Here is a 57,671-nt window from a genome sequence, read left to right as displayed (position 1 = left end):
CCTGGAGTTCAGAGTTATGGACCTTTGTTCAATTGGAAAAAGGGACAAATCCTATGGACTTAAATCCTGGCCTGGCGATGCTTAAAGAGCGTCAAAATCAGATAAACCCAGAAAAACCATACTTAGATCTGGAGTTGGTGGCTTACACGGATTTGATCTATAAAGTGGATCAAATAGAAAGAGGAGTGAGGACTTTTTTGGGATTGGCACCTCAAATTGTCCTAGGAGCTATTGCTACTTTTATAATGATTTTGGCAGTATTCAATTACATCAATATTTCTATTTTGATGGCTTCTAGACGTCTCAAAGAAATAGGAGTTCGTAAGGTGATTGGCAGTAATAAGTGGCAGCTGATTGCACAGTTTCTCAGCGAAAACCTCTTGGTCTGCCTTATGGCCATAGTGCTAGGATCGTTATTGGCAGCTTTTTTATTCTTACCTGGATTCAATGATATCGCCTCCAAAAATCTGAAAATAGATCTATTTAATGATAAATACATCTGGATGTTTTTAGCTGGGATGTTACTTTTTATCACCCTAGTTTCTGGATTGTATCCTGCGATATATATCACTTCTTTTAAGCCAATTCACATCCTCAAAGGCAATCAACAACTGGGGAGCAAAAGTGTTTTTACCAGTGTATTGCTGACTTTCCAGTTTACGCTTGCTATTATCAGTATCGTAGCGGGAGTTGCATTTGTACAGACGAATTATATCAATTCAAATCGAGATTGGGGATATGAGAGCTCAGATAAAATAATTGTAAATGTTCCAAGTCCTGAGGACTATACCCCACTTAAAAACAAATTCGCAGCACTTGCTTCAGTCAATGAAATTAGTGGAAGTCAAGATTATGTAGGGAATTGGATACGGGAGGAAGAGCTGATTTATGATGAGCAAAAATATGAGATCGGCCTATTGAATGCGGAGGCTAACTATTCTGAGGTATTGGATTTGAAGCTGAAACAAGGCCGGATGTTCAATCCAGCCCTCATTTCTGATACTGAGGAATCAATTCTTGTCAATCAGAAATTCCTTGATCGATTGGGACTCAGTTTTCCGTTAACCAAAAAAATCACCCTGGATAGTGTTGGTTATAATGTAGTAGGAGTGGTGGAGGATTTTCATACTATATACTTTCAGAGTTTAATTGATCCGCTGGTGATCCGAGCATCTCCTGACAGCACATTTAATTACCTCACGCTAAAGATGAGTGCAGGGACTGCAGCCTCATCTATGGAAGAGGTAAAGAAAATATGGCATGAAACTATCCCAAGAGGGCTTTTCGAAGGCAAATTGCAAACAGAAGTTTTTGACCATGAAGTCAAAGATGTGCAGGGAGTAAGTAAACTCATTTTATTTGCAGCTATCCTGGCTGTTGTTTTGGCGGCACTAGGTCTTTTTGGCTTGGTCTCCTTGAATATGAATTCACGCATCAAGGATTTCTGTGTGAGAAAAGTGTTTGGTGCTGACCTGGGTGACCTGTCCATGAAGCTCGCCAAGCGTTATCTGATTATTTGGGTGATAGCATCTGTGCTGGGTGGAGGACTAGCGATTTTTCTTGTTTCTACATTTCTCAACAGCTTCTTTGCTTTTCACTCCGGGGTAGGTCTGATTCCACTAGGCTTGGGTTTTTTGGTGCTATTCTTAGTTATAGTCGGAACAGTGAGTTCGCAGATTATGAAAATAGTGAAGGCAAATCCAGCCCGTATTTTGAAAGCGGAGTAAAAATAAATAAATCTCCTACAAAAGGCTTCTCTAGTACAGGGAAGCCTTATGCTGTTATAATTGGTTCTATTATATATAACTATTTTTGAAGTATATGTCAATCAAAATAGGCATTGATTAGATGTGTCAACCAAATATCAAATTAGTAGTAAACCTATTCAATGATGATTTTTTTGATTCTGCCAAATAAGCAAAAGGGTATATTACCTTTTTAAAAGATTGGCAAAATGCCAATTTCATTGCTGTACCTTGATCAAAGTATAGGTTTTTAACTTTTTGCGAAAAAACTGCTTTCAGTAATTTTTTTTGCCCTACATTAGGGCCTTAGTCCTAATATAGGGCTGTTGGTCTAATTTATTTCTACATAAGATTTTACAAAAAACACTAATGAAAGTATGTATCGCATAATGTTTAACTAATAAAATATGAAAAGAAAACTACTGTATTTTCAAAAGGTCCTTTCAACTGGACTTTTTTACATTGTACTTCTGCTTTGTCTTTGCTCAAATCGACTTATGGCAGGAGAAGCTGGTCAAAGTGACCAACCTTCACATAAGAATTCCATTAATGAAGGAAGCTTAAAATCAATCTCTTCAAGTGAGATGGTTTCTGAAAAGATCGAAGTTACCGGAGTTGTAAAGGATAATACCGAATTTCCAATACCAGGTGTGACTGTCATCGAGGTGGGAACCACCAACGGAACCGTTACCGATTTGGATGGTCAGTATAAGCTTAGTGTAGAAGAAGGAGCTTCACTTGAATTTTCCTTTGTTGGTTACCAAAAGCAAACTATTGAAGTCAATGGAAGAAACTTCATTGATGTATTCATGGAGGATGATGTGTCTGATTTGGATGAGGTAATCGTCGTGGCATACGGTACGCAGAAAAAGAGCAATCTGACGGGCTCCGTTACCGATTTGAAAGTAGATAGATTGGTTCAGACCCCAGTGACTAATGTCAAAGGTCTCTTAATTGGTCAGGTTCCAGGCTTGATTTCCAACCAAAATCCAGGATTGCCAGGTGAGGATAATGCTTCTTTAAGTATCCGTGGATTTGGAAATCCATTGGTAATTGTAGACGGAATTGAATCTTACTTGGATCGAATAGATCCAAATGATATTGAAACTGTAACCGTATTAAAAGATGCTTCGGCAGCCATTTATGGAGCCAGGGCAGGTAATGGAGTTATTTTGGTCACTACCAAAAGAGGTAAAGCTGGATCAATGACGGTTAATTACCATGGCTTCTTAGCAACTCAAAAAAGATTGACTTTTGCTAATCAAGTTGATGCTGCCGGCTTTATGCAGCTCGGTAGAGACGCAATTTTCAATAGTCAATATGATCCACTTGACCCAGATGCAGACATTAGTTATGGAACTCTTTTTACGGAGGAAAATCTAAATCTTTACCAATCAGGACAGTTGCCTTCTTACAATTGGGTAGATGCTGTTTTGAAGGACACTGGCTCTCCATTAATGAGTCATAATCTAAGTTTCAGAGGAGGAAGTGAAAAAATTAGGTACTATTCCTCTATTGGATATACCAGTCAATCAGGTGTTTTTACGGGTGACTATGAATACAAGAAGTTGACGTTGACGAATAATATGGATATCGACTTATCTAAGAACATTGTCCTAACCATCAACGGTCAATATATTAAAGAGGACAAGGACTATTCAATAATTGCCCCTTCTCAAATTTGGAATGATCTACAGACTTCGCAGCCACTTTTCAATCCAAATTTGCCGGATCCTAATAAAGCTCCTTATTCAGGTTTCAATGAAAGGTCTCCCGTAGCAAGGGTGCAACAGAAGTTTGCAGGCTATAGTAGGTCATATCACCATACTTTGACTGGATCTGCAGAGTTGAAATACACGGTCCCTTTTGTGAAAGGCTTAAGTGTAGGAGGTAAAGTAAATGTAAGAGCTCGGAATTTGCAGAATGCCTCTTTATCAACTCCTTACGATGTTTGGACATATGATGCTGACGCCATTACTGATGATTTTGATGGATACACATTAGAAGGATCAATCTTAGGTAATAGCTTCACTAGGTCATACACTTATGGTGGCAGTGCTGACCCTAATAGCCGAGTACTTTCTAGAGCCTATGCTATGTATGATAAAGCAATAGACAAGCATGAATTTGGATTGTTGGTTTTTGGTGAAAACGAAAACAACGTTTACAGGTCTTTAACTGTAAGACGAATAGATCTTTTGTCTACTGAAGTACCGCAAATTGGGGGTACAAATGAACTAACCAATTCAAACGGCACAGGAAGAGATATTGAATACACAAGAGTAAGTTTCGCCGGTAGATTTAATTACGCTTACGACGAGAAGTATTTATTAGAAGCGACATTAAGAGCGGATGCAAGTTCAAAGTTTGGCTCCAACGCTTGGGGTTATTTCCCATCAGTATCTGTGGGTTGGAATATCGCTAGAGAGGACTTTCTTGCAACTTCGGATGTATTAGATCAGCTAAAGTTACGCTTGTCATTTAGTCAAACTGGAGTTGATAGCAACGTTGGAAATACTTCTTTTGATTTTCTCTCTGGATTTGAGGAGACGTCTGGATCAGTATATTATTTAGATGGAGTGCCTACCGCTGTAATAAATAACACTGGGTTAGTGAATCCTGATATTACCTGGGAGTCTACAACTCTTTACAATGCAGGTGTTGATTTAACGATGTTCAATGGCAAATTGTATTCTACCTTGGATGTGTTTTATAGGTATAGAGATGATTTGCTTAGAATTCCATTAGAATCTCTTCCTTCTACTTTTGGAGCTACTTTACCGCAGGTGAACTTGGATTCAAGGAGTAATAGAGGTTTTGAGTTATCTATTGGAAACCAAGGCTCTTTTGGAGATTTCAAATACGACATTAGCGCAAGCGTGGCATATGCGAGAGAGAAATTCGAGAATTATCAGGAAGACATCAATATGGAAGACCCTATTCAAGTTGAATTTGATCAGCTGAGTGGAAGATGGGTGAATGTAACCTATGGTTACAAAACAAATGGACTATTCAATACACAAGCGGAAGTTGATAAGTATTTGGAACAATATACTATTGAAGATATCAATGGTAGTCCAAAACCAGGCGATATTAGATATGTGGATATTAATGAGGATGGTATAATCAACAGGGCAGATCGCTATCAAATCGGTTACGGAGCCAATCCAGATATTACCTATTCACTAGCTCCGAGGTTATCTTATAAAGGCTTTAGCTTAGCAATGTTGTGGCAGGGTGGAACGAGGTTCAATGTGAATATTACTGGACTCTATAGAGCAGCCTTCAATAATGAGCAAGTTCCTCTTGAATTACATGAAAAATATACCTGGGCTCAAGACCCGAGCAATCCAGGGATTGGATCTAATCCTAATGCTCAACTGCCAGCCTACGAAAGAAACGGTACTAGACCTTGGAATAATATTAATTCTGATTTCTGGATGTACAACGGTACCTACCTCAGACTGAAAACAGCTACAGTTTCTTACTCATTACCGAGTAGCTTCTTAAGTAAAATTGGATTGAGTAATGCTAATGTATACTTGTCTGGTGATAATCTTATGTCCTTCAATAACATGGGGATTTTCAAAGATGCTGTTGATCCAGAAGAAGCTACCAGTGCTAACGCATTCAAACTGCCACTTTTGAGGACCATGTCATTTGGAGTACAACTTGGATTTTAAATGTCAAAACGTAAAAACATGAAAGTCATGAAATCAAGAATAATATTAATGATGCTGCTGTTGACCGTTTTTGCATCATGTGAAAGTCAACTTAGCAAAACCCCAGATTTTATCTCTGAAGAGGTTGTTTTTGAAGATAAAAATCTCACGGAAGCCTATATAGCTAGTATTTATCAAGAAATGCTTTTCATTGATATGGGAGGGGAAGCTCAAAATAATATGGGAATGATCCCTGCAGCAGGTGCTGAGCATATAAATTATGCTAATTGGCAAACCCCTAATTCCACCTACAGTAGATCTTATACCGCTGCAGCTGGTGCGGGTCCATTGGATTATTGGGGTTATAATGCTATCAGAGATATCAATTACCTAATTGAAAACATCGGCCAAAGCAAGTCTTTAAGCGAGGCGTATATTTTGCAAAAAATAAACGAGGCAAGGTTCCTAAGAGCCTATACTTATTTTCAAATGGTCATCAGATTTGGTGGAGTACCATTGATCACTAAAGTTCAAAATGTGGATGATCCTTATGATGTTTTGTATCCACCACGTGCAAAAGAGCAAGAAATCTATGAATTTATTCTCTCAGAACTTGATGAGATTATCCTCACAATGCCAGATCTGAAAACTGGTGCAGCAGGAAGAATTGATAAGTATACAGCTTTAGCCTTGTCTTCAAGAGCTTCTCTATATGCAGCAAGTATCGGTAATTTCGGAACAGTTCAGAACGATGGCTTGGTAGGTATCGAGCCAGGTTCAACCGAAGGGCTATACCAAAAAGCTTACGATACTTCAAAAGAGATAATTGATTCAGGTTTGTTCTTACTCTATGATAAGCACGAAAACAAAAAGGTGAATTTCTCTCAATTGTTTCTAGATGAGGGCAACGATGAGGTGATTTTTGCTGAAGTATTTGAGCCTGTTGTCAGAGGTCATTCATTGGATAACCTGTCTACCCCTGCAGGATTTCTATCTACGTGGAATTCTAATTTCCCAGTCCTTTATGATATTGTTGAGTTATTTGATTTTGTCGATGGAAGAAAAGGAACAGATATATCCAGAGATGAATTGAATTCTTCCAACACTTGGGATATAGATGATTTCTTTGGAAATAGAGATCCAAGATTTACTTCTGCAGTATTCTATCCAGAGTCAGTTTGGCAAGGCGGATTGGTTTACTTCCATTCTAGCACCACTTATACCGATGATTCAGGAGAAAGAGTAACTGTCACTAGTGGAACATTAGATAGAAATGGTGAAGAATGGCCAGCTGCTGCACATCCAAGAAATGTCAGGAACACTGCTTTATTACTTCGTAAAAAATTGGATGAAACCAATTTGGAGCCAATATCGGGAAGATCAGGTCAGGATTTCTATGTATTCAGATATGCAGAAACACTTCTTAACTTTGCAGAAGCTGCTTTCTATTTGGGTAAAACTGGTGAAGCACTGGATGCTTTGAACCAGCTTAGAGATAGAGCAGGAATGCCACTAATGACAGAAGCAACAGAAGCTAATATCAGACAAGAGAGACAAGTAGAACTTGCTTTCGAAAGCCATAGATTCTGGGATTTGATACGCTGGAGAATAGCTCCTAAGTACTTGGATAAGGTAAGAACCAAAGGCCTGGTTTTCAATTATGATATGGATGCTGACACTTATGTTATTACACTAAAAAATGCTGAAGGAACGGATCGTAGTTTTGGTCCTGAGAGATTTTATCTTCCAATTTCTCTAGCACGCATCGCTGATAATCCTAGCTTGGAACAAAACCCAGGTTATTAATATATCGCAGATATTGAATAAGGGTCAGAATTGTTCTGGCCCTTATTTTTATGTTGTTAGTAGTCATTCAGTAGACTTATCTTAGCATTGTAAATCCTATTACTTTGAACAGTTCAATGAAATCAACACATACACTTAAACAGTTCATGCTCTACGGGGCCATGAGCATAGTTACGCTAGCTTGCAGCAATAGCAAGGAAAGTGAAAAGGCCACAGAAGTATCCAGCGCCAAACCAAATATCATTTTGATCTATACCGATGATGTTGGCTTCGGAGACCTTTCTGTCTATGGAGGAAAGATTGCTACGCCTAATATTGACAAGCTAGCAGCGGACGGTTTACTCTTCACCAACGCATATGCTACCGCAGCGACCTGTACGCCATCTCGCTATAGCTTATTGACAGGAGAGTATGCATGGAGAGCCAAAGGGCGTGGAGTAGCACCAGGCGATGCTTCTGCGTTGATTCGTCCAGGAGTGGAAACGCTACCTTCCGTTTTGCAGCGTGCAGGATATCGTACAGCTGCTGTGGGCAAATGGCATCTTGGCTTAGGTGGGGATGAAGGCCCCGATTGGAATGGTGAATTGAATCCTGGGCCTCTGGAAATAGGTTTTGATTATTCCTTTATCATACCAGCTACGGGGGATCGCGTGCCAACGGTCTTTGTGGAAGATCATCATATTGTTGGGCTGGATCCTTCGGATCCGATTGAGGTGAATTACCGTAAAAAAATAGGTGATGGCCCTACGGGAAAAGATAATCCTGAACTCTTGAAAATGATGTGGTCACATGGTCACAATCACAGTATTGTCAATGGTGTCAGCAGAATTGGCTATCAGACGGGCGGTGAAGCGGCACTATGGAGAGATGAGGATTTTGCGCAGACATTCGTTGACAAAGCCGCTGCTTTCATCAAGAAAGAATCTGATAAGCCCTTCTTTGTTTACTTTTCTACACATGATATCCATGTGCCGAGAATCGCCCATGAGCAATTCCAAGGAGCTACTGATTTCGGTCCTAGAGGCGATGTGATCGTACAGCTAGATTGGCAAGTAGGGGAACTGATGAAGTTGCTAACAGAACAAGGCTTAGAAGAAAACACAATGGTGATTTTCTCTAGTGATAATGGTCCTGTGTTGGATGATGGATATGTGGATCAAGCTGTAGAATTAAAAGCTGATCATGTGCAAGGGGGAGGTCTAAGAGGCGGGAAATACAGTGCATTTGAAGCGGGAACGCGTATCCCGATGATTGTGAAGTGGCCTTCCATTGTCACAGCTAATTCCCGTACAGATGTAATGTTTAGCCAGGTAGATTTTCTGGGCTCTATAGCTGCCAAAATGGAAATTCCTTACGATACGATTCAGGCTGTGGATACAGAGAATCACTGGGGAGTACTGATAGGAAAAGAAAGTACAGGCAGAGCTTCTTTGGTGCAGGAGGCACTCTTCTCCAATCTTGCTTACCTGCGTAGTGATGGGATGAAATTTATTCCGGGCAATAATGGACCTGATATGGTTCCATGGGGACCGATCATTGAGACTGGCTTCGCAAAGACTGATCAGTTATTTGATATTAGGACTGATCCAAAGGAATTGAAAGATATCTCAGCTGCACATCCCAGCGTAGTGGAAGAAATGAAAAAGGAGCTTTCGGATATAGTCAACAACAAGTAAGATTTTAAATTCATACAAAAAGGGCTTCTTGTCAATCAGGAAGCCCTTTTTTAGTGTAGTTGGAGTTCTCAGGCAATCTCTGCTTTTAAAGGAAGGCTGAAGGATTCAATCTCATTTTTTAGACTGAGAAACTGTCCTTTCATTTTGTTAAGAATATCCTCAGAATCCAATTGAACGGAGTTGATCATATCCTGATAATAGCTGACACCTTCAATTAGGTTTGATCTGAATTTTTCTAAGTAAGCTTCCTTTTTCGCTACTTTTTCAGTGATTTTGGTTTCAAACTCATTTTTCAAATAGGCCACATACAACTGCAGTTCTTTCACAAAAACGTGAGGTCTTTCCATATCTACTTTCAGCGCGAACTTTCCATAAATATGATCAGCCATTTCCTTAAGCGTATAGGTGCCTTTGAAATAAGCTAAGTTTGGTCCAGGGCAAATAGTCACGGCACTTAGATTTCGTCTAGGAGTTTCTCCTGCTGCCAAAATCGCTGGGGCACTTAGACCTTCACAAAGACAGTCTTTTGCTTTCACTTTTTCCATTTCTTCTACATCGATTTCCCCAGCCTCAAACTGCTTCGATTTGAGGTTTTGGTATTGTCTTGAAGCGGTGCAAATAGGCTTGTCTGTGAACTCAGTGTTGTTAATCAAAAATTTCTTGTAGCAAGGACTGCCGGATCTATTTTTCTCAATTCTTGCCACACGCTGCTCCTCACCAGAAGAAGTTCTGAGGTTGTTGAAAGGTACGCCTAGGGGCGAAGCATGACTGAGGTAGAAGTCGGATTTCTTTGCTTGGAAGAGGCGATCTAAGGTTTCGTCATCCACAGAGGTCGCTTCTGGAACTAGGAGAAAAGGACTTCCCCAGCCAGTTCCATCGAGCTCATAATACTCGCGCAAGAAGCTATCTTCGCTTGCAGTACCGATCCCTCCCTGATAAGTTATCTTGAAAGTAGGGCTTTCAGAAAGAGTCCTTAATCCTTTGCTTTCCAGTGCGTTTTGGCAAGTTTCATAAAGTGATTGAAAAAGCTCATTTCTTTTGGTTTTGAACTCCTCCAAAATCGGACCGATCAGAAATCCATCCGTTGCAAAGGCGTGACCTCCGCAGTTCAGCCCAGACTCTATTCTGAATTCTGAGATCCAAAGTCCTTTCTTTGCCAAGAATTTTCCTTGGATCAAAGCAGATCTATAGTCACTTACTTTTAGGATAATTCCTTTGGAAATTTCTCCAAATTGATTTGGGTAAAATTCTGAAAATTGCTCGGCATAGCCATAAAGTGCTGGATTCATTCCGGCAGAAAATACCACCGAACCATTGGCTTTGCTGTTGGCAAATCCTCTCAGAGCGGACAGTGCATCAGAGTATTCTCGAGGTAAATCATTGCCTGATTTATCGCTATTGATTTTGTCCACCTTCGTCATGATGTTGACGTCGATTGCTCCCATGCTCAGCTTGGATTTGAATTCCTCTTTGAGTTGAAATTTCTCATCTTCTGAGGCAGTTTGGATCTTAGCAAACAAGTCCAAAAGGACCGTATTTTCGGGTAACAATTCCAGGTATTTTTGGAATTCAAAATTCTTGTCCCAGTCCTTATTGACCAATTTATTGAATTGTTCCTCTACCAGAGATTGAGTCAAATCAAGGTATGCCGTGATTCTTTTTGCACGATAATCTTCCTCTTTTCCCGAAATTGGAATGAATTCGCGAACAAATTTCGTGGAGTATATTTTTCGCATGTCTTCCAACAGATGATCATCCATAATGGAGACTACGCTGGAGATGCCATATTTAGCAACTTTGATGGGAGTATCTACAGTATACCCAAGTCCCATTACAGGAATATGGAAGCTATGAGCAGTGGTTTGATGAGACATATGTATGGGAAAAGTTTATACTTAATATATGAAAAAGTAAAATTAGCGCCAATTGTCTCCCTTTAGCCTGCCAGTCCTCAGGGCTAAGACTGACTTTTGTCATGTTTGGTTTTTGTGCCAAAGTATTTGCGGTTTATCTGAAGCCATTCGTGTGACACGAACGGCGGCCTTAGACACGGAGGGCAGCCTTAGAATACGCATTCTTTAAGACATAAACAGCGGCCTTAGAATACAGCTTTATAGCGAACAAGAGCCTAGCTATAATTTTAAATTCTAAATTTCCCCATTTTATTCCCACTGGACATCAACCTGAAAAATGCCTCTTAAATTTGAACATTGATTATTAGCTCCGTGTCCCCAACCAACAACCCACAACCACCAACCAATAACCAACACCTACCAACCAAAAAATATTTCCCCACACCTGTAGCGTCTTGAGTACTAAGTCCGTCAGGGTAATAAAGAAGGATGAATACAGTTCTACGGATTTATTTGGTATTGATATTTGCAGGCAGCGCGCTGAATGCTGGTTCTGAGAATGAATCGATCAACAGTGGATTTCCGCTAGAAGCATCTAATTTTGCTACAAATCCTAGCTATCCTCAGCATCTAATCGGAATTGCCGATTGTATGAATGCTGCCATAAGGCTGGAGAATAGCAGTACAAAGAAACTTGCGAATCATTCCACAGAGGAAGCAGCCTTTGTGGAGAGGAGCAAATGAATAGCTAAGATTGATAATTCCGACTCCAGCATGGATGTCGTAAACCATAGATTAATAGGTTTGAATTGAATTGGACGGATCAGGAGCTGATCGAAGGTTGCAAACGTAGATCGGCTAAGTACGAAGAGGTATTCTATAAAAGATACTATGGCTATGTCATGGGAATCAGTCTGTCCTATTCCAAAGATAAATCCCTGGCAGATGAGATCACGAACGACTCCTTTATGAAGTTTTTCGGATCGATCAAAAAATTTGATGACTTCCAGTCTGTAAAGGCATGGCTTCGTCGTATCACCGTAAACACCGCGATAGACTATTTCCGCAAGCAGAAGAAGTTTCAGAATCAAAGCGATGTATCTGAGGAAACTGGGGTTTTCCATGAAGTGAATGCGCTTCAAGATCTTGCATTTCAGGATATTATAAATCTGATCAATCTATTAGCAGAAGATCACAAAATGGTGTTCAATCTCTATGAGATCGAGGGCTATAGTCATAAGGAAATTGGGGAAAAGCTGGGACTAACCGAAAGTTCGTCTAGAGTATATCTAGCTCGGGCTAAGGCTCAGCTTCGCAAATTAGTCTCATTACACTTGAAAGAATATGAAGGAAGATAAGCTGGATAAGGAAATTGCTGCTTCCCTTAAAAAGAAGTTAGTCGAAGCCTCCATGCCCTACGAATTAGGTGCCTGGGAAGGTTTTCAGAAAAAGCGAGCTATGCTCAGACGCAGAACTATTGCCTATTGGGCATCAGGGATCGCTGCGTCTTTATTGCTCATCGCAGTTGGGTTGAATTCAGTAGATTTATCTGTTCATGAAAATGCTGATTCTACAGAGTTGAAACTGGCAGAAAGCGAGAAGAACATCCCTGAAAAGGTAATCGAGGAATTACCAGAAAGTGCTGATGCATTGGGAACTAAGTCTCAGGAAGAAGAAGTTGAACTAGAGTCAAGTAAAGATATTCTTGACCTAGAAACCCTTGCTGAAGCTTCAACAGCTCAAAACTCTCAAGCAAATCCTGCAGATAAGAAAGCTATAGCTTCCAGTCAACAGCCTATAGAAAGGTCTGTCAAATTGGATAAGGTTGAACTCTCATCTGAGGATCCAGCAAATTCTAATGAAAAGGCTGAAGTGCAAATAGGGGAAAAGTCAATTACTCAACAGGAGCAACAGATCGCTAAAGCAGAAGAAGCATCGGAAACAGTAGAAAATCAGGAGCAAGTCAAAGCTGCTGGGGAGACTGGGTTGGCTTTGGCAAAAGCCGAAGTAGTGCAGAAAACGACCGAGCCGGAGATCTTTGTTGCAGAGAATGACTTTCCAATTATCCCCAAAGAAAAAGCATCAGTTGGCTTAGGAATGGGTCTGTCACCAGGTTTTGGTGCGATCCAAAGCGATAATCAGGTAGCCACGGCTCAGACTATTGGTCTTGGTATGCTGGTGGATATTAATCTTCCTGGCAAGTTTACCTTAGGTTCAGGAGTAGGTTTGAACTATCTGAATCAAAACGCTGAGCAGGAAAGTATGGTGACGGTTTTTGGAAATTCATATCCTCAAACCGAGAAACTTGAAGTTCAACAGATGCAGGTCGAGGTTCCTGTCTTCGTGAAGTATCCTGTGACTAGAAACAATTCTGTGTCGATCCAAGCTGGTTTTTCCAACTACTATGCACTGAATCAGAAAGCCTCACAGGAGAATATTACTGAGCGGCAAGTAGCAGTTTATAACAATGATGCGGCTGGTTTTTCATCACTTACCATGCGTCAGGAATCAGTAGTAGAAAGCAAAGCATTGGAATCCAAAAGTGGTAAATTCTATCCCTTTGCCACACTGAATTTCGGAGTCAATCTGCGGGTCTTGGAGACCAAGGGAGCAAACTATGTGATCATGCCTTTCTACAATTATCAGCTGAAACAAGTCTCCGGCTATGGTGATACCTATGGCCTATTTGGAGCGAGTTTCAAGATGAATTTTGGAGGAGGGGATAGGTAGTGATTAGTGAGCAGTCTCAGTGATCAGTTTTCAGTTGTCATACTTTTCCAGAAGCAGAGCTTTCTTACATAGCCTAAGTTGAACGAGAGTCAATACCTCATTGGCTCAATCAAAGTATAAGCTGAACTCCTTACTTTTGTTGCTTGATCAAGTCTAAAGTCTCTTTTATAAAATCGTTTTTACCCAAAACATAAGCTCCTCGGTCGTTTCTAAACTTGGAGGCTAAATCTACTTTCAGGGCTTCGTACTCCTTTGCGCGCTCTTTATTTTCATTCAAATAGTCTCTAAATAGGATTTGCTCCCACATGATATTGTCGGATGGGCACATGTGAATGTGATAAATCTGTTCTTTTTTCCCATCAAATCTATAACCTTTGCCAAAAGACATGTAGGCAGGAATAAGATCTCTTTTGGGTACTTTGAAATAGGCATATCCTAAGGTTTCGAATTTTGAAATCAGGTCTTCATCAAAGAGTAATTCTGAAGGAATCTCAATCAACATATCTATGTATGGCTTCGACTTGATGCTCGGAATAGAAGAGCTACCAAAGTGCTCCACTCTCAGTATTGCATCAGAACCTACACTAGAGAGAATGGCTTCTTTTTCCTTTTCAAAAACAGATTTCCAGTTGGGATTATGATCTACAATCTCAATTGGGAAAAGGCTATTCCAGTCTTCTTTGGTTAACTCGTAGATTGTTTTGGTCATTATTTGATAGATTTTAGATTTGACAATTGTGCTAGTTAACTCGCTCCAAAACGAGCAATCGAAGCTCAATAAATTCAGAACCTTTGATTTCGGAGGCTTTCATCGATAAGGGATGATGTCCTTTGTCCAGTTGTATGATTCCCATTTCCTGAGGCAAGTAATCTTTCTCATAAGATTCATCACGTGGCGAACGATCATATTCTGCGGCTACATAATCCGAGTCATGAGCCTCTTTGATGAGAGTTTTTAGCTCATTTGATCCTTGCTTCAATACTAGGGTAGAGCCAATCGCAGAGGCTTTGCAGGTGTAGTAGACTGTTGCCTTATACTTGCCGCTAGTAAGAATATCAGTATCCCAGGTGACGCTATCCGTAGTGGAAGTCCAGTTGGTGAAATACGAGGAATTAGGATGAATGCTAGAACGCTTAATGCCACCATGCGGAAGGCCGTCTCGAGCTGGAAGGAGTGTGTATTTGCTATCTTCAAATCCTACAGGGAATACTTCTTCTCTCTCCGGATTGAGCTCTGAAAGTACTGTTTTGATCCAGTCATTTTTAGCTTGGGTCAATTCAGAAAGTATAGCTTCTGAAGGTTCAGCAATAGGATTGAGCTGACCAGGGTCTGTGCTTAAGTCAAATAGTTGATTCTCGTTATCCAGAATGTAGGTTTGATTACGAACAGAAACCCGACCTCTCCAATGGCTATACACATATCGTTCTGGCCATTCTGGCTTTGATTCTGTGAGTAGGGGCTTTAAACTCAGGCCGTCGTTAGGCTTATCAAATGGATTATTGATACCAGCCAAATCCACTAGCGAAGGCAGAATATCAATTGCGCTGGCTATCTGTGAGATGATTTGTGGTTTCAAGTGGTCTTTCCAATATAGTATAAAAGGAGATCGAACTCCTCCTTCATCTGTACTTCCCTTGATGCCTTTTAGCCCCTCATTCCATCTCCAGCCATTTGGACCATTGTCAGAGAGATAGATTACGATTGTGTTTTCTAGGAGTTTAAGGCTATCCAATTTGTCCACAAGTCTGCCGACATTCCAATCAATATTTTCAGTCAAGGCATAAGCTGCTCGAGTTTTATTTATCGTTTCTTTATCCCCGTATCGGTGGTTGGAATCTATAGTAGCGTCCTTGTATTTGTCCCACCAGATATCGGGTACCTGCATTGGGCTATGTGGTGTATTGTAAGCCAAATAGACAAAGAATGGATCATTCTTATGGTTTTCGATAAAGCTCAGTGCGTTATCGGTGAGATCATCAATGATAAATCCTTTTCCCTTGGTGACCTCACCATTTCGCTCCAGCATAGGGCTGAAATAATTTCCCCAGTGACCAGAAGTGAAACCATAGTATTCCTCAAAACCTCTATTGTTGGGATGATATGGAGGTTGGGAGCCATTGTGCCATTTGCCGTAGCCCGCTGTATTGTAACCATTTGATTGGAAGATTTCCGCAATTGTTTTTTCGTCAAGATCTAATCGCTCACCACCTTCTGAAGTAGAATAAACACCAGTTCTAGGATGATACCTGCCGGTCAAAATCTCCGCTCGAGTAGGAGAGCATACTGGGTCTACATAAAACCTACTGAATTGAACTCCCGCTTTTGCAAGTTGGTCAATATTTGGAGTATTCACCTGTGAGTTACCATTGATGCCCAGATCTCCCCAGCCTTGATCATCTGTAAGTATGAGGACAATATTTGGTTTGGTTACTTCTTCTGCTTCTGGTTTGCAGGATTGGAATAAGATTAATCCCATTCCAAGAATCAGATAAAAAATACTCTTTGGTGCTGCTGACATGGTTGCTAGGTTATATGGCTCGGGGCTAAGTGTTTATAAGGTAAGATATTAAATAAAATTGCCAGGTGGCAAACTACTTGGCTGAAGCCCAGTACTGGTGGCTTTAGCCTTTACTCGATTAATTGATTGCTAGTTAGAATATTTATTTTTCACTCCATTAGATACTAATATCCAATCGTTTTCTCAATTCGGCCAGTATCTCAATATCTTCATCTCTGATTTTTCCTTCTCGATTTGGTGGGCAGTTTAGAATCAAAATATTATCCTGTGACGTAGCAACCTTATACATTTCTACCAATTCATCGATAGGTTTGTAAACGCTGTCTTGGGTATTGTAAAACCATCGCTTACTAATGCAAACTGTTGATTCCCAAGGCATATAGTATTCTTCTCCATTATGGCTGAATAATTTGGGATCATTATCAATCGGTAGATAAGGGTCGCCCAATCTAAAATCACTTGGAAAATATCGTATCGGATAACCTTCTTTTTGGTCTGCGGGTAATACTGGGTGGAAGTCGGGATTTTCAGGTAAACCGATGGTCCAGTTCACACCAACTTGGCAATCTGGCTCCCTCGATTTTATGGTTTGATAGATGTCATTTATCGGCCAGCGGTTATTTTCCTTTAGCCAACCGCCATCAAACCAAAACTCCACGATATTGGTATGTTTTTGAGTGATATCCATCAATTCATTTAATTGCTGAATCATATAGGAATTGTAGCTGCTATCAAGTTCCACGTTTTCTACCTCGGCATTTCTATTTCTATCCCAAAGGGAATAGTATAGTCCTAAGCCGATATCATATTTTTCACATGCTTTGGCTACTGCCTCTACGACATCAGTGGTGTTACCTGAGTTGGCGATATCATATTCCGTGTACTTACTATCCCAAAGACAAAATCCATCGTGGTGTTTGGTGATTAAAATAACATACTTCATCCCGCTATCTTTTGCGGTTTTCACCCATTGATCGGCGTCAATGGCTGTAGGAGCGTAGCTTGAAGCAGGTTTTGAGCCATCAGTCCATTCCTGATCGTGGAAGGTGTTTATTCCAAAATGAATGAACATGCCATACTTACGTTCAATTTGCTTCAGCTGAGCTTCGCTAGGACTTGTTGATGGAATAGGAAGGATTTCCTTGTTGGAACCTGTGCAGGAATAAAAGAGTATCCCCAAAATTAGTAGCGTGAAGAGTGTGGTTTTATTTCTCATATTTATCTGGTATTACCTTTTATTACAAATGCTTTTTTCGCTTGGTCAATTAGATTCAATTACGAAAAGAGATTAAATCTCTTGACAAAATAGTTTAGTGTTTAAGCAGGCAATCTTCCCCTTACTTCAGTCAATTTCATGGTCATTGAAATAGCTTCGGTTTCCAGCCAGACATTATATTCTTCGATAGCTCTTAGCCTCAACTTATCGTCTAAATATCCTTCTTCCACCATTTGGCTTGAAGCGGCCACTTTAGACCAGATTCCAACTTTGGCTTTGAAATCCTCTCTGTGTTTTTCATAATGCTCATCAGAGTTTAGGGCTTCTATCTCCTGCATTCCGATTTCTTTCATTAGCTCAGGCAAATCATCCGCAATACCATTGTTCATTCCTGCATCAGCTCTCCATTTTAGAAAAGTCTTATAAAAATCTTGCATGCTCTGTGGCGGTAGTGGATTCCATCCCAACTTGTTGTGATTGTAATCCAGAATTGAAATCATACCCTTAGGCTTCAATAAAGTTTTCATTTTGAGCAAGGCTTCTTTTGGATTACTTAGCCACTGTAAAGTTCTTGCTGAAGTGATGAGGTCAAATTTCTCGTTTGAATCAAAGTCAAATAAATCAGTATGTATCAGACTTAGGTTCGGAATGTCAGCATAGGATGCCTTGCCGCTTTCAATAAACTTTTCTGTATTATCAATTCCTACAACTCTTCCAGAATCGCCCACTATGCTAGCAATATCCTTTGAGATAGAACCCGTACCACAGCCGACATCTAAGACTGACAAGCCTTTTTTAAGAATAGGCTCCAGCGTTCGATAGTCCACTTTTAGGCTTCTGCTATCAAAAATTTTAGCTGATGACTTCCCGTCTCTTTCTATATGTTTATTGCTTTTCATTGGTCCTAGTACTGATGAGAAGATCCTAAGTTAGGGCTGTTATTTTTAGCTGCGAAAAAGATTTTGATGCTCAGCACTGCCTTTTCCAAACAGCCAAAGCTTAAACTTTTCAATTCGTCTTGCTTTTACAGTTGACCCACGCCTGATTCCTGCAGGAAATCAGAGGGGATTACCTCCAATATTTATATATCAGACCTCAACTGGTGAGTTCAGATTCAATCCAATTTGACTGAGCTCTGTAAACCAAAAAAGCCCGAATCTAGTCCGGGCTTAAATCTAATATTAGAAAGGATTCGAGTTTAGAATACTCCCTTGAAACCTTCAATTTTCTGGTTCACCTGAGTATCTACCTCAAAGGATAGCATCACATCAGCCCACATAAAAGTAACTGAAGCGACCTTATTGTCTTCTGCTGAGATAAAGTATGCAAGTCTTTCGAACGTTTCTGGTGCTGGGATCGGTGTTACCTTGATCGCTACCGCATCGTCTTTTGCCAGAGCTGCCTCATCGATTTTGCCATCCTTGGTATAAGCAAAAACTGCGTTAGACTTTCCGTTCAAATGGATCGTCCAGTCTCCAGATTGCTGAGGAGTGATAAACAAAGAATATTTACCAGCAGGGATGCTTTTTCCAGCAATGCTCACTCCAGTGCTGAACTCGATGATTGTTGGACCATTGGCTCCAGCTCTCCAGCTCACACCATATTTTTCTAGTTCACCGAATACTTTTCTTCCTTTCACTGCAGGAGAAGAGTAGTCGATGCTGATCTTGGTGAAGCCGACAATTTGGGAAACATGAGCTGCTGGACTAGGCGCTGGTGCCTGAAGTTGTGCAAAAGATGTGGTGGAAACTGATAAAAAGAGAATGAAGGCAAATGCCGATAAAAAGAGTCTGGTGTTTTTCATGTGTTTGTAAATTGTTTTGGGATACGTTTTGATGGCAAGCTAAGTCAATTTTTTCAAATAAAAGGCTAAGCCATAAGCAACAGCTGCTAATTAAATTAGCTTATTAAGGGCCCTGTTTTGGTTTGCGTGATCAAGGAATAAATTAATATGTATATCCGCTTTTCTACCAGTAAGGTGGCAAAAGCAATGTAAGATATGTTAAACTTAAAAATTGAGGCCACTTCGGTCTTCGGTCTCCCGATAGCTATCGGGAGGTCTTCCAGCCTGATAAGCAAGGTCGTGTACTGAAATAGGTTGACACAATTTAGTCATGAATTGTAAACCTATAGACGGACGAAATGAAAGATTTAGAAAAATTCTCCGAATCATCCCGCAGAAAAATTGTAATTGACGTGGTTTCAGGCACGATGTCAAAGGAACAGGCGAGACGTGTTTACGGGATTAAGAGTAAATCAGCTATCTTGGAATGGATGAGGATTTTTGCTGGTTTGCCAAGAAATGCTGTGGTAGATCCTGTACCCCTATTAAAAGATATGTCTGAGGAAAAAGACGACATTCGAGCGCTGAAAAGCCGTATCAAACAGCTTGAAGATGAGCTGAATCTTAGCCGTTTGAAAGGAAAAGCTTATCAAATCATGGTGGATATTGCCAAGGAAGACTATGGGCTAGACCTAGAAAAAAAGCCTGGAGCCAAACAGTCACCAGACTCAAAGAAGAAGAACCTAAAATAGGTTTAGAACAACTTTGCAGATTGTTTGGCAAAAGTAGACAGGCATATTACAAAGCCTTTAACTATACTACTCAAGAAGCATTTAGAGAAGAATTGGTCCTGGATCTTGTTGCCAAGATCAGGAGAAAATCAAAAACTTCCCGCTGGGGAGTCCGAAAGCTTTATTTCTTGCTCCAGCCAGACCTGGAACTGCTAGGGATAAAAATGGGTAGGGATAAGCTCTTTGAGTTACTCGGTGCCCATGGTCTTTTAGTCAGTAAAAGAAAACGAAAGTTCTTTACTACACAAAGTCATCATTGGCTGAGAAAACATCAAAATATGGTCAATAATCTGGTTGTCTCGAGGCCTAACCAACTCTGGGTTTCCGACATAACCTATGTGCAGCTCAATAGCATGCCGTACTATATTTATTTGATCACTGATGCCTATTCTCAAAAAGTTGTTGGCTGGAATATAACACTTGACCTAAAGGCTGAATCAGCACTTCAGGCATTAAAAGTAGCATTGAAGTCTCAAAAAGACCTGCCCTCTTTTTCCTTAATGCATCACTCGGATCGTGGAATACAGTATTGTAGTTACGAATATACCGGACTATTGGAAAAACATCGGGTATGGATAAGTATGACCAAGCCTGCTTCACCCCAAGAAAATGCTATTGCCGAAAGAATGAATGGCATACTTAAGGAAGAATGGCTGGTAGATCTTGAAAAACTAAATGTCACTAATGTAAAAACATGCATTGGCCAGATAATCATGATCTACAACGAAATAAGACCACATGAAGGGCTGGGGAATATAACCCCAACTCAAGTACATGATAAAGGTTTTTTAAGGCATGAAGCCGAACGCGTAATTGGAAAAAGGTACCAGTGGAAGAAGAAAGCCGAACCAGTTACGGATCGGCTAACAAATAGCAACGCTATCGGACCAAACGATTATTCCTTGGCAAGTTGCTCCTCAGCAGAGCTTGCCTCCGCTTCATCGTGGTATTGTAAGTTAGAATAAACTACACAGAAGTTAAAACTGTGATTATATTTGATATTCAAAAGTGTCAACCAATTTCAGGACGACTCACAAAGAATCTAAGGTGACTGGCATCATTGCGGATAATCATATAAATTAAATACTTGATTACTTCCCTACTTCTCCAACTGCCTTTTGATAAAAGCAACACTCAAAGGAATCTGGGTGACAGATCTTGAGCTTTCGTCTTCGATGCTCAGATACTCAGTTCCTTGCTTTTTGGCTTCTTGGATAATGCCTGCGATATCAATGTCGCCTGTGCCCAGCACCACATTTTTTTCTACATCACCATGTCCGTCTTTAGATCCTGGGGTACCTATTTTACGATCCTTCAGGTGAAGAACAGGGAATTTTCCTGGGTATTTCTTCATGATGGCTAGTGGATCACCACCCCCCATTTTCACCCAGTACACATCCAGATTGAAAGCAAAGTACTTGGCATTTTCCAGCATGTAATCCATGACATCACCTTTTCCATACTTAGTGAACTCATAGCCATGAGGATGATACAAAAATGTAATCCCTTCCTTTTTTAGTTCTTGTCCCACAGCATTGAAGAGAGCAGTAGCTATTTTGATTTCCTCAATAGAAATGGGACCATCTTTATGAGGTATCCAGTAGCAGGTAGCATACTTAGCTCCATACTTCTTCGCCTGCGCTATAATGGGTGATAAGTCTTTATTGAGTTGATCATAATCAGCGCCTACACCCATGATGCGAAGATTATTATCCGCGAGAAGCTTGGCATATTCAGCATCAGTCATGCCATATTCTCCGCCTCCTTCAAGTGCAGAAATCCCCCATTCTGCAATAAGCTGATGGTATTTCACAGGATCAACTTTCATTTCATTACGGAGGGAGTATAGCTGTAAAGCCACTTCCTGGGCTTGAATAGTGACCAATGGACTGAGTAAAAATAGGAATAGTAGTAATATTTTGATCTGGGTTTTCATCTTAGTGTAAATAGGGTTTGACCTAAAATATGGATTATTATTCACTTTTCGATAGTATTCCTTAAATTCAAGGCTTAGCCCCTAATTATGAAATCAGATCGAAGAAAGTTTATCCAAAATGCCTCCTTGTTGGGAATGGCGATGTCAATTTCCCCTTCCATTTCTTTTGCTCGTATGCGAGATGAGGTAATAGGTCATGGAGATTTTCAATATAAAGTGGATATGAAATGGGGGATGCTAGATCCTGCCAAAGTACCTGTAAATAACTGTCACGAGATGGTGATGGATCGCAAAGGTCGGATGATTATGGTGACTGATGAACCTAAAAACAATGTCATTATATATGATCAATCAGGGAAGTTTCTTCAAGCTTGGACACTTGGAATGGATCGTGCACATGGCTTGACCCTAGTAGATGAAGGAGATGCCGAATACCTCTGGATTTCTGACAATGCTGGAAGAGTGGTGAAAACTACACTTGAGGGTACTATAGTAGTAGAAATAGCTGCACCAGTCAAAGAAGGGATTTACACTGAGAAAATGTCCTATGTGCCTACGGAAACCACCGTGGCTCCAAATGGAGATCTGTATGTGGCAGATGGCTATGGTTCACAGTACTTCTTGCATTATGATAAAAACGGAAATTTTATCCGAAAATTTGGTGGTGCTGGTTCTGGCGATGCGCAGTTCAGTACAGCTCATGGGATCACAGTAGATCAGCGTGGTGGAAAGGCTCCCACCTTATTATGTACTTCACGAGGGCACAATTCCTTTAAGAGATTTACCATGGATGGGGAATATATGGAGACAATCTTTTTGCCTGGTGCATTTGTTTGTCGTCCGGTGATCCATGGCGATAATCTATATGCTGGCGTCTGCTGGTCTAGACTTCGCTACTTAGAGCAAACGCCTGATTCAGGATTTGTGACTATTATGGATAAAGACAATAAAGTGGTTTCCAATCCAGGCGGTACAGCCCCTGAGTATAGAAATGGAGAACTTCAGCTGATGGTGCAGTCAGAGGCAATCTTTAAGCATTGTCATGATGTATGCATAGATCAGGACGAAAACATTTATGTATGTCAGTGGAATGCAGGGAAAACCTATCCAATTAAGCTTACAAGAGTATAGATTGGTCAAGGTTATTGTACAATGAAATCTTTTAATCCGCGTAGGCGGACAAGTTTATAAAATAATTGTGCTATGAAAAAAGTTACTGTAGGCTGGTTTGAAATACCAGTGAAAAACATGGATAGGGCGATCACTTTTTATCAAAAAGTTTTTGATTGTTCCCTTCACAAGCTTGATATGGGCGATTTCAAAATGGCGATGTTTCCCGGCGAAGGCGGAGGAAAAGGAGCAGAGGGTAGTTTGGTTTACCATAAGGATTTTTATAAGACAAGTAAATTAGCCGGTGCCCTAATCTATTTTTCATCCGAAGACGTATCTATTGAGCTGGCAAAAGTGAAAGAGGCTGGAGGAACCGTAGAGATACCTAAGAAAATGATATCACCGGAGTATGGTTATATGGGTGTTTTTATTGACTCTGAAGGCAATCGTATAGCTCTTCATTCGAATGATTAGCTATGATTTAAATCCTAAACTTTCATTTTTGCTACAAATTAACCGTATTTCGTCTTTGTGATGGACTGAAATATGTAAATTTGAGTCAAAATTTAGTTTAGAGGATTTTTATGCTGCTTACCAAAGGTTTATCGATTTCTGAGGAAAATGTTGCTAACCTGGAATATATCCAAAGAAAAATAGCGATGATGTTTTCGCTACTAGCATTCTTTCTATTAGTGCTATTAGCGATTTCTGATATTTTCACAGGAATGTCAAAAGAAATTATCTGGCTCAAATTCGGGCTTTCCAGTCCTTTCTTAGTAGCCTATTTCGTGGTTTCCAAATATGGTAAAGCCCAATTGGTATTAAATATTTTGCTAATTCTGGCTCATATCATCATTTGCGTCAATTTCTTATATAATGATGGAAATGATGGGCCTACGATTTATGCTTTTTTCTTGATGCTGGTAGTTATCTCCTTATTAATTCAAGGCTGGCTAAAAGTTATCTGGTTTATTGGCTCTTTATCTATGTTTTTCATCCTCTTCTATGGGGAATCAGTAGGTTTTATAGAAGTTCAGAGCTTTTACGAAGGTCCTCAAAATCAGTTTGTTGATCATGCGGTGACTATTTTATGGGTAAGTTTATTTGTCTTTACAGTGCTACATTTTTTCATCAAAAGCTACCAAAATCAGAATCAAGTTCTCCATTCAATCAAGCAGCGACAGGATCAAGCATTAGAGGATGTGAAGATGCTGAATGATCAAAAAAACAAATTGATAGCCATCCTTACACATGACCTCAAAAACCCTATTGGTATGCTTCACACGACACTTGAACTTGTAGAGAAGGATGCCTTTGACCCTGGAGAAATGGGGCAGATTCTACGGAATCTGAAAGGGCAAAGCTACCACCTCAATAAGGTTCTTAATAATACCTTAAGCTGGGTGATGACCGAATTGGAAGACCGTCCAAATGAAGTTTATCATATCAGTTTGGAAGAATTGACCAATGAACTGAAGGAAATGATGATGGTGCAGGCATTGGAAAAAAATCAACTTATTGAGGTCAGTATTAAAGGAGAAAATCGTGATATATCCATAGAAATCAATGAGATAAAAATTATTCTAAAAAACTTGCTGGACAATGCTATCAAGTTTTCTGCCCCCAACTCGACCATCGACTTTGGGCTAGAAATAGATGAGGAGAAGATAAGTTGGACGGTCTGTAACGAAGGATCTACCATCTCTGCAGAAGATCAGAAAAACCTCTTTGTATTCAGGGCAAGAACCTCATACGGTACGAAGAAAGAGAAAGGAACGGGTGTGGGCTTGCCTCTCTGTAAGAAAATTGCCGACAAGATTAAGTTTGACTTGAGTTATTGTAGCTCTAGAGAAGGTCATAACTGTTTCACGCTGACCAAGAAGCTGCTCTAAAGAATCACTACTCTAAGACTCATGGCTCCGTGAGCCCCTACCACCAAGGATTGTTCAATATCAGCCGTTTTGGATGGTCCAGCGATAAATACACCAAATCCTGATTTTGTTGCCCCTATTCGCTGATAGGCTTCATGCATGTTTCCTAGGATGTTTTCCTTCCTGATCACAATCACTAGGTGCGCTGTGATAAATGGGATAGCTCTTAGGTCTAAATTACTTTCATCCAGCCAAATTGCGGCATTCTCTGCCGAGGCAAATTGACCTTCTATGATAGCAAGATCTAGGTCTGCAAAATCAGCTGGGTGCTGCGGTACTTCACAATTGCTATAGGATGCAAAGCTAGGTGAGGAGCTATAGATTTTGGCAAAGCCAGTATCAGCGATCATTTGCTCTAATTCTACTTTGCTGACCACCGTGCCTTTATTGGCATTGAGAGAATGGGTATAGGCTTCTACGAGATCAGAAGCAACAGCGAAGTCAGGAATCTCTGGAAGAGGTTTCTCTTCCATGTTCAATCCTTTGATAGCTGCTAATATGGATTCTTTGCTGCTCATTTTTATCTATTCTTTTTATACCAGTCTTTGAATGATTCCGAAGGTAGGTCCGGTAGATTTCTGCCTTTTCCCCACGCGTTCAAAGGGTTGTAAATGATGCTATCCGGCAATGTCTTGAGAGAAGCTCTCATCATTTTGCCTGAGATTCTATAGGCAAGTGGACTTTTGAAGATTCCATTGGCCAATTTCATGGATAGTCCTTTCAATGAAGATCCTTGTGCTTTGGTGATTTCTTGTCGCCATTCATAAAGTTGCTCATGGATATTAATCTTCACAGGACATACATCAGAGCAGCTGCCGCAAAGTGTGGAGGCAAATGGCAAGGTGCTGTATTTCTTCATGTCTATCCCTGGTGAAAGAATTGATCCTATAGGACCTGGAACGGTACTTCCATAGCTAAAACCACCACTTCTGCGATAGATTGGGCAGGTATTCATACAAGCCCCACAACGGATACACTTCAGAGAATTTCTGAATTTTTCTCTAGCAAGCTGTTTTGTTCTTCCATTATTTACCAAGATAAGGTGAAGTTCTTTGCCTGGAGATGGACTTCTGAAATGTGAATTGTAATTGGTAATGGATTGTCCTGTGGCTGATCTAGCCAAAAGTCGAAGGAATACGCCTAGGTCTTTTCTTCTTGGAATAAGCTTCTCTATGCCCATGCAAGCGATATGCGTGTCGGCTAAATGAACGCCCATATCAGCATTCCCCTCATTGGTACAGACTACGAATTCACCCGTCTCAGCTACAGCAAAATTGACTCCTGTGATCGCTACTTTGGCCTGCAGGAATTTCTCACGTAAATGTAATCGCGCTGCGTGGGTAAGGTAAACAGGATCTACGTTACCCTTTTCTGTATGTAGTTTTTCGTGGAAAATTTCTGATATATCTGACTTTTTCAAGTGAATGGCAGGCATCACAATATGACTAGGTGGCTGCTTCAGAAACTGAATAATCCGCTCACCCAAATCTGTATCTACCACTTCAATGCCTTTTTCTTCCAAGAATGGATTCAAATGACATTCTTCAGTCAAGATGGATTTACTCTTTACTATTGCCTTGCACTTCTTTTCGTCCAAGATCTTTCCAATGATCTGATTGTGCTCCTCTGCATTTTCGGCCCAGTGAACTTTGATGCCATTAGCAGTAGCATTTTTCTCTAATTCCTCTAGGTAGAAGTCAAGCTTAGAAAGTGTGTGATCCTTAATCTGGGATGCCAGTTCTCGGAGCTTTTCCCATTCAGGAATTTGGTGAATAGTTACATCGCGCTTTTGGCGAACTATCCACAAGGTATCATCATGCCATTTTGCACGGGCTTTATCTTTCAGAAATACCGTTGCATTCTCTGGATGGCTCATGAGATGACTTGGTTTAGGATTTCTGCGAAATGCATAAGTTGTATTTTTTCTTTGTCTCGTGTAGCGATTCCCTGCATGTGCATGATGCATGACATATCTCCACCCACGATGATTTCTACGCCTTTATCCACATGATCTGCTATTCTGTCTTTTCCCATTTGCACAGAGATAGCTTCTTCACTTACGGCGAAAGTTCCTCCAAATCCACAGCACTCATCTTTTCTGGTCAATTCCACGATTTCCAATCCCTCCAGATCTTTCATCAGCTGAAGTGTTTTGTTGAATACAGGTTCATTTAGCTCAGAATCACTTGCGAGTCTCAGTCCACGAAGCCCATGACAGGAAGCATGAAAACCAATCTTGTGTGGGAAACTGCCTTTGATAGAATCGACTTTGAGTACATCAGTGATGAATTCACTGAGTTCGTAGATGTTGGCTTGTAGATGCTCCTGATTTTTCTTGAGCTTGTCTATTTTGGGAGAATGCTCTTTGACATGCAAAACGCAGCTGCCAGAAGGAGCTACGATGTAGTCAAACTTCGCGAAATCACGAATAAATTTGGAAGTTGTATCTGTTGTTTTCGATTCAAATCCTGCATTGGACATAGGCTGTCCACAGCAAGTTTGTCCAAGTGGATAGGTGACTTTGCAGCCTAGTTTTTCCAGCAACTCTAAGGAAGCTATTGCCACATTTGGATAAAACTGATCAATGTAGCAGGGGATAAACAAGCCAATATGTGGGGCGTCTTTTTTCATGTGTTAATGCTGGATTTTTTATAGCCCAGATAGCCAGTTCCGTTTCGGGAGAATTTCGAATAGAGAATCCTCATCCCTTCATGTAGTGACTGAGATATACTCGATTTCATTGGTAGCGTAAATTAAGCCATCTAATCCATTGATACCAGCATGGCGGCACCTAATGCAGAACCATTGGGGAAATCAGATGGAATAATGGTTAATTCAGGGAGCTTTTTGCGAAGCATCTCTACAAAGATATCGTTGGCATTGAAACCACCATCGATGAATAGCCTGCCTACGGGTGCATTGTCTATGACTAGTTTGATGGCGGCAGTTTGTAGCTCAGTGAGCTCGTGAATAAAGGCGTAATATGCTTCGTTGAACTCTTGGAAGCGCGACCAGTTATTTTTGGAGGCTTGAGTCAAGCCATAATCTTCCGCTTTGAGGTAATGAAAATGAATGCGCTTGCCTTCGTGATTTTTTACTCTTTCGAAAAGTGTGTTATTAAATTTCAATTTCTTGTAGGTGCCCTGAGGCATCTGAAAGTATTCGTATAGCTTTTCTACTTGGTATTTATGTTCTTCTCCTATAAATAGTCTAGAGATTTTGATAGGATCACCTTTGATGCTCAAGAATTGCAAGCAATCCCGTTTGAGCTCCTTTTTGGTAAGTTTTGTTTTATTGGAAGGATTGATACAAATAGACCAAGTGCCTGTAGAAAGTAAGGAAAAAGGCTCAGTTTCTTGTTTGATATAGGGCAGCAAGGCAGAGGAGGAGTCATGAACACCGATGCCGCAAGGGATGTTTCCTAGATCTGGCTTGGTCTTCAAAAGGGTGTTCCCGGGGACGATTGGAGGAAGTAGCTTACGAATTTCTTCTCTATCTACCCATTCATGATAATCATTTGCCTCATAATCCCACAATCCTGTGTGACATCCTATGCTGGTGTAGTCAGAGACCATTTCTCCTGTGAAAAGGAAGCTTAGGTACTGAGGGAAATGGAATGAATGCTTTATCCTTTTGAAGGAATCTGGCTTGGTATGCTTGATGAAGTACAACTGCAAACCAGAGTTGAGCATCGCCAATGGGGGAGATGAGGTGGCACGACAAAAGGTCATTTTTCCACCATTCTCTTCATAAAACTTACTCAAAAGATCTTCTGGGAAAGGCTTGAGGTAATCATAAAGCGGAGTAGCGGGAAGACCATTTTCATCCGTATGCACGAAGGAAGCTCCATGACAGGAGAAATTCAAACGCTTTATCTGATAATCAGGGGATTGCAAAGCTTCTTTGAAAGTCTTTAGCATCCATTCTTCTAGTGGAGCCAAAGGCATACTAGGAAAATCATCTTCGTCCGGAATTTGATCTATCCGTGTATATGAACTGTGTACTTCAGTTAAATTTTCATCAAAAAGGAAGAACTTCTTATTTGTCTTACCTATATCAAAAACAGCCGTTACTGGGATTTTACTCATAGTCACGCTATCAAAGCGATTTTCGGATGATCATTTTGAATGGGTTCTTGAGCGGGATTTTATCTTCTTCGCCCATGATTTGATTAGCGATCGTGGTGCCCATTTCTATAAATTCCGTCGAGATAGTGGTGATTCCCTCGGCCAAGATTTCTTTCAAAGGAGTTTCATTATAAGAAATGATTCCTATGTCTTTGCCTAGTTGAAGGTTTTGCTCGCGCGATTTTTTTACAATATTAGCAAGGTCAGTTTCAGCCAATACGATGAAGGAATCTCCCTCATAAAGTTGCTCGTCGTCGATACCGTCAAGGATCAGATTGTTGAAATTGTGGAAAAAGCAAAAACGCTTAAATCCATCAATAATCTCTACTGGATACATGTCTCCTTTAGGAAACACCAATATCAACCTAGAGTATTTTCTCAAGTGTGTAATACCCGACTCTAAGGCTTCCAAAATATCTCTAGCAAAATCCTGATAAACTCCTGGGAATTCGTTTTCATGATCTTTCACGTCACGATCCATTATCAGGAGTTTATCTTTAGGGATTTGCTGAATGAGGTCGTAGCATGTTTCTGGATGGTTATTCTCATCAAAGAAATGTGGTGCTATGACATAGTAATTATAGTGCCCCAAATTGCGCTCCAACAGGTTTTCAAAAATCGTACGATTGTAATGGTGAATCTGTAAATCCACTGTCGCATGATCTCCTAGAGTCTCTACAATAGAATAATAGATAATCTTCTTGTAAGAACTCAACTTATTGAATATCAATAAAACCTTCACTTTGTTAGCCATATTGGTAGAACTCACATAGAAGCCTTTGCCTCTCACAGATGTAATGATGCCACGATCCCGAAGTTCATTGTAGGCTTTTTCTACCGTGTCTCGAGAAAGAAGAAAGTCAAAACTAGTTTCGTTGATAGAAGGAATTCTATCTCCGATTTTGAGCTTTCCACTGTGTAGATCATCTAGTATAAGGTTGACTACCTGCATGTATTTAGGAGTCCGCGAATCCGTGTGAATCTTTTCCGATTTGTCAACTAACATAGCATTTTGGGTTATTGTGGGGTACTAGTGTAATCGAGTATTCCTAATTGTAATCTAGCGCGGGAATGCAGCAGCTAGACCGCCATCCACATTAAGCATATTCCCAGTGGTTTTGCCAAGCTGACCGCTCACGAAGACAAATGCTGCGTCTGCGATGTCGCTGGTTTTCACGCTTTCTTTCAATAAGGTACGATTTGCATAGAACTGAGGCAAATCTTTTACTTCAATTCCATAGGCTTTAGCGCGATTTTCGCCCCATCCACCTTCCCAGATGTTTGAGTTTTCGATCACGGCATCCGGATTCACGACATTAACTTTGATTTTGTCTTCTGCCAGTTCCGCAGCCATAAGCCTAGACATGTGAAGTTGAGCAGCTTTGGCGGTACCATAAGCCACATTTTTTGGGCCAGCTACCAAACCGTTCTTACTCGCAATGTTGACAATATCTCCACCATGACCTTGTAGTTTCATAATTTTGACTCCTGCTTTGGAGATATGATATTGACCCATTACCAAGATGTCATTCAATCTGTCCCAGTCTTGGTCAGAGTGATCTTCGAAAGGCTTGCTGATAGATATACCTGCATTGTTGACCATGATGTCCACTCCGCCAAATTGTAGACAGGTAGCTTCAATGGCAGCTTCTAAGCTTTTTCCATCTGTCACATCCAGCTTCACAGCCAAGAATGCATCCTTCCCGTATTTTTTCAATAAGGCATCACTAGTAGTCTGCAGTCTATCTCCATCGATGTCTGTTACGACTACACAGGCACCTTCTTGGATGTATTTCTCTACGATAGCCAAACCGATTCCACCTGCACTACCAGTTACCAAAGCTACTTTTCTAGAAAGCGCCTGCTCTTTGGGCATTCTCTGAAGTTTTGCTTCTTCAAGTAACCAGTACTCAATATTGAAAGCCTCCTGAAGAGGCAATGATACGTATTCAGATACAGCCTCAGCACCACGCATTACATTGATGGCGTTGATGTAGAATTCACTAGCTACTCGGCTAGTTTGCTTATTTTTTGCATAGCTAAACATTCCCACACCTGGCCAGATGATAATCACTGGATTAGGATCACGAATTGCTGGGCTATTCGAATGCTTATGGTTTTCATAATAATCAGCATACATCTCTCTGTAAGCTTGGAATGCTACATCGATGTCTTCTTTGATAGCTGTAAGGTCGCTGAGATCTGCGTCTGCAGGAATTTCCAAAACCAAAGGAGAAATCTTAGTTCTCAAGAAGTGATCTGGGCAGCTGGTTCCCATAGGAGCCAATTTGCTTAGATCATGACTATTGATGAATTGTAGAACTTCAGGAGCATCTGTAAAAGTACCTACCATAAGATTCTCTGAAGAAGCTAGGCCTCTTAATAGTGGCGCGAGAATGGCCGCTTGACTTTTTCTCTGCTCAGGGGCAAGAGATTGGACTTTCTCTCCTCCGAAAACTGGACGATTTTTACCATAATTCTGTGCCAAGTATTCTGAAGCAGTTTCAATTACTTCCAAGCTATTGATGTAGCACTCATAGGCAGTATCAGCCCAAGTGAATAATCCATGTCCTCCTAGCATAATGCCACGGATTCCAGGATTTTCGTCCAGTGCTTGCTTTAGTTGTAGTCCAAGATCAAAACCTGGTTTTTGCCAAGGCACCCAAGCGATCTGACCATCCCAAAGATCCTTCGTGATTTGCTCTCCATCTTTTGCGGCAGCAATAGCAATCGCAGCATCTGGGTGAAGGTGATCAATGTGTTTGAATGGAAGGAATGCGTGTAAAGGCGTATCGATGGAAGGAGCTTTAGACTTAAGGTCGTAGATGCAGTGATTGAAAAGCTCAACCATTTCATCTTCAAATTCCAAGCCTCTATAAATGCCTTTTAAAGCGCGTAGTTTATCTACATAAAGTCCAGCCAGGCCAGCCTTTGTCAAAGTTCCGATGTCTCCACCAGAACCTTTGACCCACATTACTTCAACTTGCTCGTTGGTTAGTGGATCTGCTTCGTAGGTTTTGCAGCTGGTGTTGCCACCACCGTAATTGGTGATTCTCAGATCGGCTCCAAGTATATTTGAACGGTAAATAAGAAGATCAACTTCTTTGCCCTCAAGTTTGGATGCTACGGCATCATCCCAGAGGTAACTTACATGCTTAAAATTTTGTGTTGTTATGCTCATTGCGTTTTAGCAGATTGTTCTGATAGTGAATATGGGTGAAAATATTACCTGAGGTATCCTGTGCTGTCTTGAATACAAAAGGAATTTTGTTGAATTATTGCTACATAAATAGATGTATTGTTTGGGTAAAATAGGATATCTGACTAATTGTCTTTTTTCTGATGTGTTTTTCCAAATTTTATTTGGAAGCTAGGCAGTAATATAGCAATTGGAAAATTTGCTCTGAATAGCTTTTTGCTCTGATTTTTTTTCGGTCTAGCCGAAAATTTCTATTGACTGTGAAAGCTAAAAAGTAATATTCAGAATTCATGAAGTTCTGTTACTCACTAACAAAGCATTTAATGCTATTTAACTTCTACCATTGATTAGCTTCTAGAACAAAGTTACGATTCATGAGTTTATAGAGTGCAAACTTAGACTTTGGTTGCGTATTTGTTTGATATAAAGATTAAGCAAAGAAATGGAGTGCCTCTTTTAGATAAGGATAGACTGGATTTTCATAGTTCGAATTGCTCTGATCTTCACATGATCAAATATCTCCATAGTTGTGAGGATTTGAAATTCAAGTGAATTATGATTATTTTGACCCTTCAGCTCTGTTATACAGTATGTTATAAGCATAAGTTGAATTGGTTGGCTTAGACTTGTACTGTCACATATAGGTCTGAGGTAAATACCTTCGCTGGAGACCTCCTTCTTACATATGAAGACGTATATTAAGCTAGTAATACCTTTCTCGGAGAGTTTGAATTGTCCCTTTTTTGAGCAAATCGAGTACCCAAGCCACATTGATTGATAAATTATGAGAATTACTAAAGACCAGATAGCATCCTTTTCTTCCAATGACTTTCATGCGCGTTCCCTTGATCTTTTGCGCGAGCGATTCTCCCAGCAGGATGTGGATTTTGAAGAAGTCGTTCGTAAGATTCAGGCTTTTCAGATTGCTATTCCAAGTGCCGCCTTAGGTAATGGAAAAGCAAGTAATAAGCGATCTAGAACTGGTGGAGAACCTAGGGATTTGAATGAAAAACTAGAGGATATTGGGCTATTGCAGCAATTGACCAGCAAGACCAACTCAGTATCTGTATACATACCTTGGGATTTGCCAGAGGATTACAGAGAGGTGAAAGGCCTGGCGAAAGAGCTAAATCTGAAATTTGATACGATGAACAGTACTAGTTCACAAGATCAAAATCAGAAGGAATATGCCAAACTGGGCTCCTTAGGAAATCCTGATAAAGCTATACGTGAAGAAGCCATTGCGCATAATGAGGACGTAATCAACATTGGAAAAAATCTAGGTAGTAAGGGCTTGACTGTTTGGATGGCAGATGGAAGTAATTTTCCTGGCCAATCAAATTTCCGAAATACGCTAGGCTGGACTGAAGAGTCACTGCGTGAAATCTACGAATTCATGCCTTCCGATTGGGATTTGATGCTGGAGTACAAGCCTTATGAGCCCAATTGCTATCACACCGTAGTTCCTGATTGGGGGACTTCTTCTATGCTTGCCAAGCGATTGGGATCTCGGGCCAAGGTATTGGTGGATCTGGGGCATCACCTGCCAAAGACTAATATCGAACAGATTGTGGCTACACTGATGTATCAAAACCTACTTGCGGGATTTCATTTTAACGATAGTAAATATGGAGATGATGATCTGAATCCAAGTAGTATCAAGCCGTATCAGTTGTTCTTGATTTTCTGCGAATTGATAGGCGGAGATCAGGATGGTGTGCAGAATTGGGATAGTATTTCTTGGATGATAGATGCTAGCTACAATACCCAAGATCCCCTGGTCGATTTAATTCAGGCTTTAGAGGCGATTACGATCGCTTATGCCAAGGCTTTGTTGGTAGATCGAGAAAAACTCCGTGAATGCCAGCAGAATGGGGAAGGTTCCCGAGCACAGGAGATTTTGCAAATGGCCTATTTGACAGATGTAAGACCATTGGTCTGTGAAGCAAGAGTACAGGCTGGGGGAGTAGCGGAGCCATTAGAGGCCTATAGGATTTTGATGATTCGTAACAAATTGGTTCAGGAGCGTGGAGCGAAATCATACAATTCTATTTTTTAGTCAGAAGTAAATATTATTATCTTCGGGCATGTTAAAACGCTATTTCATACCCCTCACATTTCTAATTATTTCTTTGTCAGCCTTGTTTACTAGTTGTACAAACAAAGAAGAGAAGACAGCTGAAGTTGAAAAAAAGACAAATATCATTTTTATACTCGCAGATGATCTCGGGTACGGGGATCTGGCTTTCTTAGGTCAACAATACATAGAAACCCCAAACATTGACCGACTTGCAAAGGAAGGGATGTTTTTCACCAATCATTATTCAGGTGCTACGGTATGTGCACCTTCAAGGTCATCTTTTTTGACCGGTTTGCATACAGGTCATACGCCTATTAGAGGGAATAGAGAAGTTCAGCCAGAAGGTCAGTACCCGATGCCAGATTCCGTAGCAACAGTAGCTAAGGTTATGGAAAGTGCTGGCTACAAAACTGGTGCTTTCGGTAAATGGGGATTGGGATTTGTCGGTACCACAGGCGATCCAAATCAGCAGGGTTTTGAGCAGTTCTATGGCTATAATTGCCAGCGATATGCACATCGCTATTATCCAGCACATCTGTGGCACAATAGCGATAAAATAATTTTGGAAGGAAATGAATGGTTAAATAAGGAGGTCTATGCACCCGATGTTATTCAGAAAGAGACTATCTCATTTTTAGAAAATAATAAGGATAACCCATTCTTTCTATTTATGCCTATAGTGATGCCACATGCAGAACTAGCGGCGCCAGATGATGAAGTTTTTCAAAAGTACAGAGCGAAATTTGGTGATGAGGTACCACATCCAGCAGGAAAAGGGACTGAATACGGACCTGATTTGAATATTAGTGCTTACCAGTCACATCCCTATCCGCATGCGGCATTTGCTGCCATGGTGGAGAGAATTGATCTTTATGTAGGTGAGGTTCTTGCGAAACTTGATGAATTGGGCTTGACAGAAAACACCTTAATTATCTTTGCTTCAGATAACGGCGCTCATCAAGAGGGCGGTGCTGATCCAGACTTTTTTGATAGCAATGGACCTTATAGAGGACACAAGAGAGACTTATATGAAGGAGGGGTGAAAACTCCAATGATTGCTTGGTGGCCAGGTAAAATTAAGGCAGGTTCACAGTCTGATCATATTTCTGCTTTCTGGGATTTACTACCAACTTTTGCTGACGTAGCTGGAGCAACTGTACCAAATGGAATCGATGGGATTTCTTTCTTGCCAACCTTATTGGAGCAGGAAGATCAGAAGGAGCATGAGTATTTGTATTGGGAATTTCACGAGCAAGGTGGTAAGCAGGCTGTGAGACAAGGCAAATGGAAGGCTGTGAAGCTGCAGGTTTTTGGGTCTGAAAACCCAAGGATAGAGCTTTATGATCTTAGTGTTGATATAGGGGAGGAGCATGATATAGCTGCTGATAACCCAGAAAAAGTAAAAGAACTGGAAGCTTTGATGAATGCATCACATGAGCCAAACCCTATTTTTGGTTTTCTTCCATCAGAGCGAGAAGCAGCAAAATAGGATTGGTTGCAAAAAGAAAAGGCGGAGAATTACCCCCGCCTTTTCAAACCCAATCTATTTACTGTTAAACCTATGAATAATTGAATATATTAATCCGATAGATATTGACTGTCCCTCTCTGTCCTGTTTTAGTCTTATCAAATCATAATATTGTTGCTTGAGTCCAATTTTCTAGGAGATAAATTAAATAATAGGCCATGAGAATTTCAAGTTTTTTATTGTTGCTAAGTACTTCCTTGGCCTGTACGGGTCCAAAGAATAATACTGAAGCTCTGTCAGTGGGGTCATCTTATAAGACAGTTGGGTCTGTGCTGCGAGTGGATTCAGTTGTAAATTCCTTAATTCCTGAAGGAGCTGAAATAGAGGTTTTGGCTTCTGGCTTCGAGTGGTCGGAGGGACCGCTATGGCTTGCTGATCAGAATGCCTTGCTATTCTCAGATGTTCCAACCAATAAAATCTGGAAATGGACAGAGAAAGACAGTTTGACTTTGTTTTTGGAACCTTCTGGATATTTGGGAACTGAGACTAACAAGAAGGAGCCAGGATCCAATGGCTTAGCTTTGGATGCGGAAGGAAATCTGATTCTTTGCCAGCATGGGGAAAGAAGAATTGCAAAAATGAATGCTACACTAACTGCGCCAAAAGCTGATTTCACAAGCATAGTTTCAGATTTTGAAGGCGCTAGATTCAATAGTCCGAATGATCTTGTCATCAATAAATCTGGTCAACTGTTTTTCACTGACCCTCCTTATGGTTTGGATGATTGGAATCCAAAGGAGTTGGATTTTCAAGGAGTATATCGTTTAGATACCGATGGGAGTTTGAGTCTGTTATTGGATAGCTTGAATCGGCCAAATGGTATAGGGCTGAGTCCTGATCAGCAAACCCTCTATGTTGCTCAATCTGATGCACAAAAAGCGAGGTATTATGCTTTTGATTTGGATCAGAATGGGGATGTATTGACTGGGAGGGTTTTGTTGGATGTGACATCAACTGTGGGAGATGATCATCCTGGTTTACCGGATGGTTTGACTGTCCACAGTTCAGGGGTTCTCTTTGCTTCTGGGCCTGGTGGGATTTGGTTGATCAGTTCTGAGGGCAAACATTTGGGTACGATTCAAACTGGCCAGGGTACTTCCAATTGTACTTTTGATGCTGATGAGTCCTATTTGTATATGACTGCCGATGCCTATTTGATGCGCATCAAGATGAACTAGTCTGAAATGTTATTAAAAAGTTGATAACCATCAAATTAGAGTGGATAAACCTGTTGATTTAGAACAATATTTGGTGGAAAGATGGTGGGAAAATAGCCTGTTGAAAAGTTGTGATTCGGTAAAATTAGGGAGATATTTATTAGACCAAGTAAGAGATAAAAAGACCGAGAATACGATCTCGGATACAGATTGAAAACTCTAGATTGAAACATGAATGGTCATAGTCCTTCGGGAATATGTCTGAAATGGGTTACCACAGAAATGTAGATTGAAGTCTTCAATACCGCAAGGTGTAGAAGATATAGTTTGATAATCAGTATTATGAATCTGGGCAACTGGAGGAAAAGTCTATCAACAGTAGCTTGGCTCTTTTTGATGATTAAGGTTATCAATAAGAGAAAGGGAAACAATCGCAAGAGGGTTTCCCTTTTTGCATTTTAACTTCTTCGGATTTTGTCCTGATCCCGGATCCCCAAATTCTAGTTTCATTTTTCAGTGGTTTCATCCTAAGTGCACTCGCATCTCAAATTTGATCTGGAGAAAAAACAGGTCAGAATTTTTGTGTGGTCTTCAAGTCCATATGCTACAGGCAGATGCTTATTCTTTAGGCTTTTCAGCTTTGGAAGCTCCTTTATCTGAAGGGACAATTTTGTCCTCTGGCAAATAGCTTGGCGGGATAGTGAGTTGATTTCCATCACGCTCAGCACGATAGTGAGGAGACATGATTTCTACCTCTGCTTCCGTAAAGGCGTCTTGGATAAATGAGTGAAGATCGGAGTAGATTACCGCAGCTTTTTCAGGAGCATTGGTATAGGCATTGATTTGATAGCTCACATAGAAATCGTCTAAGCTGGTTTGCAAAACAAAAGGAACAGGTTCCTTCAGGATTCGGTCTGTTTTTAGTGCAGCTCCTATTAATAGCTTATGCACCTCTCTCCAGGGAACGTCATAGCCAATAGTGACCGTAGAGTGAAGTATCAATCCTGGACCATTTGCCTCCGCAGAATAGTTTATGGTCTTTCCAGCCAGTATGGCGGCATTTGGAATAGTTACTTCCTCGTTTTTGATCGTACGAAGTCTTGTGACTAGCATAGTTTTTTCAATCACATCACCTACTGTGTCACCGATTTTCACGCGATCACCTAACTTGAAGGCACGCATATAAATGATCACCAGACCTGCGATAATATTACTGATGGCTGAGGACGAACCTAGGGAAATCAATAAACCAAGAAATACACTAACTCCCTGAAAGGCTGGTGAATCTGAACCTGGTAGGTAAGGGAAGATTACTATAAAAGAAAAAGCAATGATGATAATCTTGAACAGGTTGAATGTTGGTTTTGCCCATTCTGGGTAGAATCCAGGAATAGACAAATTGCCGCTTTCTACCTCTTTTGAAACAATGTTTATTGCCTTCACAAAATAATACGTGATCACAACTACTACCATGATCATGAAAAGCTCATCTAAGTAGCCTATGAATCCCAGAACAATAGATTTGACAGGAGAAGTAATGTAGTCGAGCAGGGTCGTTGCAAGGCCTTTGGTAGCAGGGAAAATGCTGAAAATAATAGGGAGTGAAAGGTAAAGCAGCAAGATGATCATGAAGATCTTAAGCACTCGCATGATTAGAAAAAACAATTTTTCTTCCCGTGCAGCAGATAGGATTTCAAAGTTTTTGATTTTTACTCCTTTGAAATACCTATGCCATTTCCGAAGGATAAAATCGATCAACTTATTGAATCCCTTGTTAATGAATTTCACTAGGAAATACAGTACGATAAAGATCCCTAGTAATATACCTGTTCTTGTAAGGTTTTTGATCAGATTCTTTTCTCCGTAATGCCTAGTATAGCTGCTCTTGATGGCGGCGATGTATTCTTTGGCAAGCTGGGCTTTGTCTTTACCAAGTGCTTCAGCATCATTCTGGGTGATGCTGGAGATTATCTGCTCACCATGTATAATTTCAACTGAGAGATTATCCTCGTAGAGTGTCAAAATCGCAGTGTCAAGCGCATCGTTCTCAATGAGCAGTGCGAGCTTATTGCTTTGATTTGAGGCTCTTTCAGCTGCTGAGAAAGGACCAAGTTTGGAGCTGATATAAAAAAGCGTGTCAGTGAAAAATACTACGGGGTATTTTTTCACTCCTATGATTGGAATGCTATCTGATGGAATGGTATCCAACTTTACTGTCTTCTGCTGGGCGCTTAGGTTGGATGAAAAAGTAAAAAAGCAACAAATGATCAGAATTAAATTGAAATTCTGTTTGCTGATTGGAAGAAATTTAAAGATCATATGTGCCCCTAATTTTAATAGGTCAATAAAGATAAGCAGTATAATTTGCAAGATCGAACTGCAAGTAAAGTAAGTAAATTTCTTTGTTTTCTGTAATTTTGACGAAAACCCTACCTATTATGAAGTTTAACAAGATCTTTTTTGGACTATGGATTTTCATCTTTGCACTATTTGCCTATTGGCAGTTTAATGATCCTGACCCTGAGGTTTGGGTGAGTATTTATGCAATGGCTATAATATTTTGCGTTTTAGGAACACGTGGGATTTTTCCTAAGATTCCATTAACTGTAGTGGTGACGGTTTGTCTCGCAGGTGCGATATACTTTTACCCTGGGGGTATTGGAGATTGGATATCACAGGAAGTAGAACAGCATGACTTGACTATGAAAACTCCACAGATGGAAGAAGCTCGGGAGACTTTTGGGCTCTTGATCGTAGCTTTGGTGCTTAGTCCAGCACTTTGGAAGGCTTGGAAAAAATAAGCTTGAGAATAAAGGATCTCGTTTTTCCTCAAAAGGTGTTTTTTATTATCCTGTTAACTTTAACTTGCCTTAAACCCAGTAGCCATGAAAAAATCAATTTTAAGTGTTTTAGCGATGTTTTTAACCATTGCAAGTTTTGCGCAGCAGCTAAGCAATAGTAGTTCTACTTATTTCGAAATAAGAAAATACTACGCCAATGAAGACAAACTACCGGATTTGATCAAGAGGTTTGAGGATCATACGATGACGCTTTTTGAGAAAGCTGGTATGGAAAATATCGCATACTTTCTTCCAGTTGAAAACACGGATAATTCTTTGACCTATATATTGGGCTATCCTGATGAGAAATCCAGAGATATCATGTGGGGAAAGTTTGTGAATGATCCGGACTGGAAAAAGGTTTTTGAGGCTTCAAGAGAAAATGGTGCTTTGGTGAAATCCGTTGATCAGACCTTTATGAAATTGGCTAAAGGGCTAAATGATACTCCAAAACCTCAGGCAAGTGGGATTTTTCAACTTAGGACTTACACCTGTTTGGATGGAAGATTGGATAATCTAATTACTCGATTCAAGGATCATACACAAGATTTGTTTGAAAAGCAGGGCTTACGAAATTATCCTTATTGGGTGACTGTAGAGAAAGATGGTAGTCAGCCAAAGTTAGTTTACTTACTTGCAGATAAAGATCAGGCTTCATTTGAAAGGGATTTCCAAAATTTTGCAAAAGATCCAGCTTGGGTGAAAGCCAAAGAGAATTCTGAAGCTGATGGGAAGATTGTGGAGAAAGTTGATGCAGTGTTCTTTAAGACTTTGCCTTTTTCGCCTTTGAAATAATCTTTTGAGTAGCGGATTGCTACTCAGCTCCGTAAAGGGTTCAAATGCATTTTTCACTAAACTCTCTACAATGAAAAAGTCGATTTACCCTATTTTATTCTGTCTATTGTTCAGTTTTGCTTGCGAAGAAAAGGATGATCCAGCTACAGTTTGTGGTGTGAGCGATCCTATAGAGAGTCTACCATGGTTGAAGCAACTCGTTGAGGAGGCATCAACAGCTGGTTTGGCGGAATATTCTTATATCAGCAAAGCCAAATACAATGGGCATAGAGTATTTTATTGGGGTTCCTGCTGTCCTCATTGCAATTGGGCATTAGTATTATTGGATTGCTCTGGGGAAAAAGTGAACGGGGATTATACCTTGAGCGATCTCCAAGAAATCGAAGTCATTTGGCATTTGGAAAACTCACAATGCAATTTCAATTGATAACTAATGAGGGGTAGTTTTTTATTCATTTAATCAGTCTGTCTTTCATTAGCTTTAAAAACTACTTTGAATTACAAAAGAAAAGCCATCCCGAATAATCGAGATGGCTTTTCAAGTTATTAGCTTGCAGGATTTACTTTGCGTTGAAAATTACTCCCGCTAGTATAAATGTTCCTGCTTCACCGCCATTAAGTGTTTTGGTGGTGATATACAAGCTGTGAACCTTGCCATCGGCAGTTCCAGTTACTGGGATAGTAAGTGCTTCGAAAGCAGGAGCTCCTGCTGGGCCAGTCATAGGTCCTTGGTTATATTCCTTAGATCCTACTACCTGTCCTTCTGGGCTATCCAGTCTAAGTTCAAAGAGGAATCCATCAGTCAACTTAGCGGTCGCCGCTGTGTTAATAGTCACAGAGCTGATGCCAGTCAAGTCTACTTTTGAGATAGCAAATGATGCTGCTGTAGATGGAACCATTAATAGGTTTTGACCATCAAAACTCATTTTGCTGAATCCTCCCGTAAGTTCTGATGTAGTTGCCAGATCCACTGTATTACTAGATAATAAGTAAGAAGTAGAACCAGTTAAAGGTTTGATATTCTCCCCGCCTTTGTCCGTGTAAGACGCACTTAGCATAAGGACTCCAGTTGGCGTAGCTGTTTTACCCATGGTTGGATTGACAGAGCCTGAGTTAGGAAGGCTTTCTTGGGTTACCCCGTCAAGGGAAAGGATGTAACTGATCAAGGCATTCAATTCAGATTCTGGTAGATCAGGATTTGCAGGCATCGCTGTTTCTCCCCAAACTCCTCCGCCACCATTCCTGATCTTATTTTTCAGATAAGGAATATCACTATCAGTGTACTTCTTCGCAACACTAGTATAATCTGGTCCAATCGAAGCTTCAGCTTCCTTATGACAAGTTTTACAGGTTAAAGAAGATACCAACGATTTGCCTACCATGGCATCCGTCATAATCTTATGGCCTTGACTAGCCTCAGCTTGATCGATACCTTCTAAGTAATCAGCACTGACGAAAAGATTATCTATATCTCCTGCTGCATCAGCATGATCCTCATCGGTCACAGTCACTTCATAAGCTACAGGCTTACCAGGGAAATAGAAAGCTTTATTGCCTTGGATCGTAATCGACACTTCTGGTGCGATGTTGCCGGAATAAACCGCAACAGGTAATCCCGCACCTTTTAGGCCTGAAGGGTCATTAGCAGTGATAGTCACCACATATTCACCTACTTTATTGAAGGTATGTGTGAGTGTTGGCTCTTCTGTAGTTTTAGTTTCTCCATTGCCAAGATCCCAAGTGTAAGTCATTGGATCTCCTTCAGGATCTGAAGCTTTAGCCGAGAAAGTAGCAGTCAAAGGATTTGAACCAGAAGTCTTGTCTACAGTGAGCTCAGAAACTATCGGTGCTCTGTTGCCTCCGTTGTAATCAATTCGGAAAAGACCAGAGTCAGCATTTTTAGAGAACCAACCATTTCCATATTCCAATCCATAGATATGTCCGTCTGGACCCATTTCCATATCGATCAAAGCATTGAACTTGGTATCTGCCATAAATGGATCCATTTTGTCGTAATCACCAGATTCCGTCATGGAGACTACTTTGATCCAGCCTCGAACCCAATCATAAATAATCAGTTTGCCATCAAAATAATCAGGCAACTTATTGTCCGCAGAGTACATGTCAGAATAGTAAATCGGTCCAACCATTGCATTTCTACCGCCTGTGCCCAAAGCTGGAAATTCAGCGGATTCTCCATATGGATACCAGATGAATGCAGGCTCTGTAGGAGGTAGTTTCTCAATACCATTGTTGTTTGGCGAGCTGTTCTGAGGGCCGGTGATATCATATAGCTCTCCAGAAGTTCCATTAGAATAATCGTATTGACGATATGGATAATTGTCACCAATCACATATGGCCATCCGAAATGTCCTGCCTTACGCGCTTGATTTACTTCATCATAGCCACGTGGACCTCGGGTCTCTGTGCTGTCTCCATTTGCATCCGGGCCAACCTCACCCCAGTATAAGAATCCAGTTTTTTGATCCACAGCGATTCTGTATGGATTTCTTAGACCTTGCACATAAATTTCAGGCTTAGTGCCTTCCGTTCCAGCTGCATATAGGTTTCCTTCAGGAACCTCATAGCTGCCATCCTCTTTTACTTTGATTCTAAGTATTTTACCTCTTAGGTCATTGGCATTGCCTGAGCTTCTTCTCGCATCAAATTGTTTGTTTCCAGCTCTACCATCCAGTGGTGCATAGCCGCTGTTTACATAAGGAGTATTTGACTGGTTGAAAGGAGTAGAGTTGTCACCAGTCGATAGGAACAGATTTCCATCTGCACCGAAAGCGATTGATCCTCCTGTATGGCAGCAAATCTGTCTTTGAGAATAAAGCTCAAGGATGATTTGTTCAGAATTCATATCCCAAACACCATCTTTAAATTTGAATCTAGAAAGTCGATTTACTTCCTTAGCAGTAGGGGAATAATACACATACACCCAATTGTTAGTAGCATAATTAGGATCTTTTTGAAGACCTAAAACACCTTCTTCAGCATTTACTCCCTGTACGGAAGTCTTCCAATACACATCCAGTTTGGCAACTTCAGTGATTTCTTTCGTCTGACTATTGTAGTAAAGAATCTCGCCTCTTCTTTGAGAAACCAGCACATTTAGATCTGGAAGTACCGTCAACTCAGTAGGCTCTGTGAAATCACCTACAGCAAGCATAGTTTTTTCAAATCTATTCGCTTCAGGTACTTTTTTGCTTTTTGCTTTAGAGAAATCCAACTCATTATTTCCACCAATAGCATATTCAATTCCAGCTAACAAGTGCTTCAGGTAAAGCTCTTCTGTGTATGATTCATTGGTATGACCACCTCCAGTATAGAATGCACGTCCACCATCGTAATCATGATACCAGGCGATAGGGTGCTCACCCATGTCAAAACCGCCTTTGTATGAATCTTCATCTAAGGTCAATAATACATTAACCTCTGGGTTCATTTTCTGATAAGAATACCATTCGTCAGTTCTTTCCCAAGAACTAGGAAGGAAAGAAGTAGCAGCGTTATCTGCATCCACTACAGTTATCTTACCTGCCTGCACATTTGGATTTGGATCATTGATTCCTGGGTGATCTACGAAATATCCACCCACTAGGCGGTTGTACCAGCCCCAGTGATATTCGGTGTCCGCTGCGGCATGAATGCCAACAAAGCCTCCTCCGGCTTGGATGTAGCGCTCAAATTCAGCTTCCTGCACATGATCGAGTACATCTCCAGTGGTGCTGAGGAATATTACTGCCGCGTACTGAGATAAGTTCTCCTCGTTGAAACTAGTCCCTTGAGTGGTTGTGTCCACCTCAAAGTTGTTTTCTGAGCCGAGTTTTGTGATTGCTTCTATTCCTTTTGGAATGGATTCATGGTGAAATCCTGCTGTTTTGCTGAAAACAAGTACTTTAGGTTTGCCAGAGCGGGAATTACAGCTCCAGAAACCTACGCTCGCTATCAGTCCAAGTAGCAGTAGGCTTCTTAGGTTTTTTGAGAAATTCATAGGTTTTCAAATTTTTGGGTAAGTAGGGAATAAACTCATTTCAGAGTTGCGCCCACAAATTGGGGATTTTTTTTATAAAAAGTATATTAATTGTCATTTTGAAACAATAGACGGTGCTATAGAATAATCATTCGAGGATTCTGGCTCCTTGGGAAAGTGCTACAGGAATAAAATCAGCCTCAATCTCAAAGTTTTCTTTATAGGCTGAGTACATAGCTTTTTCAAAGTTCTGTAGCTCTGAATTGCTTACTAAATTGATCGTGCAACCTCCAAAACCTCCGCCCATCATCCTTGATCCTATTACGCCAGGTAATTTCCAGGAATGCTCTGCTAGAAAATCAAGTTCGGCACAACTCACCTCAAAATCTGTACTGAGACTTTGATGAGATTCTTTGAGCAAATTCCCGAAAACGATTAAATCACTCGCATGAAGGGCATGTGAGGCTAAGTTAACTCGGTCGATTTCTGTGATGACATGTTTAGCCTTAGGATATAGATCTGCGGGTAAAATAGCTTTTACCTTTTCCAAATCTTTCACTGGTATGTCTCTCAGCGTTTTGGCATCCGGATACGATTCCCGAAGTAATTGAACACTCGCTTCGCAAGCCTCTCTACGCTTATTATAAGCAGAGTCAGCAAGCTGATGTTTTACTTTGGAATTGATGAGTATTAGCGAATGATCACCTAAATCTACTTCAACTTCAAAGTGCGTATTAGTCCGACAATCCAATAGTAAGGCTCGATCTTTTACGCCAAATGCTGAAGCGTATGGATCCATGATGCCACAGTTTACACCAGCAAATAAATGCTCGGATTTTTGGGCATAAAGAACAATTGATCTCTTGGTTATAGTCAACTTAAACAATTCCGTCAAAGCCATTCCCACCGCCACAGAAAGTGCCGCTGAGGAGGATAGTCCGGAAGCAGGAATATTCCCCCCGAATACTAAATCAAAGTTGCTTAAGTTATAACCAGCCTGCTGGAGTTGTGAGACCATACCCATGGTATAGTTTGCCCAGTGTCCTTTCTGTGGTGAAAAAGAATTGATTTCAAAGACAAATTCCTCTTCAAAATCTTCGGCATAAAGCCTGCTGGAGGATTTGTCGCTTTTCTGGATGGCTACCCAGATTCCCTGAGCTACTGCAGCAGGGAAAACTAGACCTTCCTGATAATCTGTATGCTCACCTATTAAATTGATTCTACCAGGAGCGAAAGCCACAATAGGATCAGTGCCAAAGTGATTTCTAAAGGATTGAGAAATTTTATTTTTCATCTACTGAAGGGCTTTGGTTGATTGGCGTGGAACCAAGGTGGTTTCCAATACTATGGAAATAGGATCATCGGATGCTTGGCCGTCTAATTGGTCGAGCAAATGAGTAACAGCTAATTTTCCCATTTCATAGCCTGGCTGAGCAACTGTAGTCAGAGGGGGCTCTACCACGGCAGCGGTGGGATTGTTCGTAAAACCTGCTAGTGCCATGTCCGTTGGGACTTTGATGCCCATGGCTTTCCAAGAGGTCAGAATATCGATCGCAACAGGATCAATCATACAAAATACACCGTCAGGGCGGTTTTCCATGTCAGCGATTTCTTGCGCTACTTTGATATTTCCTTCGGTGGTCAGATCAGATATTTTTACCAAGGCCGGATCAGCGGTTATACCAAATTCGCTTAGCGCATGGAGATAACCTTCCTTACGCTTTTTACTAATGTATAAATCCTCAGGACCTGAGACATACATGACACGTTTGCAACCAGTTTTTATCAAATATTTGGTGACTTCATAAGCGCCACCTTCATCATTGAACGTAACCCGAGATACTGGAATATCTTCATTTACTCGGTCAAAAAGCAAGAATGGAATCTCTCTATTGTAAAGATCCAGTAGGTGATCGTATTGATTGGTTTCACGACTCAAGGAGATCAGCAACCCATCGACTTGAGAAGCTACTAAAGTCCTGATATTCGCTTTTTCCAGTTCCAAAGTCTCATTGGATTGACATATCATCACATTGTAGCCACGCTTATTTGCATGGTCCTGGATGCCAGAAATACAGGAGGCAAAGAAATGCGAAGTGATCTCGGGTACGATTACTCCAAGTGTATTCGTTCGGCTGATTCTTAGGCTTTGAGCAAGGAGGTTTGGCTGGTAATTCATCTCCTTGGCCATTTCCACTATTCTTTTTTTAGTGTCAGGATGCAGCTCTGGAGAATCTTTCAGTGCTCTGGAAATGGTAGATACGGAAACCCCCAGTTTCTTGGCGATTTCTTTCATCGTAACCTGATGACCTTTTTTCATAGAAAAAACATTTAACTATACACTACAAACCCTCCAAATTGGACGATTCTAAGCCAGAAAGATAAGCTTTTTACTCTTGGTACACAGTAAATAGAACAGTTTCTCCCACAGCCTGCAAAGTTCTACGGTTTATGATTTCCATATTATCCGAATGCTTATGATGGTATTGACCAAAACCATAATCTGGGGAAAACTCGATAATATCAATCATCGGGATTTTCGCAAATTCATTTACAAATAAATGATCATCTGTGATTTCTGGAGAATCTTTGTAAATAAAAAAGTCTCCTTGACCAATCTGAGCAGCATTGTCCCAAACTTTTTTCAAAATTCCTGAGGCATACTGACGAGAATAACCTTCTCTATAAAAGCGTGCTCCTTTTGCGCCAACCATATCCACCAAAATGCCAAAATAAGCAGAGTAATTAGGCTTATGCTTGTTTTTGGACCAGTGCTGAGAACCTAGGCACCACCAGTAATCCTGCTCAGTATTTCTCATAGTCGTGCCTTCTGGCTCGCCATCATCCTCGCCATCAAATAATATAATGTCAATTCCAACCTCAGGCTTAAGTTCTTGAGAACCGATCACACGCGCGATTTCCATCAAGACAGCCACTCCGCTAGCTCCATCATTGGCGCCATCGATAGGTTCATCGATTCGATCGGTGTCTTTATCAGCGATTCTTCGCGTGTCCCAGTGTGCTGCCAAAAGTATTCTCTTGGTCGCTTCTGGATTGTAGGATGCGATAATATTGCTTAGACCCCAGGTAAGTCCATCGTAAGTTTTTGCTTCGAAATCCTGGGTTTCCACTGTAAAACCATAGTCTTCAAACTTAGCTAAAAGCCAGTTTTTAGTGGCTTCATGCGCTTCAGTTTCTGGTACTCGTGGACCGAAATCTACCTGTTTCTGAACGAATGCATAAGCAGAATCTGCCGAGAAAGTAGGGTAGGGCTTCGCTGGAGCTTTCGTTACAACATCTGCTTTCTTCTCCGCACTGCCACATGCCCAGGTCAGTGCCAGTAAGCCTACCAACCAAAGTCTATTCTTCATATGCCCAGTCAATTTTATCCTTCATGTCTTTCACTACGAAACCTATGGCTTTCAAACCAGCTCTGATTTCGTCAACTTTTGCGTAGTCTCTGGCAGTTTTAGCCTCAGCATACAATTGCAAAAGTAAATTCAGCATCTCATTTTGACTGTCTGATTTTTCTTCGATCAATCCTAATATATCGGAAACGAAACTGCTGAATGTCTCAATTAAATTTTTGAAAACTTCCTCGCCAAATACCGCTGGATTCAGTTGGCCAGTGTACATGGAGTTGATTTTCTTCAACAAATTGAATAGATGTCCAATCGCCTGCGCGGTGTTGAAATCATCGTCCATCGCTCTGTAAGCATTGGTGATGATTTGCTGAACCTGTTTGATTTGCCCCTCATCCTTCTCGATATCACTAGCCTCAAATTTCAAGATCTTGGCAATTCTCAAACCATTAATTAGCTTTTTATATCCCTTTTGAGCAGCCTGAAGCGCTTCATTGGAAAAGTCCAGCGTAGAGCGATAATGTGCCGTCAGAATGAAATAACGGATCGTCATTGGGCTGTAAGCCTGCTCTAGAAGTTTGTGGCTTCCAGTGAAAAGCTCCTGCAAGTTGATGAAGTTGCCTAGTGACTTGCCCATCTTCTGCCCATTGATGGTGATCATATTATTATGCATCCAGTACCTGGCAGGATCCTGATGATTGCATGCATTTCCCTGCGCGATCTCACATTCGTGATGAGGGAAAAGTAGATCCATTCCACCACCGTGGATGTCAAATTGCTTGCCGAGGTATTTGGAACTCATGGCAGTACACTCTAGGTGCCATCCCGGAAAACCAACTCCCCAAGGAGAATCCCACTTCATAAGATGTTCAGAAGAAGCATTTTTCCAAAGGGCAAAATCAACTGGATTACGCTTTTCATCTTGACCATCCAATGTTCGACTGCCACTTAGTAAGTTTTCCAAATCACGACCTGAAAGCTTACCGTAGTTGTTGGTTTCGTTGTATTTCATCACATCGAAATACACAGATCCATTTACTTCATAGCCAAAACCCTCTTTCAGGATGGCTTCTACTAAGGCAATCTGCTCTGGTATATGACCTGTTGCGCGAGGCTCGATGCTCGGTTTCCAAGTATTCAAAAGTGCCATATCTCTATGGTAGCTGTCCGTATATTGTTGGGCAACTTCCATAGGCTCAAGCTGTTCTAGCTTTGCTTTCTTAGCGATTTTGTCTTCACCCTCATCTGCATCTCCTTGTAAGTGACCCACATCGGTGATATTTCGCACGTATCGAACTCTGAATTCCATATGGGTCAGGTATCGATTTACTGTGTCAAAGGTGATAGCAGGACGAGCGTGACCTAGGTGAGCATCTCCATAGACCGTCGGTCCACAGACATACATGCCTACGAAAGGCGGATTGATGGGTTGAAACTCCTCTTTCTGGCGTGAAAGCGTATTGTATAATTTGAGATTATTCGACTTCATTGGTTGAATCTGTACTAAGTATCAAAAACCAACAACGGATCTGACCCGAAATTGATTCAGGCTGCAAAATAGCGGATTCAAACGGGGAAATGAAAGGGAATTAAATTTAGCTTGTATACCAGTCAATTCGACAGGCTGTAGCTATATATAGTTTTAAAATAAGGAGAAAAGCCATATTCCGGATAAAGTTCTAATTCTTCTGTCATTCTATCTTGATTATCAAAAGAATAGACAAACATTGGCTCTAAATTATCATGGCTGGAAACAGGAATAGATTTGGATATGAGTTTCCCACTTTCGTCGTAGATATAATGCCAATCTCTGATAGGAGATTCTAGCTGATCAGAAATACCCCAGATTTGGCGTGTAATTCTACCTGCTTCGTCGTAATAAAAGTAATAGCCCTCCGAAAGATTTGTATTGGGTCCAAAAATGATTTCGCTGACAAGTGCCTCATCATTATAATTATAAAGCATGTGGATTCCCCCATTTCTTGTTATTTGATGTAAGCTTCCATCTGAGTTATAATGGTATTTGAAGGTTTCTGTCAATTCATATCCGCTATCGTCTTTTGGATAGGCATTTTTTTCCAAGAGTAACCCATCTGAATAAACGAAAAGAACTATGCTGGTCGTATCTAATGATTCGTTGAGGTAAACATTCAATAACTCATTTTCCTCGGAGTCATAATAGATGTCATTATGATTAATAAAACTTTCCAGTTGATAGTGAGTGACCCGATTGGGCTTATTCTCTGACGGAACAGCTTTTAGTAATAGTTGTTCCAAGGAATAGTATGGTTCTATTTTGGCTTCCAAAAAATCTTCCTCCTTTGGGCCAACCTCACAACTAGCAAGTAATAAAATTACACTAAAAGCGAAAAAGGACTTAAGATTATTTTTCATATGCTAAGTGTTTTAAAATCAAGCTTATAAAAATAGGGGATAATGAAAAATTAACGTGAAAAAGGGTGTGATATTTTGAGTTCCTGGAAATTATTTCTTTAGGATTTCAAACTCGTTTTGACTGCAAATTGATCAAGGTGGATTAGAGTGGGGAATTGATGCTTGGAGTTCTTAATTCAAACTCTGCAGGTTAATTTTCTTTTTTCATTCTTTCTTGCAATCGTTTTAAATTGACAATGTAGTGTCTGAGCTAAACCTACTTAGTTTAGATGAAAAAAGACCTTCAGAAATTTGAATTCCGAAGGTCTTGATATTTTGTCTCCTTTGAGGTTTTTCAACCTCGAAGGTATTGATTGTGAAATCCACTAAAACCTTCAGGGTCAAATCCGATTGCTATCGCGGATGACCCCAAAGGTTAGTCAAATTTTAATGTTTAAAATGTCTCACACCCGTCATCACCATGGCGATGCCGTTTGCGTCACAGTAGTCTACGCTCAACTGATCTTTGATAGACCCACCTGGCTGAACTACAGCAGTGATTCCGGCTTTGCCAGCGATCTCGACACAGTCTGGGAATGGGAAGAATGCATCAGATGCCATCACAGCTCCGTTCAAGTCAAAACCAAATGCCTTCGCTTTATCGATTGCCTGAAGTAATGCATCTACACGGGAGGTTTGACCTACTCCGCTTGAGAACAACTGATCACCGTTAGAAAGGATGATTGTGTTTGATTTGGTGTGCTTGCAGATTTTTGCAGCGAAGACCAATGCATCTTTCTCCGCTTCTGTCGGAGCTTTTTTGGTAGCTACAGTGAAATCAGCTTTTGTTTCAGTTGCCAAATCCTTGTCCTGCTCGATCACGCCGTTAAGCAAGGTCTTGATCATTTTGGTGCCAGGAAGATCCATTTTTTGTACCAGCAAAATTCTGTTTTTCTTGCCTTTCAATACTTCCAAAGCTTCACCTGTAAAAGCTGGTGCGATCAACACTTCGAAGAACAAGGAGTGCATTTCTTCAGCAGCGTCTTTATCAACCGTTTGATTGGTAATCAACACGCCTCCGAAAGCAGAAGTAGTATCCGCTGCAAATGCTTTCTGATAAGCTTCCTTTACAGTTGAAGCCAAAGCAACCCCACAAGCATTAGTATGCTTTAAGATAGCGAAGGCAGTTTCACCTTTGAATTCAGCGATCAAATTCACCGCTGCATCCACATCGACTAAGTTGTTGTAGGAAAGTTCTTTTCCATTCAACTGATCAAAAAGATCTTCCATGTTGCCATAGAAGTGTGCATTTTGATGTGGGTTTTCTCCGTAGCGTAGAGCTTTGGCTTTGGTTTCAGATACTTTTAAAGCAGGGATATTCTCCTCCTGATTGAAGTAATTGAAGATATGTGTATCGTAATTGGAAGAAACCTGGAAGGCCTGAGCCGCGAAATAACGACGGTCAGCTAAGGTAGTGGCTCCTTCTTGAGCAGTAAGTCTTCCTTCGAGTTCAGCGTACTGATCTTTGGAAGCAATGATGGTTACATCCTTGAAGTTCTTGGCAGCTGCACGGATCAAAGAAATTCCTCCGATGTCGATTTTCTCGATAATATCTGCTTCAGGAGCACCAGAGGCTACAGTTTCCTCAAATGGATAAAGGTCCACGATCACCAAATCAATTGCTGGAATATCATATTCGCCAGCCTGCGCTACATCGCCATCATTGTCTCTTCTGTAAAGGATGCCACCAAAAACTTTAGGGTGAAGGGTCTTTACTCTGCCTCCAAAAATAGAAGGGTAGCTAGTCAATTCTTCAACAGGGATAACTTCTGCACCTTGTTCCTCTATGAATTTCTGAGTACCACCGGTAGAATAGATTTTCACACCGTGTTTTTTCAGAAGGGCGATGATTGGTTCAAGATTGTCCTTATAAAAGACAGAGATTAGGGCAGATTGAATTTTTTTTGTAGCCATTGGGCAATGGATTTGTTTGATTTTTGGGAAAAGGCAAAGGTAGGAAAAAAGACGTTACGACAGGACGTTTTACTTGCTGTGATTTATGTCTTAATCGACTGGAGATATTCATTTATTAGATTTTTGAACCTAAAGCTACATTGACTAGGAAAGCCAATCGAAGCAAAAGGTCTCGCTTGCCCCTCATCGGGATAATTCATTCCACCTCTTGTTTTTTGCTAAAAGTTTGTGGTTAATTACTCGCAACCATTAAATTACAAGATAGGAACTGCAGACTTTTTGGTCTTAGAGAGAAGATGGTAGATGTGGGATGGTCTGTTCCAGTAGAAGATTTCTTAATCTATTTCATAAGTAAAAATTCAACTATGTTTAAAAACTACCTAAAAATTGCGATCCGAAATCTCTTGAAAAATAAGGTGTACACAGCGATCAATGTGCTGGGTTTGACTTTAGGTTTTATGTGCTGCATGTTGATTTTTTTGCATGTGAAGGATGAGCTTTCCTATGATAAGTTTATTCCAAATCATGAGAATATATATCGGGTAGCATTGGAGCGCGTGTATCCTGATCATGTGAGTTTCTATGCGATTATTCCACATAGTTTTTCTGAAGTTTTCCAAAAGGAGATTAGGGGAGTTGAGGATGCTACACGGCTATTTTATTTTGGTGACGGAGCTATTGTAGAATATGGAGATACTCGTTATGAGGAGCGCTATATATCAGTAGCTGATTCTAATTTTTTCAATGTGCTTGAATTTGAACTTCTGACAGGGGATCCTAAAACTGCACTTGCTGAACCCAATACCATGGTTATTTCTGAGTCCATTGCTCAAAAGATTTTCAAGAATGAATCTCCAATAGGTAAAACACTCACGCAAAATGAACAGGAATTTGAGGTAGTGGCAGTTATGGAGGATATTCCTGAGAATTCTCATTTAAAAATTGACTACCTGATTTCCTCAGCATCTTTTCCATTTGTGAAGCAGGATAATTACACCTCTTTTGCAGCTTTTACCTACATAAAAACTACCCCTGGAATGAGTATCGCAGAGATTGAGACTCAGATTCCAAACTTAGTAACCAAATATGCTTCTGGTCAAATCGAGCGAGATCTGGGTGTAAGCTATGCGGATTATTCAGCTGCAGGAAATGGGTATAACTACTTTTTACAACCTATTTCAGACATTCATCTTCATTCCAATTTGGAAGCAGAAATGAGAGCTAATGGAAACTACCTATATGTGTATATATTTATTTCTATTGCCATATTTATCTTGGTTTTGGCATGTATCAACTTCATCAATTTGGCAACAGCAAGGTCCGCAGATCGTGCCAAAGAAGTTGGTGTTAGAAAAGCAATGGGATCCGATAGGGGACAAATTATAGCCCAGTTTCTTCTAGAAGCCGTTTTACTGACGATTGTTAGTTTGTTGATAGGGATTGTATTGGTGAGTTTCACGGTGCCATTTTTCAATGATTTAGCCCAAAAATCACTGGTATTTGACTTTTCTGCTTTAATGACTTCGGTACCGATTCTGATTGTCTTTGGCATCATTGTAGGATTACTGGCTGGTTATTATCCTGCTTTTCATATTTCAAAACTCAATACGATTAGCATACTGAAGGGCAAGTTGCAAACAGGTAAGGGAAACTGGCTGCGCAATGGTTTAGTTGTTTTCCAGTTTGGAATAGCCATAGCCTTGATTTCAGGTACGTTGATTATCAATGAGCAAATTGATTTTATTCAATCCACTAGCTTGGGTTTTGAAAAAGAAAACGTGCTTGTCTTGGATCGTTTTGGCAACCAAAATCAGCACAATGCATTGAAGCAGGAAATAGAAAACATACCAGGAGTGATATCTGCAGGCAAGTCAAGCACTATGCCCGGCAGAGGGACTTTCGGAGTACAGTTTACCAAGCCTGGGGGCGGAGATGTATTGACTACCAAAGGCTTGTCTGCAGAGGCGGATTTGTTTGCTACGATTGGTATCAAAGCTAAGCTAGGTCGGGTATTCGATGAGGATTTTAATGATTCGCTCTCAGTACTTTTGAATGAAGAGGCTGTCAAAGTGTTTTTTGGTGATACCGATCCACTAGGCCAGCATCTGATGACTACAAATAATGTGAATGGAGAAAATTTTACTTCGGAGCTGACGGTAGTTGGAGTAGTTGAGAATTTCAATTTCGAATCCCTGCATTCTGGGGTTACTCCGCTGGCTATTTTCAATGATAAAAATCCCGCTGGATTTACCAATTACCTTGCAGTTAGATTTGAAGGGAATCAGCAAAATGAGGTTTTGTCCGAAGTGGAGTCTAAGTGGGTGGAATTGTCAGATGGAGTACCTCTTTCTTATTTTTTCTTGGATAACAGTCTGGCTGAGCTTTATAAAAATGAGCAAACCTCTGGCAAAATCCTGACCGTATTTTCAGTCCTAGCTATACTTATTGCCTGTATAGGGTTATTTGGACTGGCTGCTTATACGGCCTTCCTACGGAAGAAAGAAATTGGTGTTCGTAAGGTGCTAGGTGCCTCTGTAGGTAGTATCGTAGTATTACTTTCGGTCAATTTCACCAAGTTAGTAGCAATAGCTTTTGTCATAGCTGTGCCGATTGCTTGGTTAGTGATGGGCCGCTGGCTAGATTCCTTTGCATTCAAGATAGAGCTCGGGATTTTTGTGTTTTTTATTGCTGGCGCCATTACTCTTTCTATTGCCTTGCTTACTGTCAGCTATCAGGCAATTGCTGCTGCGCTTGCAAATCCTGTAAAAAGCTTGAAAAGTGATTGACGAAGAATGGTTAGGTAATTGGATCGTTTAGTGAAGAGCTGGTTGATTCGTATTAATGCCAGTTAGTGTGTCATAAAGAAGACTCAACTCGACTAATGGTTTTGCATTTCTAGATGAATGAGCTAGGTTTTGTTTACCTGATTTACCGAGTAACTAGGAGTTTTGCCTTCTGGTTTTCCTAAAGTAAAGTAGCGTTTTAAGTTCATAAATGGTTTTTCTACTAGAATTCTGGAAAGCCAAGAGATTATAAGAAGGAGTATAAAGTTTTCCACCAGAAGGATAAGAAAATAATATTCTGTAAGTGCTTCTGGTAGGTACTCATTTAGTGGGTAAAAAATATAACCTGAATAATTCGGCAACATAAAGTGATACAAGTAGATCCCATAACTTATTTTACCTATGTAAATTAAGACTGGGTTATCCCAAATGATGGAAGGCTTATAGGTAGGTGCTTGGGTTAATATTATAATGTATAGCAGAAACCAAGCAGTAAAAACCGAGAGAAGGGAAGTTACTGGGATAAAAGTCCAAGAATTGTTAAGGTATTCGTAAGTGAAAAGGAATAGATGCGCGATAGTCAACCATCCAAAAAACTTTTTCGCAGGAGCCATCCATTCCATTTTGTAGAGGTTCATCCATGCGACCAACGCACCTAGCCCAAATGAATCGAAGCAGGTAAATGTAAGGCATTGCCCAAACTCATTGTCAAAAAGAAAATATTCGCTGATAACACCGATACAAATGTAAATGAGAAACAGATGTGGCAAATGCTTTCTTTTCACATATAAAACCAAAATGGGCCAGAAAAGGTAAAACTGTTCTTCTACAGAAAGGGTCCATAAATGTGAAAAGTATGGATCCCACTCTTGTACATGATAGAAATAAAAATTGCTAGTATAGGTAGCAAAGTAAACGAGTTTGGATTTGTCTAGACTGCTGTCAAATGCAAAAAGTAAGATCAGTACTAGGTAATAGGCAGGGAAAATACGTAATGCCCTACGGATCACGAAGTTTTTGTATATCAGTGGTTTGTCGATATTTTTTTCTTCATTAATTCCACGATTGATTAATAGGATGCGTGTAATTAAGAAGCCACTAAGCACGAAAAAAACATCAACTAGCGTAAACCCAGTTGGGATTTTGTCAATGTAATTTTTTGCCAAATCCCAGACAGAAAGCCAATGATACAGCACAATAAAAATAACTGATATCCCCCTTACACTATCAAATTGCTTGATATACTTCATAAACAGGTGTAGTGTTTATTAATAAAAAAATGTTCAACTGAAGTAAAAGGCTCCATTGAACCAAAAGTATTAAGAAATAATACAACTTAAAATTAAAAATGATATTAGAACCAGCAGTCAGATGATGTGCAATTTTTCCATTTTCCTCTACAATACTAAAAACCTAAAAATGTATGAAATTGGTTCTATTAAAACTATAAAAACAAAAAGTGTAGTTCCAGTAATAACCGGAACCACACCTTAATTAATTGATTTTTGTAGAAAATCAGAATACCAGGTTAGTTCGTCTACTACTCCTTCGCTGCTTTATAAATAGCATCAAGCAGACTTCCTTCTTCCTTGGTGTCGTTTCCTAATTCCCAGAACATAATACCTCCCAAGCCTTTGTCCATGGTGTATTTGGTTTTGAGAGCTACCGAAACAGTGTCATCGTATGACAGGAATATGCTGTCTGCGGCATTATACATATAAGGTGCTTGGGCCTTATCGTCCCAATAGCGCTGAAATTTGCTGTCCTGCTCATAAGAATCACGAATTCTATGATAGGCCATCCAACCAATATGAAGTCCGCCACTAAGCTGATACAATCCGTCATTATCAGAAGGAACGCCTTTCCACGCTCGTCCATAAAAAGCACCGCCAATTACAATTTGCTTCGGGTTTACTCCTTCATTAATTAGGAAGTCCACAATTTTCTGCGCCGACCTTGGGTCTGCATCGGGATTTCTCCCGGATTTGTACAAGCTTTGGAGCTGGTCATAAAATGGCGTACCAGCAATTTCTTCTGCTGTCACATTACCTAATGGTGTATGGTGTCCCGTGTAAACCGAATTCCCAGATACCTGGTCATAAGTCATCACATTAGTATAATCAGCATATTTCATCACTTCATGCAATTCGATGTGATCGTAGTAGCGTTTCCAGCCTGCGGATGCGAATGTCAAGAGTTTTGGTGAATCAAAACTGTCCAGCATCTCACGCAAGCCTTTCATCAAGGCAGTGAAATTTTGAGTGTCTTCGGGACGAGCCTTCGTGCCTGCACCGGATATTGCTGGGTATTCCCAGTCCATATCCATACCGTCAAGTTTGTGTTTTGTAATGAATTCAGACGCGCTTTGGATGAATTTCGCGCGACTCTCTTCTGTCAAGGCCATATCCGAAAATCCATCAGCGCCCCAACCACCACAGGCGATCATCACTTTTAGATCAGGATTACGCTCCTTTTGCTTGACCAGCGCATCTAGCTTAGGCCCACCGACTTCAGGTCTTCCGAATTTCATCTCTCCATCGATCACATGAGTGAAAGAATAAATGATGTGGGTAAGCTTTTCTACAGGAATCTTTTCTGGCTGGTAATCACGCTCTGGAACGTAATAAGCCATGATCACAGGATCTGAATTAGCTTGAGTATGCCTTGATTCTACGGCCTGATCGCTTGTTTTGGTGGTGCAAGCCAGCGTAAATA

At 40.6% G+C, this 57,671-nt stretch carries 42 protein-coding genes (2 of these 42 cut by a window edge); 19 read left to right on the top strand and 23 right to left on the bottom strand.

Annotated features, from left to right (window positions below):
- The 4 genes from LV85_RS11515 to LV85_RS11500 all read left to right on the top strand — a co-directional run.
- Positions 1 to 1,727 carry the 3' portion of an FtsX-like permease family protein gene (locus LV85_RS11515; RefSeq protein ID WP_111319526.1) on the top strand. The gene continues 880 nt to the left of window position 1, outside the view, so 1,727 of the gene's 2,607 nt are visible here — the last part of the coding sequence; the start codon falls outside the window, past its left edge; it ends in the stop codon at positions 1,725 to 1,727.
- Positions 1,728 to 2,152: 425 nt separating this feature from the next.
- A complete protein-coding gene (locus LV85_RS11510; RefSeq protein WP_111319524.1) occupies positions 2,153 to 5,428 on the top strand; it encodes a SusC/RagA family TonB-linked outer membrane protein in 3,276 nt (1,091 codons plus the stop codon).
- Between the two features lie 27 nt (positions 5,429 to 5,455).
- Positions 5,456 to 7,213, top strand: a complete 1,758-nt coding sequence (locus LV85_RS11505) for a RagB/SusD family nutrient uptake outer membrane protein (protein WP_158531175.1) — start codon at positions 5,456 to 5,458, stop codon at positions 7,211 to 7,213.
- Positions 7,214 to 7,359: 146 nt separating this feature from the next.
- The gene (locus LV85_RS11500) at positions 7,360 to 8,889 is read left to right on the top strand and encodes a sulfatase-like hydrolase/transferase (RefSeq protein WP_111319723.1); all 1,530 of its coding nucleotides are present in this window, start codon (positions 7,360 to 7,362) and stop codon (positions 8,887 to 8,889) included.
- A 68-nt stretch (positions 8,890 to 8,957) separates the two neighbouring features.
- Here the strand turns inward: LV85_RS11500 and LV85_RS11495 are convergent, their stop codons facing one another.
- Complete coding sequence (locus tag LV85_RS11495) at positions 8,958 to 10,763, bottom strand: hypothetical protein (RefSeq protein ID WP_111319520.1); 1,806 nt, start codon at positions 10,761 to 10,763, stop codon at positions 8,958 to 8,960.
- Between the two features lie 468 nt (positions 10,764 to 11,231).
- Between LV85_RS11495 and LV85_RS11490 the strand changes: the two genes are divergently transcribed.
- From LV85_RS11490 to LV85_RS11480, 3 genes are all read left to right on the top strand, one after another.
- Positions 11,232 to 11,486 carry a hypothetical protein gene (locus LV85_RS11490; protein WP_111319518.1) on the top strand — a complete coding sequence of 85 codons (255 nt, stop codon included), beginning with the start codon at positions 11,232 to 11,234 and terminating at the stop codon, positions 11,484 to 11,486.
- 65 nt (positions 11,487 to 11,551) lie between these two features.
- Positions 11,552 to 12,100 (top strand): RNA polymerase sigma factor, encoded by a 549-nt coding sequence (locus LV85_RS11485; RefSeq protein ID WP_111319516.1) that lies wholly within the window; start codon positions 11,552 to 11,554, stop codon positions 12,098 to 12,100.
- A complete protein-coding gene (locus LV85_RS11480) occupies positions 12,087 to 13,472 on the top strand; it encodes a hypothetical protein (RefSeq protein ID WP_111319514.1) in 1,386 nt (461 codons plus the stop codon). The genes LV85_RS11485 and LV85_RS11480 overlap by 14 nt, the downstream gene beginning before the upstream one ends.
- Positions 13,473 to 13,602: 130 nt before the next feature.
- Here LV85_RS11480 and LV85_RS11475 read toward each other — a convergent pair whose 3' ends face one another.
- The 5 genes from LV85_RS11475 to LV85_RS11455 form a co-directional block, all read right to left on the bottom strand.
- Entirely contained in the window at positions 13,603 to 14,181 is a 579-nt protein-coding gene (locus LV85_RS11475; RefSeq protein WP_111319512.1) for a GrpB family protein, read from the bottom strand.
- 31 nt (positions 14,182 to 14,212) lie between these two features.
- On the bottom strand, positions 14,213 to 15,991 hold the full coding sequence (locus LV85_RS11470; RefSeq protein ID WP_111319510.1) for an arylsulfatase: 1,779 nt from the start codon (positions 15,989 to 15,991) through the stop codon (positions 14,213 to 14,215).
- A gap of 157 nt (positions 15,992 to 16,148) precedes the next feature.
- A complete protein-coding gene (locus LV85_RS11465; RefSeq protein ID WP_111319508.1) occupies positions 16,149 to 17,207 on the bottom strand; it encodes an alpha-L-fucosidase in 1,059 nt (352 codons plus the stop codon).
- A gap of 101 nt (positions 17,208 to 17,308) precedes the next feature.
- Entirely contained in the window at positions 17,309 to 18,106 is a 798-nt protein-coding gene (locus LV85_RS11460) for a class I SAM-dependent methyltransferase (protein WP_111319506.1), read from the bottom strand.
- A gap of 299 nt (positions 18,107 to 18,405) precedes the next feature.
- Positions 18,406 to 19,011, bottom strand: coding sequence for a DUF2911 domain-containing protein (locus tag LV85_RS11455; protein WP_111319504.1), 606 nt, complete (start codon positions 19,009 to 19,011; stop codon positions 18,406 to 18,408).
- Between the two features lie 338 nt (positions 19,012 to 19,349).
- On the opposite strand from LV85_RS11455, the gene LV85_RS11450 reads away from it, so the two are divergent.
- Positions 19,350 to 19,742 carry a hypothetical protein gene (locus tag LV85_RS11450; protein ID WP_111319502.1) on the top strand — a complete coding sequence of 131 codons (393 nt, stop codon included), beginning with the start codon at positions 19,350 to 19,352 and terminating at the stop codon, positions 19,740 to 19,742.
- Complete coding sequence (locus tag LV85_RS11445; protein ID WP_111319500.1) at positions 19,739 to 20,746, top strand: IS3 family transposase; 1,008 nt, start codon at positions 19,739 to 19,741, stop codon at positions 20,744 to 20,746. Before LV85_RS11450 ends, LV85_RS11445 begins: the two co-directional genes overlap by 4 nt.
- 134 nt (positions 20,747 to 20,880) lie before the next feature.
- Here LV85_RS11445 and LV85_RS11440 read toward each other — a convergent pair whose 3' ends face one another.
- Positions 20,881 to 21,717 (bottom strand): sugar phosphate isomerase/epimerase family protein, encoded by an 837-nt coding sequence (locus LV85_RS11440; RefSeq protein WP_111319498.1) that lies wholly within the window; start codon positions 21,715 to 21,717, stop codon positions 20,881 to 20,883.
- A gap of 87 nt (positions 21,718 to 21,804) precedes the next feature.
- Here LV85_RS11440 and LV85_RS11435 point away from each other — a divergent pair, with 87 nt between their 5' ends.
- From LV85_RS11435 to LV85_RS11425, 3 genes are all read left to right on the top strand, one after another.
- The gene (locus LV85_RS11435; RefSeq protein WP_111319496.1) at positions 21,805 to 22,848 is read left to right on the top strand and encodes an NHL repeat-containing protein; all 1,044 of its coding nucleotides are present in this window, start codon (positions 21,805 to 21,807) and stop codon (positions 22,846 to 22,848) included.
- A 72-nt stretch (positions 22,849 to 22,920) separates the two neighbouring features.
- The gene (locus LV85_RS11430) at positions 22,921 to 23,301 is read left to right on the top strand and encodes a VOC family protein (RefSeq protein ID WP_111319494.1); all 381 of its coding nucleotides are present in this window, start codon (positions 22,921 to 22,923) and stop codon (positions 23,299 to 23,301) included.
- A gap of 110 nt (positions 23,302 to 23,411) precedes the next feature.
- Entirely contained in the window at positions 23,412 to 24,719 is a 1,308-nt protein-coding gene (locus LV85_RS11425; RefSeq protein WP_111319492.1) for a sensor histidine kinase, read from the top strand.
- Here LV85_RS11425 and LV85_RS11420 read toward each other — a convergent pair.
- The 6 genes from LV85_RS11420 to LV85_RS11395 form a co-directional block, all read right to left on the bottom strand.
- A complete protein-coding gene (locus LV85_RS11420) occupies positions 24,716 to 25,276 on the bottom strand; it encodes a LutC/YkgG family protein (RefSeq protein WP_111319490.1) in 561 nt (186 codons plus the stop codon). The genes LV85_RS11425 and LV85_RS11420 overlap by 4 nt on opposite strands.
- A gap of 2 nt (positions 25,277 to 25,278) precedes the next feature.
- Positions 25,279 to 26,634 (bottom strand): lactate utilization protein B, encoded by a 1,356-nt coding sequence (locus LV85_RS11415; RefSeq protein ID WP_111319488.1) that lies wholly within the window; start codon positions 26,632 to 26,634, stop codon positions 25,279 to 25,281.
- Positions 26,631 to 27,389, bottom strand: coding sequence for a (Fe-S)-binding protein (locus tag LV85_RS11410; RefSeq protein WP_111319486.1), 759 nt, complete (start codon positions 27,387 to 27,389; stop codon positions 26,631 to 26,633). Before LV85_RS11410 ends, LV85_RS11415 begins: the two co-directional genes overlap by 4 nt.
- Positions 27,390 to 27,520: 131 nt before the next feature.
- Positions 27,521 to 28,846 (bottom strand): FGGY-family carbohydrate kinase, encoded by a 1,326-nt coding sequence (locus LV85_RS11405; protein WP_111319484.1) that lies wholly within the window; start codon positions 28,844 to 28,846, stop codon positions 27,521 to 27,523.
- A 10-nt stretch (positions 28,847 to 28,856) separates the two neighbouring features.
- A complete protein-coding gene (locus LV85_RS11400) occupies positions 28,857 to 29,891 on the bottom strand; it encodes a GntR family transcriptional regulator (RefSeq protein WP_111319482.1) in 1,035 nt (344 codons plus the stop codon).
- 54 nt (positions 29,892 to 29,945) lie between these two features.
- Positions 29,946 to 32,066: a bifunctional aldolase/short-chain dehydrogenase gene (locus LV85_RS11395; protein ID WP_111319480.1), complete on the bottom strand. Its 2,121-nt coding sequence runs from the start codon at positions 32,064 to 32,066 to the stop codon at positions 29,946 to 29,948.
- 802 nt (positions 32,067 to 32,868) lie between these two features.
- Here LV85_RS11395 and LV85_RS11385 point away from each other — a divergent pair.
- The 3 genes from LV85_RS11385 (at position 32,869) to LV85_RS11375 (ending at position 36,870) form a co-directional block, all read left to right on the top strand.
- The gene (locus tag LV85_RS11385) at positions 32,869 to 34,143 is read left to right on the top strand and encodes a TIM barrel protein (protein ID WP_111319476.1); all 1,275 of its coding nucleotides are present in this window, start codon (positions 32,869 to 32,871) and stop codon (positions 34,141 to 34,143) included.
- A gap of 28 nt (positions 34,144 to 34,171) precedes the next feature.
- Positions 34,172 to 35,653, top strand: coding sequence for an arylsulfatase (locus LV85_RS11380; RefSeq protein WP_111319474.1), 1,482 nt, complete (start codon positions 34,172 to 34,174; stop codon positions 35,651 to 35,653).
- A 197-nt stretch (positions 35,654 to 35,850) separates the two neighbouring features.
- Complete coding sequence (locus LV85_RS11375; RefSeq protein WP_111319471.1) at positions 35,851 to 36,870, top strand: SMP-30/gluconolactonase/LRE family protein; 1,020 nt, start codon at positions 35,851 to 35,853, stop codon at positions 36,868 to 36,870.
- Positions 36,871 to 37,467: 597 nt separating this feature from the next.
- Here the strand turns inward: LV85_RS11375 and LV85_RS11370 are convergent.
- Entirely contained in the window at positions 37,468 to 39,168 is a 1,701-nt protein-coding gene (locus tag LV85_RS11370; protein WP_111319469.1) for a mechanosensitive ion channel family protein, read from the bottom strand.
- 119 nt (positions 39,169 to 39,287) lie between these two features.
- Between LV85_RS11370 and LV85_RS11365 the strand changes: the two genes are divergently transcribed.
- From LV85_RS11365 to LV85_RS11355, 3 genes are all read left to right on the top strand, one after another.
- Positions 39,288 to 39,650, top strand: coding sequence for a transmembrane 220 family protein (locus LV85_RS11365; RefSeq protein WP_111319467.1), 363 nt, complete (start codon positions 39,288 to 39,290; stop codon positions 39,648 to 39,650).
- Between the two features lie 84 nt (positions 39,651 to 39,734).
- Complete coding sequence (locus LV85_RS11360; protein WP_111319465.1) at positions 39,735 to 40,484, top strand: NIPSNAP family protein; 750 nt, start codon at positions 39,735 to 39,737, stop codon at positions 40,482 to 40,484.
- A 70-nt stretch (positions 40,485 to 40,554) separates the two neighbouring features.
- A complete protein-coding gene (locus LV85_RS11355) occupies positions 40,555 to 40,911 on the top strand; it encodes a hypothetical protein (protein WP_111319463.1) in 357 nt (118 codons plus the stop codon).
- Between the two features lie 133 nt (positions 40,912 to 41,044).
- Here LV85_RS11355 and LV85_RS11350 read toward each other — a convergent pair whose 3' ends face one another.
- From LV85_RS11350 to purH, 7 genes are all read right to left on the bottom strand, one after another.
- Positions 41,045 to 44,485, bottom strand: coding sequence for a ThuA domain-containing protein (locus LV85_RS11350; RefSeq protein ID WP_111319461.1), 3,441 nt, complete (start codon positions 44,483 to 44,485; stop codon positions 41,045 to 41,047).
- 127 nt (positions 44,486 to 44,612) lie between these two features.
- On the bottom strand, positions 44,613 to 45,758 hold the full coding sequence (gene galK, locus LV85_RS11345) for a galactokinase (protein ID WP_111319459.1): 1,146 nt from the start codon (positions 45,756 to 45,758) through the stop codon (positions 44,613 to 44,615).
- Positions 45,759 to 46,784: a LacI family DNA-binding transcriptional regulator gene (locus LV85_RS11340; protein WP_111319457.1), complete on the bottom strand. Its 1,026-nt coding sequence runs from the start codon at positions 46,782 to 46,784 to the stop codon at positions 45,759 to 45,761.
- A gap of 70 nt (positions 46,785 to 46,854) precedes the next feature.
- The gene (locus LV85_RS11335; protein ID WP_111319455.1) at positions 46,855 to 47,835 is read right to left on the bottom strand and encodes a M28 family peptidase; all 981 of its coding nucleotides are present in this window, start codon (positions 47,833 to 47,835) and stop codon (positions 46,855 to 46,857) included.
- On the bottom strand, positions 47,825 to 49,315 hold the full coding sequence (gene cysS, locus LV85_RS11330; RefSeq protein WP_111319453.1) for a cysteine--tRNA ligase: 1,491 nt from the start codon (positions 49,313 to 49,315) through the stop codon (positions 47,825 to 47,827). The genes LV85_RS11335 and cysS overlap by 11 nt, the downstream gene beginning before the upstream one ends.
- 122 nt (positions 49,316 to 49,437) lie before the next feature.
- Positions 49,438 to 50,220 (bottom strand): hypothetical protein, encoded by a 783-nt coding sequence (locus LV85_RS11325; protein WP_111319451.1) that lies wholly within the window; start codon positions 50,218 to 50,220, stop codon positions 49,438 to 49,440.
- 426 nt (positions 50,221 to 50,646) lie between these two features.
- Positions 50,647 to 52,173 (bottom strand): bifunctional phosphoribosylaminoimidazolecarboxamide formyltransferase/IMP cyclohydrolase, encoded by a 1,527-nt coding sequence (purH, locus tag LV85_RS11320; RefSeq protein WP_111319449.1) that lies wholly within the window; start codon positions 52,171 to 52,173, stop codon positions 50,647 to 50,649.
- Between the two features lie 365 nt (positions 52,174 to 52,538).
- Between purH and LV85_RS11315 the strand changes: the two genes are divergently transcribed.
- Positions 52,539 to 54,959: an ABC transporter permease gene (locus tag LV85_RS11315; RefSeq protein WP_158531174.1), complete on the top strand. Its 2,421-nt coding sequence runs from the start codon at positions 52,539 to 52,541 to the stop codon at positions 54,957 to 54,959.
- A 122-nt stretch (positions 54,960 to 55,081) separates the two neighbouring features.
- Here LV85_RS11315 and LV85_RS11310 read toward each other — a convergent pair whose 3' ends face one another.
- Both LV85_RS11310 and LV85_RS11305 read right to left on the bottom strand, forming a co-directional pair.
- Positions 55,082 to 56,206: an acyltransferase family protein gene (locus tag LV85_RS11310; protein WP_111319445.1), complete on the bottom strand. Its 1,125-nt coding sequence runs from the start codon at positions 56,204 to 56,206 to the stop codon at positions 55,082 to 55,084.
- A 290-nt stretch (positions 56,207 to 56,496) separates the two neighbouring features.
- Positions 56,497 to 57,671, bottom strand: partial view of a glycoside hydrolase family 18 protein gene (locus LV85_RS11305; RefSeq protein WP_245942268.1) — the 3' portion only. The gene runs 43 nt beyond the window's last position; only the last 1,175 of its 1,218 coding nucleotides appear in the window; the start codon falls outside the window, past its right edge — the gene reads right to left on this strand; the stop codon is at positions 56,497 to 56,499.

The sequence above is a fragment of the Algoriphagus chordae genome, from assembly GCF_003254055.1.
Taxonomy (GTDB): Bacteria; Bacteroidota; Bacteroidia; order Cytophagales; family Cyclobacteriaceae; genus Algoriphagus; species Algoriphagus chordae.
Note: the sequence above shows the minus strand (reverse complement) of the source record. Positions and strands in the feature narration are given on the sequence as shown.

Excerpts from the sequence above, each read along its gene's own strand:
- LV85_RS11510 (WP_111319524.1), top strand. The coding sequence starts at position 2,153 with ATGAAAAGAAAACTACTGTATTTTCAAAAGGTCCTTTCAACTGGACTT.
- LV85_RS11505 (WP_158531175.1), top strand. The coding sequence starts at position 5,456 with ATGAAATCAAGAATAATATTAATGATGCTGCTGTTGACCGTTTTTGCA.
- LV85_RS11500 (WP_111319723.1), top strand. The coding sequence starts at position 7,360 with ATGCTCTACGGGGCCATGAGCATAGTTACGCTAGCTTGCAGCAATAGC.
- LV85_RS11495 (WP_111319520.1), bottom strand. The coding sequence starts at position 10,763 with ATGTCTCATCAAACCACTGCTCATAGCTTCCATATTCCTGTAATGGGA.
- LV85_RS11490 (WP_111319518.1), top strand. The coding sequence starts at position 11,232 with ATGAATACAGTTCTACGGATTTATTTGGTATTGATATTTGCAGGCAGC.
- LV85_RS11480 (WP_111319514.1), top strand. The coding sequence starts at position 12,087 with ATGAAGGAAGATAAGCTGGATAAGGAAATTGCTGCTTCCCTTAAAAAG.
- LV85_RS11475 (WP_111319512.1), bottom strand. The coding sequence starts at position 14,181 with ATGACCAAAACAATCTACGAGTTAACCAAAGAAGACTGGAATAGCCTT.
- LV85_RS11470 (WP_111319510.1), bottom strand. The coding sequence starts at position 15,991 with ATGTCAGCAGCACCAAAGAGTATTTTTTATCTGATTCTTGGAATGGGA.
- LV85_RS11465 (WP_111319508.1), bottom strand. The coding sequence starts at position 17,207 with ATGAGAAATAAAACCACACTCTTCACGCTACTAATTTTGGGGATACTC.
- LV85_RS11460 (WP_111319506.1), bottom strand. The coding sequence starts at position 18,106 with ATGAAAAGCAATAAACATATAGAAAGAGACGGGAAGTCATCAGCTAAA.
- LV85_RS11455 (WP_111319504.1), bottom strand. The coding sequence starts at position 19,011 with ATGAAAAACACCAGACTCTTTTTATCGGCATTTGCCTTCATTCTCTTT.
- LV85_RS11450 (WP_111319502.1), top strand. The coding sequence starts at position 19,350 with ATGAAAGATTTAGAAAAATTCTCCGAATCATCCCGCAGAAAAATTGTA.
- LV85_RS11440 (WP_111319498.1), bottom strand. The coding sequence starts at position 21,717 with ATGAAAACCCAGATCAAAATATTACTACTATTCCTATTTTTACTCAGT.
- LV85_RS11435 (WP_111319496.1), top strand. The coding sequence starts at position 21,805 with ATGAAATCAGATCGAAGAAAGTTTATCCAAAATGCCTCCTTGTTGGGA.
- LV85_RS11430 (WP_111319494.1), top strand. The coding sequence starts at position 22,921 with ATGAAAAAAGTTACTGTAGGCTGGTTTGAAATACCAGTGAAAAACATG.
- LV85_RS11425 (WP_111319492.1), top strand. The coding sequence starts at position 23,412 with ATGCTGCTTACCAAAGGTTTATCGATTTCTGAGGAAAATGTTGCTAAC.
- LV85_RS11420 (WP_111319490.1), bottom strand. The coding sequence starts at position 25,276 with ATGAGCAGCAAAGAATCCATATTAGCAGCTATCAAAGGATTGAACATG.
- LV85_RS11415 (WP_111319488.1), bottom strand. The coding sequence starts at position 26,634 with ATGAGCCATCCAGAGAATGCAACGGTATTTCTGAAAGATAAAGCCCGT.
- LV85_RS11410 (WP_111319486.1), bottom strand. The coding sequence starts at position 27,389 with ATGAAAAAAGACGCCCCACATATTGGCTTGTTTATCCCCTGCTACATT.
- LV85_RS11405 (WP_111319484.1), bottom strand. The coding sequence starts at position 28,846 with ATGAGTAAAATCCCAGTAACGGCTGTTTTTGATATAGGTAAGACAAAT.
- LV85_RS11400 (WP_111319482.1), bottom strand. The coding sequence starts at position 29,891 with ATGTTAGTTGACAAATCGGAAAAGATTCACACGGATTCGCGGACTCCT.
- LV85_RS11395 (WP_111319480.1), bottom strand. The coding sequence starts at position 32,066 with ATGAGCATAACAACACAAAATTTTAAGCATGTAAGTTACCTCTGGGAT.
- LV85_RS11385 (WP_111319476.1), top strand. The coding sequence starts at position 32,869 with ATGAGAATTACTAAAGACCAGATAGCATCCTTTTCTTCCAATGACTTT.
- LV85_RS11380 (WP_111319474.1), top strand. The coding sequence starts at position 34,172 with ATGTTAAAACGCTATTTCATACCCCTCACATTTCTAATTATTTCTTTG.
- LV85_RS11375 (WP_111319471.1), top strand. The coding sequence starts at position 35,851 with ATGAGAATTTCAAGTTTTTTATTGTTGCTAAGTACTTCCTTGGCCTGT.
- LV85_RS11370 (WP_111319469.1), bottom strand. The coding sequence starts at position 39,168 with ATGATCTTTAAATTTCTTCCAATCAGCAAACAGAATTTCAATTTAATT.
- LV85_RS11365 (WP_111319467.1), top strand. The coding sequence starts at position 39,288 with ATGAAGTTTAACAAGATCTTTTTTGGACTATGGATTTTCATCTTTGCA.
- LV85_RS11360 (WP_111319465.1), top strand. The coding sequence starts at position 39,735 with ATGAAAAAATCAATTTTAAGTGTTTTAGCGATGTTTTTAACCATTGCA.
- LV85_RS11355 (WP_111319463.1), top strand. The coding sequence starts at position 40,555 with ATGAAAAAGTCGATTTACCCTATTTTATTCTGTCTATTGTTCAGTTTT.
- LV85_RS11350 (WP_111319461.1), bottom strand. The coding sequence starts at position 44,485 with ATGAATTTCTCAAAAAACCTAAGAAGCCTACTGCTACTTGGACTGATA.
- galK (WP_111319459.1), bottom strand. The coding sequence starts at position 45,758 with ATGAAAAATAAAATTTCTCAATCCTTTAGAAATCACTTTGGCACTGAT.
- LV85_RS11340 (WP_111319457.1), bottom strand. The coding sequence starts at position 46,784 with ATGAAAAAAGGTCATCAGGTTACGATGAAAGAAATCGCCAAGAAACTG.
- LV85_RS11335 (WP_111319455.1), bottom strand. The coding sequence starts at position 47,835 with ATGAAGAATAGACTTTGGTTGGTAGGCTTACTGGCACTGACCTGGGCA.
- cysS (WP_111319453.1), bottom strand. The coding sequence starts at position 49,315 with ATGAAGTCGAATAATCTCAAATTATACAATACGCTTTCACGCCAGAAA.
- LV85_RS11325 (WP_111319451.1), bottom strand. The coding sequence starts at position 50,220 with ATGAAAAATAATCTTAAGTCCTTTTTCGCTTTTAGTGTAATTTTATTA.
- purH (WP_111319449.1), bottom strand. The coding sequence starts at position 52,173 with ATGGCTACAAAAAAAATTCAATCTGCCCTAATCTCTGTCTTTTATAAG.
- LV85_RS11315 (WP_158531174.1), top strand. The coding sequence starts at position 52,539 with ATGTTTAAAAACTACCTAAAAATTGCGATCCGAAATCTCTTGAAAAAT.
- LV85_RS11310 (WP_111319445.1), bottom strand. The coding sequence starts at position 56,206 with ATGAAGTATATCAAGCAATTTGATAGTGTAAGGGGGATATCAGTTATT.